Source organism: Mesorhizobium sp. M0768 (genome assembly GCF_040320195.1).
Classification (GTDB): domain Bacteria; phylum Pseudomonadota; class Alphaproteobacteria; order Rhizobiales; family Rhizobiaceae; genus Mesorhizobium.
This window is the reverse complement of sequence record NZ_JAMYPD010000005.1, coordinates 114,261-171,931: the sequence shown is the minus strand read 5'-3', so window position 1 is coordinate 171,931 and position 57,671 is coordinate 114,261. Positions and strand designations below refer to the sequence as shown.

General features: G+C 63.5%; 50 protein-coding genes and 1 pseudogene (1 of these 51 only partly in view). 29 read left to right on the top strand and 22 right to left on the bottom strand.

Annotation, left to right across the window (positions count from 1 at the left end; translation table 11 throughout):
- Positions 1-53: 53 nt before the first annotated feature.
- Positions 54-1,373, bottom strand: coding sequence for an MFS transporter (locus tag NKI08_RS09605; protein ID WP_352681110.1), 1,320 nt, complete (start codon positions 1,371-1,373; stop codon positions 54-56).
- A gap of 120 nt (positions 1,374-1,493) precedes the next feature.
- Between NKI08_RS09605 and NKI08_RS09600 the strand changes: the two genes are divergently transcribed.
- On the top strand, positions 1,494-2,411 hold the full coding sequence (locus NKI08_RS09600) for a LysR substrate-binding domain-containing protein (RefSeq protein WP_352681108.1): 918 nt from the start codon (positions 1,494-1,496) through the stop codon (positions 2,409-2,411).
- 14 nt (positions 2,412-2,425) lie between these two features.
- Here the strand turns inward: NKI08_RS09600 and der are convergent, their stop codons facing one another.
- Together der and NKI08_RS09590 are read right to left on the bottom strand one after the other, a co-directional pair.
- Positions 2,426-3,859 carry a ribosome biogenesis GTPase Der gene (gene der, locus NKI08_RS09595; RefSeq protein ID WP_352681106.1) on the bottom strand — a complete coding sequence of 478 codons (1,434 nt, stop codon included), beginning with the start codon at positions 3,857-3,859 and terminating at the stop codon, positions 2,426-2,428.
- Between the two features lie 6 nt (positions 3,860-3,865).
- A complete protein-coding gene (locus NKI08_RS09590) occupies positions 3,866-4,531 on the bottom strand; it encodes a tetratricopeptide repeat protein (protein ID WP_023674063.1) in 666 nt (221 codons plus the stop codon).
- Positions 4,532-4,735: 204 nt separating this feature from the next.
- On the opposite strand from NKI08_RS09590, the gene NKI08_RS09585 reads away from it, so the two are divergent.
- Complete coding sequence (locus NKI08_RS09585; RefSeq protein WP_352768783.1) at positions 4,736-5,737, top strand: polysaccharide deacetylase family protein; 1,002 nt, start codon at positions 4,736-4,738, stop codon at positions 5,735-5,737.
- Positions 5,738-5,750: 13 nt separating this feature from the next.
- Here NKI08_RS09585 and sbmA read toward each other — a convergent pair whose 3' ends face one another.
- The 3 genes from sbmA to NKI08_RS09570 all read right to left on the bottom strand — a co-directional run bounded on the left by sbmA (position 5,751) and on the right by NKI08_RS09570 (position 8,621).
- A complete protein-coding gene (sbmA, locus tag NKI08_RS09580; protein ID WP_352768620.1) occupies positions 5,751-7,028 on the bottom strand; it encodes a peptide antibiotic transporter SbmA in 1,278 nt (425 codons plus the stop codon).
- 115 nt (positions 7,029-7,143) lie between these two features.
- Positions 7,144-8,298 carry a YbfB/YjiJ family MFS transporter gene (locus NKI08_RS09575; RefSeq protein ID WP_352681102.1) on the bottom strand — a complete coding sequence of 385 codons (1,155 nt, stop codon included), beginning with the start codon at positions 8,296-8,298 and terminating at the stop codon, positions 7,144-7,146.
- Between the two features lie 113 nt (positions 8,299-8,411).
- Entirely contained in the window at positions 8,412-8,621 is a 210-nt protein-coding gene (locus NKI08_RS09570; RefSeq protein WP_352681100.1) for a hypothetical protein, read from the bottom strand.
- Positions 8,622-8,718: 97 nt separating this feature from the next.
- Between NKI08_RS09570 and NKI08_RS09565 the strand changes: the two genes are divergently transcribed.
- From NKI08_RS09565 to NKI08_RS09555, 3 genes are all read left to right on the top strand, one after another.
- Entirely contained in the window at positions 8,719-9,633 is a 915-nt protein-coding gene (locus NKI08_RS09565; RefSeq protein ID WP_352681098.1) for a LysR substrate-binding domain-containing protein, read from the top strand.
- 81 nt (positions 9,634-9,714) lie between these two features.
- Complete coding sequence (locus NKI08_RS09560) at positions 9,715-10,971, top strand: aminopeptidase (protein ID WP_352540132.1); 1,257 nt, start codon at positions 9,715-9,717, stop codon at positions 10,969-10,971.
- 57 nt (positions 10,972-11,028) lie between these two features.
- Positions 11,029-11,394 (top strand): DUF488 domain-containing protein, encoded by a 366-nt coding sequence (locus NKI08_RS09555; RefSeq protein ID WP_352540133.1) that lies wholly within the window; start codon positions 11,029-11,031, stop codon positions 11,392-11,394.
- A 156-nt stretch (positions 11,395-11,550) separates the two neighbouring features.
- Here NKI08_RS09555 and NKI08_RS09550 read toward each other — a convergent pair whose 3' ends face one another.
- From NKI08_RS09550 to NKI08_RS09515, 8 genes are all read right to left on the bottom strand, one after another.
- A complete protein-coding gene (locus tag NKI08_RS09550) occupies positions 11,551-11,904 on the bottom strand; it encodes an ArsC family reductase (protein ID WP_352502008.1) in 354 nt (117 codons plus the stop codon).
- A gap of 297 nt (positions 11,905-12,201) precedes the next feature.
- On the bottom strand, positions 12,202-13,629 hold the full coding sequence (locus NKI08_RS09545; protein ID WP_352768614.1) for an aldehyde dehydrogenase family protein: 1,428 nt from the start codon (positions 13,627-13,629) through the stop codon (positions 12,202-12,204).
- 34 nt (positions 13,630-13,663) lie between these two features.
- Positions 13,664-14,749: an ABC transporter ATP-binding protein gene (locus NKI08_RS09540; protein ID WP_352768611.1), complete on the bottom strand. Its 1,086-nt coding sequence runs from the start codon at positions 14,747-14,749 to the stop codon at positions 13,664-13,666.
- Positions 14,739-15,347 carry a cupin domain-containing protein gene (locus tag NKI08_RS09535; protein WP_352768609.1) on the bottom strand — a complete coding sequence of 203 codons (609 nt, stop codon included), beginning with the start codon at positions 15,345-15,347 and terminating at the stop codon, positions 14,739-14,741. Before NKI08_RS09535 ends, NKI08_RS09540 begins: the two co-directional genes overlap by 11 nt.
- A 180-nt stretch (positions 15,348-15,527) precedes the next feature.
- The gene (locus NKI08_RS09530) at positions 15,528-16,604 is read right to left on the bottom strand and encodes an ABC transporter substrate-binding protein (RefSeq protein WP_352768607.1); all 1,077 of its coding nucleotides are present in this window, start codon (positions 16,602-16,604) and stop codon (positions 15,528-15,530) included.
- Entirely contained in the window at positions 16,589-17,467 is an 879-nt protein-coding gene (locus NKI08_RS09525) for an ABC transporter permease (protein WP_352681091.1), read from the bottom strand. Before NKI08_RS09525 ends, NKI08_RS09530 begins: the two co-directional genes overlap by 16 nt.
- Complete coding sequence (locus NKI08_RS09520; protein ID WP_352681089.1) at positions 17,464-18,351, bottom strand: ABC transporter permease; 888 nt, start codon at positions 18,349-18,351, stop codon at positions 17,464-17,466. The genes NKI08_RS09525 and NKI08_RS09520 overlap by 4 nt, the downstream gene beginning before the upstream one ends.
- 84 nt (positions 18,352-18,435) lie before the next feature.
- Positions 18,436-19,719, bottom strand: coding sequence for an NAD(P)/FAD-dependent oxidoreductase (locus NKI08_RS09515; protein WP_352814696.1), 1,284 nt, complete (start codon positions 19,717-19,719; stop codon positions 18,436-18,438).
- On the opposite strand from NKI08_RS09515, the gene NKI08_RS09510 reads away from it, so the two are divergent.
- From NKI08_RS09510 to NKI08_RS09480, 7 genes are all read left to right on the top strand, one after another.
- Positions 19,604-19,948, top strand: coding sequence for a hypothetical protein (locus NKI08_RS09510; RefSeq protein ID WP_352768600.1), 345 nt, complete (start codon positions 19,604-19,606; stop codon positions 19,946-19,948). The genes NKI08_RS09515 and NKI08_RS09510 overlap by 116 nt on opposite strands.
- A complete protein-coding gene (locus tag NKI08_RS09505; RefSeq protein ID WP_352452558.1) occupies positions 19,945-21,102 on the top strand; it encodes a fumarylacetoacetate hydrolase family protein in 1,158 nt (385 codons plus the stop codon). Before NKI08_RS09510 ends, NKI08_RS09505 begins: the two co-directional genes overlap by 4 nt.
- A gap of 78 nt (positions 21,103-21,180) precedes the next feature.
- Positions 21,181-21,975: an SDR family oxidoreductase gene (locus NKI08_RS09500; protein WP_352681085.1), complete on the top strand. Its 795-nt coding sequence runs from the start codon at positions 21,181-21,183 to the stop codon at positions 21,973-21,975.
- Between the two features lie 250 nt (positions 21,976-22,225).
- Complete coding sequence (locus NKI08_RS09495) at positions 22,226-23,158, top strand: substrate-binding domain-containing protein (RefSeq protein ID WP_352473388.1); 933 nt, start codon at positions 22,226-22,228, stop codon at positions 23,156-23,158.
- A 107-nt stretch (positions 23,159-23,265) separates the two neighbouring features.
- Positions 23,266-24,252: an ABC transporter permease gene (locus tag NKI08_RS09490; protein WP_352579431.1), complete on the top strand. Its 987-nt coding sequence runs from the start codon at positions 23,266-23,268 to the stop codon at positions 24,250-24,252.
- 3 nt (positions 24,253-24,255) lie between these two features.
- A complete protein-coding gene (locus NKI08_RS09485; protein ID WP_023674040.1) occupies positions 24,256-25,050 on the top strand; it encodes an ATP-binding cassette domain-containing protein in 795 nt (264 codons plus the stop codon).
- Between the two features lie 59 nt (positions 25,051-25,109).
- Positions 25,110-26,132, top strand: a complete 1,023-nt coding sequence (locus NKI08_RS09480) for a LacI family DNA-binding transcriptional regulator (protein WP_352681080.1) — start codon at positions 25,110-25,112, stop codon at positions 26,130-26,132.
- A gap of 549 nt (positions 26,133-26,681) precedes the next feature.
- Here the strand turns inward: NKI08_RS09480 and NKI08_RS09475 are convergent.
- Complete coding sequence (locus NKI08_RS09475; protein ID WP_031211029.1) at positions 26,682-27,263, bottom strand: TetR/AcrR family transcriptional regulator; 582 nt, start codon at positions 27,261-27,263, stop codon at positions 26,682-26,684.
- 253 nt (positions 27,264-27,516) lie between these two features.
- Here NKI08_RS09475 and NKI08_RS09470 point away from each other — a divergent pair, with 253 nt between their 5' ends.
- From NKI08_RS09470 to NKI08_RS09440, 7 genes are all read left to right on the top strand, one after another.
- On the top strand, positions 27,517-27,792 hold the full coding sequence (locus NKI08_RS09470) for a hypothetical protein (protein ID WP_352489531.1): 276 nt from the start codon (positions 27,517-27,519) through the stop codon (positions 27,790-27,792).
- A complete protein-coding gene (locus NKI08_RS09465; protein WP_352768594.1) occupies positions 27,786-30,965 on the top strand; it encodes an efflux RND transporter permease subunit in 3,180 nt (1,059 codons plus the stop codon). The genes NKI08_RS09470 and NKI08_RS09465 overlap by 7 nt, the downstream gene beginning before the upstream one ends.
- Before the next feature lie 16 nt (positions 30,966-30,981).
- Positions 30,982-32,136 (top strand): efflux RND transporter periplasmic adaptor subunit, encoded by a 1,155-nt coding sequence (locus tag NKI08_RS09460; RefSeq protein ID WP_352466107.1) that lies wholly within the window; start codon positions 30,982-30,984, stop codon positions 32,134-32,136.
- A 295-nt stretch (positions 32,137-32,431) separates the two neighbouring features.
- The gene (locus NKI08_RS09455) at positions 32,432-33,157 is read left to right on the top strand and encodes a GntR family transcriptional regulator (RefSeq protein WP_352473393.1); all 726 of its coding nucleotides are present in this window, start codon (positions 32,432-32,434) and stop codon (positions 33,155-33,157) included.
- Positions 33,158-33,207: 50 nt separating this feature from the next.
- A complete protein-coding gene (locus tag NKI08_RS09450) occupies positions 33,208-34,314 on the top strand; it encodes a mandelate racemase/muconate lactonizing enzyme family protein (RefSeq protein ID WP_352768589.1) in 1,107 nt (368 codons plus the stop codon).
- Between the two features lie 203 nt (positions 34,315-34,517).
- Positions 34,518-35,840 carry an NAD(P)H-dependent oxidoreductase gene (locus NKI08_RS09445; RefSeq protein ID WP_352768586.1) on the top strand — a complete coding sequence of 441 codons (1,323 nt, stop codon included), beginning with the start codon at positions 34,518-34,520 and terminating at the stop codon, positions 35,838-35,840.
- Positions 35,841-35,860: 20 nt separating this feature from the next.
- Entirely contained in the window at positions 35,861-37,354 is a 1,494-nt protein-coding gene (locus tag NKI08_RS09440; protein ID WP_352768584.1) for a xylulokinase, read from the top strand.
- On the opposite strand, the gene NKI08_RS09435 is transcribed toward NKI08_RS09440, so the two are convergent.
- Positions 37,351-38,313 carry a sugar-binding transcriptional regulator gene (locus NKI08_RS09435; RefSeq protein ID WP_352473400.1) on the bottom strand — a complete coding sequence of 321 codons (963 nt, stop codon included), beginning with the start codon at positions 38,311-38,313 and terminating at the stop codon, positions 37,351-37,353. The genes NKI08_RS09440 and NKI08_RS09435 overlap by 4 nt on opposite strands.
- Before the next feature lie 308 nt (positions 38,314-38,621).
- On the opposite strand from NKI08_RS09435, the gene NKI08_RS09430 reads away from it, so the two are divergent.
- From NKI08_RS09430 to NKI08_RS09410, 5 genes are all read left to right on the top strand, one after another.
- Complete coding sequence (locus tag NKI08_RS09430; protein ID WP_502893735.1) at positions 38,622-39,605, top strand: ABC transporter permease; 984 nt, start codon at positions 38,622-38,624, stop codon at positions 39,603-39,605.
- Positions 39,606-39,755: 150 nt separating this feature from the next.
- The gene (locus tag NKI08_RS09425) at positions 39,756-40,694 is read left to right on the top strand and encodes a sugar ABC transporter substrate-binding protein (protein ID WP_023674026.1); all 939 of its coding nucleotides are present in this window, start codon (positions 39,756-39,758) and stop codon (positions 40,692-40,694) included.
- 33 nt (positions 40,695-40,727) lie between these two features.
- A complete protein-coding gene (locus NKI08_RS09420) occupies positions 40,728-42,236 on the top strand; it encodes a sugar ABC transporter ATP-binding protein (protein WP_352768580.1) in 1,509 nt (502 codons plus the stop codon).
- 125 nt (positions 42,237-42,361) lie between these two features.
- Positions 42,362-43,126: an SDR family oxidoreductase gene (locus NKI08_RS09415; protein ID WP_352540146.1), complete on the top strand. Its 765-nt coding sequence runs from the start codon at positions 42,362-42,364 to the stop codon at positions 43,124-43,126.
- 8 nt (positions 43,127-43,134) lie between these two features.
- A complete protein-coding gene (locus NKI08_RS09410) occupies positions 43,135-43,920 on the top strand; it encodes an SDR family oxidoreductase (protein WP_352473405.1) in 786 nt (261 codons plus the stop codon).
- A 52-nt stretch (positions 43,921-43,972) separates the two neighbouring features.
- Here NKI08_RS09410 and NKI08_RS09405 read toward each other — a convergent pair whose 3' ends face one another.
- Entirely contained in the window at positions 43,973-45,055 is a 1,083-nt protein-coding gene (locus tag NKI08_RS09405) for a D-alanine--D-alanine ligase family protein (protein ID WP_502899578.1), read from the bottom strand.
- A gap of 467 nt (positions 45,056-45,522) precedes the next feature.
- Here NKI08_RS09405 and NKI08_RS09400 point away from each other — a divergent pair, with 467 nt between their 5' ends.
- The 4 genes from NKI08_RS09400 to NKI08_RS09385 all read left to right on the top strand — a co-directional run bounded on the left by NKI08_RS09400 (position 45,523) and on the right by NKI08_RS09385 (position 51,334).
- The gene (locus NKI08_RS09400; protein ID WP_352473408.1) at positions 45,523-46,494 is read left to right on the top strand and encodes an ABC transporter substrate-binding protein; all 972 of its coding nucleotides are present in this window, start codon (positions 45,523-45,525) and stop codon (positions 46,492-46,494) included.
- Positions 46,495-46,568: 74 nt separating this feature from the next.
- The gene (locus tag NKI08_RS09395) at positions 46,569-47,648 is read left to right on the top strand and encodes a quaternary amine ABC transporter ATP-binding protein (protein WP_352473409.1); all 1,080 of its coding nucleotides are present in this window, start codon (positions 46,569-46,571) and stop codon (positions 47,646-47,648) included.
- Positions 47,645-49,627: an ABC transporter permease gene (locus tag NKI08_RS09390; protein ID WP_352473410.1), complete on the top strand. Its 1,983-nt coding sequence runs from the start codon at positions 47,645-47,647 to the stop codon at positions 49,625-49,627. Before NKI08_RS09395 ends, NKI08_RS09390 begins: the two co-directional genes overlap by 4 nt.
- Before the next feature lie 159 nt (positions 49,628-49,786).
- Entirely contained in the window at positions 49,787-51,334 is a 1,548-nt protein-coding gene (locus NKI08_RS09385) for an autotransporter outer membrane beta-barrel domain-containing protein (RefSeq protein WP_352768575.1), read from the top strand.
- A gap of 123 nt (positions 51,335-51,457) precedes the next feature.
- On the opposite strand, the gene NKI08_RS09380 is transcribed toward NKI08_RS09385, so the two are convergent.
- The 5 genes from NKI08_RS09380 to NKI08_RS09360 all read right to left on the bottom strand — a co-directional run bounded on the left by NKI08_RS09380 (position 51,458) and on the right by NKI08_RS09360 (position 56,246).
- Entirely contained in the window at positions 51,458-52,639 is a 1,182-nt protein-coding gene (locus NKI08_RS09380; protein WP_352768572.1) for a M20 aminoacylase family protein, read from the bottom strand.
- A gap of 45 nt (positions 52,640-52,684) precedes the next feature.
- Entirely contained in the window at positions 52,685-53,458 is a 774-nt protein-coding gene (locus tag NKI08_RS09375) for an amino acid ABC transporter ATP-binding protein (RefSeq protein ID WP_023674014.1), read from the bottom strand.
- Positions 53,445-54,365, bottom strand: coding sequence for an amino acid ABC transporter permease (locus NKI08_RS09370; RefSeq protein ID WP_352473414.1), 921 nt, complete (start codon positions 54,363-54,365; stop codon positions 53,445-53,447). Before NKI08_RS09370 ends, NKI08_RS09375 begins: the two co-directional genes overlap by 14 nt.
- Positions 54,366-54,373: 8 nt before the next feature.
- On the bottom strand, positions 54,374-55,204 hold the full coding sequence (locus NKI08_RS09365) for an ABC transporter substrate-binding protein (protein WP_502898545.1): 831 nt from the start codon (positions 55,202-55,204) through the stop codon (positions 54,374-54,376).
- 67 nt (positions 55,205-55,271) lie between these two features.
- Positions 55,272-56,246 (bottom strand): substrate-binding domain-containing protein, encoded by a 975-nt coding sequence (locus NKI08_RS09360; RefSeq protein ID WP_352473416.1) that lies wholly within the window; start codon positions 56,244-56,246, stop codon positions 55,272-55,274.
- A 109-nt stretch (positions 56,247-56,355) separates the two neighbouring features.
- On the opposite strand from NKI08_RS09360, the pseudogene NKI08_RS09355 reads away from it, so the two are divergent.
- A pseudogene (locus NKI08_RS09355) lies at positions 56,356-57,671 on the top strand (aminotransferase class I/II-fold pyridoxal phosphate-dependent enzyme); it runs 17 nt beyond the window's last position.

The window sequence follows — 57,671 nt, the reverse complement described above, 5'->3', positions numbered from 1 at the left end:
CCTTGATGGGGCGTTAACAGCTTAGAACGTTGTTTTCCCATCTCGTGTCGAAGTCAGGCGCTTTTGCGGCCGTCGCTTGACGGAAGAAAGATCGGCCAGGCGATCAGCGCGCAAATAGCCGCACCCAGCCAGACGCCTGCCCACGAGCAGAGCACGAGAAGCCCGGGAATGGCGATCGGCACCAGGAAGAAGGCGATGAAGACCAGGCTGTTGGCGAGGCCGAGCGCCGTTCCGGCCTGGCTGGCGCCGGCCAGCGTCGCAAGCTCGGTGTAGGCAACGCCGTGCCAGGAGGAGACGCAGACGCCGGCCACGACCAGCATCGCAACGATCGCCGGCGACAGCATCGGCGCTTGGCCTGACAAGAATTGGCCCGAAAACAAGACGAGCGCCGCAAGCACGGTGAAGGCGGCCACGCTCAGCATGCTGCACAGACGCAGGAACGACCGGCGGTTGCCGTGACGGTCGGTGTAGCGGCCGCTCCAGACGCGCATGACCATGGCGCCGACCTGCACGGCAGCGAGGCTGGCGCTGATCACGGCTGTTCCCATGCCGGCGAAATCATGCAGGAACACGGAAGCAAAGGTGAGCACCGCCACCTGCGGAAAGCAAAGCAGGCCAATGGCTGTCGCGATGCGCCAGACGGCCGGGTTGCGCAGCGGCGCCGGGCCGGCCGGCTTTGCCGCGCTGCTCGAACGGGCGTCGTCATGCGCCGGCGGCTGATGCAGCCAGCGCCAGGCGAGCGAGGTCGAGACCGCGGAGGCAGCCGCCAGCAGTCCGAAGACCGCCGTGAAGCCATGGGCCGAAGCGAGCGACGGCAGCACCAGCGCGCCAAGCCCGCCGCCAAGCGGCACCGCCGTCTGCCTGATGCTCATGGCAAAGCCGCGCTCGCCTTCGCCGAACCAGGCCATGATGGCGCGGCCGCTGGAGCCGTTAACGCTGCCGCCGAGCAATCCGGTGACCAGCAGGGCAGCGGCGAGAAGCGCGATGCCGGGAATATGGGCCGGTGACGGCACGACCAGCGCGGCCATGACAAGCAGCCAGACCGCGGTTGCGCCGAGCCCCGTCAGCAGCACGCGGCGGTCGCCCCAGCGATCGGTCAGCAGCCCCCACGGCAATTCGCTCAGCGCCACACCCAGGCCGAGAAGACCAAGCGCCAGGCCGAGCTCGCCATTGGAGAGATGATAGCCCGAGCGCAGGAACACCGCCGTGGCCGGAATGCCGGAGAAGGTCGCGGAAAAGCAGGCATTGGCGGCGACGCCGATGCCCAGCACCTTCCAGCGATGATTGGCTCGAAGCACCGCCGCCTCTGACGGGGTGGTAACGGCGGCCGGGCGAAGCGGTTTGCATTCTGCTCGTGTGGCGACAGCGGACATGGTTCAGCTCCTGCATGGGTCGGCTGCATTCGGTCTTGACGCGCTCTCTCTACCGCCATAGCTTCGTACTGAATATCAGGAAGTTTTTGACGTAATGTCCCGAATATCAGGATTATTGGCATGCGACGCGTGACATTCGATCTCGACGTTCTGCGCAGCTTCGTTACCGGCATGGAGCTGGGCAGCTTCGCCAAGGCCGCCGACCGGCTCGGCCGCTCGACCTCGGCAATCAGTGCGCAATTGAAGAAGCTGGAGGAGCAGGCGGCGATGCCGATCTTCCGCAAATCTGGGCGTGGCCTGGCGCTGACGGACGCGGGCGAGACCATGCTCGGCTACGCGAGGCGGCTGATCGAGCTCAATGACGAGGCCGCCTCCGCCATCCACGATGTCGAGCTGGAGGGTTGGGTGCGGCTTGGGCTACAGGAGGATTTCGGCGAGGCCGTGCTGCCGGAGGTGCTCGGGCGCTTCGCCCGCGCCCATCCCAAGGTCAAGATCGAGGCCAGGATCGCACGCAGCCATGAGCTTGCCGAACGGATCATTTCGGGCAGCCTCGATATCGCGCTTGCCTGGCACAATGGCGCGACGCTGCCCTACAGCCGGCATGTCGCCGACGTCCAGATGCGCTGGATCGGCCCGGCAAAACAGATCGAGATCAGCCTGCGTGATGGCGAGGCGTTGCCGCTGGTGGCGCTCGAAGCGCCGTGCCTGCTGCGCAGCGTGGCGACCGAAACGCTCGACCGCGCCGGCCTGGCATGGCGGATGGCCTTCTCCAGCCCGAGCCTTGGCGGCATCTGGGCAGCCGTCGCCGCCGGGCTCGGACTGACGATCCGCACCGATATCGGCCTGCCGGCCACCGTCAGGGCGATGACGCCGGAGATCGCCGGGCTGCCCGCCTTGCCCAAGATGGCGCTGTTCCTGCACCGCAAGGAGGCCGAGCCCGACCCCGTGGCAGCGCGGCTCGGCGACATCCTGCTGCAGGCAGCGCTCGAAGCGTTGCCGCAGACGCAATCGGCGCCTGTCTTGCGCAAAGTGGCGTAAAGGAGAAGTGGCGCCTAGCGGCGCTTCTTTGCCTTGCCGGCGAAAGGATTGTCCGAGGTGCGCAAGGCGATGCGGATCGGCACGCCGGGCATGTCGAAAGCCTCGCGCAGGCTGTTCGAGAGATAGCGGACGTAGGATTGTGGCATCGCATCCGGCCGTGAGCAGGAGACGACGAAGCCCGGCGGCCGCGTCTTGGCCTGCGTGACATATTTGATCTTCAGCCGACGCCCGGCGACAGCGGGCGGCGGATGATGCGCCAGGATGCCTTCCAGCCAGCGGTTGAGCTTGCCGGTCGACACACGGCTGTTCCAAACTCGATGCGTCCGGATGACGGCATCCATCAGCTTGTCGAGGCCACGCCCGGTCTCGGCCGACACCGGCACCGCCTGCATGCCGCGCGCCTGCGGCAGCAGCCGCTCGGTTTTTTCGCGCAGCTCGGCCAGCAACTCCTGGGGATGATCGACAAGGTCCCATTTGTTGAAGGCGATCACCGGGGCACGGCCTTCGCGGATGATCAGGTCGGCGATCTGCAGATCCTGCTTCTCGAAGGGAATGGTGGCGTCGAACACGATGATGACGATCTCGGCAAAGCGGATGGCGCGCAAGCCGTCCTGCACCGACATCACTTCGAGCTTTTCGTGGATCCTGGCCTTGCGGCGCATGCCGGCGGTGTCGAACAATTTTAAGCGGCGGCCATGCCAGTCCCAGTCGACCGAGATGGAATCGCGAGTGATGCCGGCCTCAGGGCCGGTCAACAGCCGCTCCTCGCCGATCAGCGCGTTGATCAGCGTCGACTTGCCGGCGTTGGGGCGGCCGACGACGGCGATGCGCATCGGCTTGGTGTCGTCATAGCTCGGCTCGGCGTCCGGGTCGGTGATGTCCTCGCCGATCAGCACCTCGCTGGCGGCGACCTCATCCTCGCCGGCCTCTTCGTCCTCGCCGAAGGCGCGCGCCTCGCCAAGCGCTGCGATCACCGCGTCGCGCAAATCGGGCAGGCCCTGGCCGTGTTCGGCCGAGACCGGGATCGGTTCGCCAAGGCCGAGCTCCCAGGCCTCCAGCATGCCGCCCTGGGCGCCGCGCGCCTCGGCTTTGTTGGCGACGACGACAACCGGCTTGCCGGACTTGCGCACGATCTCGGCGAAGGTCTTGTCGTCGGGCATCAGCCCGGACTTGGCATCGATCGTGAAAAAGATCAGGTCGGCCTCGCGGATGGCGATCTCGGTCTGGGCGCGCATGCGGCCGGGCAGCGTCGAGGCAGCCGCATCCTCGAAGCCGGCGGTGTCGATGACGTCGAAATGCAGGTCGTAGAGCTTTGCGGCATGGACGCGGCGATCGCGAGTGACGCCGGGGGTATCATCGACAAGCGCCAGCTTCCTTCCCACCAGCCGATTGAAAAGGGTCGATTTGCCGACGTTAGGCCGGCCGATGATGGCGACTTTGAAGGTCATGGACTATCACGACACGCCGCCCGAGCCGCGGATCAGCTCGGACATCAATGTCGCCCGCTCGCGCGTGTTGCGCGGGGCGCCGTCATCCGCGGCGATCTGGTCGAACAGCTTCAATGCATCCGCCGCCTTGCCTTCCTTCCAGGCGGCAAGGCCAAGCGCCTCGCGCGCCGTATGGCGCAGCGTGTTGGTGTCGGCGGTGAGCGCCTCGACGCGGCTGGAGACATCGGCGAAAGAGCCGTGGTCGACCAGAAGCAGCGCTGCCCTGAGACGCGCCATGTCGCGAATGCCGGAGGGGATCTTGGTATCGGCGGCGACCTCGTCGAAATCCTTGACGGCGGCGTCGACGTCGCCCTTGTCCGCCTTGACGGTTGCCGCGCGCATGCGGGCGAGCAGCGGATAGGCGCCGTAGCCGTCCTTCTCCAACGCCTCCAGAGCGGCAAGCGCCTCGTCGTTCTTCCCGTCATTGGCAAGCTTGAGCGCCTGCGAGAAGGCATCGCCGGAGCGGTTGGCGCGGGTCTCGTCCCAATAGCGGTAGCCAACGACAGCGGCAGTGCCGAGCACCACCAGCACGGCCAGCACAAGCAAGGCGGGACCGAAACGGTCCCACAGCGCATGCGCCTGGTCGCGACGAATCTCTTCGTTGACTTCGCGGATAAAACTGTCGTCCGACATGGATCAAAACCATTCATGCCCCGGCCGGGGCGGTTGATGAGCCCGCGTTTTAGCGAAATTTTGCCGGCATGGAAGGGGTTCGGCAGGAAAATCGCCTATTCACGAGGCAGTCGCCGCCAACGGCGGCCGACAGGTCGATCGTACCCGTGCCATATTTCACCGGTAGGCGTCGCTTCTACATTCCCTAAATCAAGTCAGATGCCTTTGCCCCATTTGTCCCGCGTTATTGCGTTTTCCATTGCCGTGTTTGCTGCCGGCGCGGCTTTTGCCGACCCGCCGGCGCCGCCCGCAAAACCGAAGCAGATCGTCATTATCTCATTCGACAGCGCCCGCGACATTTCGCAGTGGCAGCGCAGCCGGGCGCTGGCCGCACGCACGGGTGCGCATTTCACCTATTTCGTCTCCTGCGTGTTCCTGCTGTCGCCCGAGACACGCAAGGAATACACCGCGCCCGGCAAGACAGAAGGCAAATCGAACATCGGCTTTGCCGCCTCCAAACAGGAAGTCGCCGAGCGGCTCGAGCAGATCAACCTCGCCGCCTCGGAAGGCCACGACATCGGCAGCCATGGCTGCGGTCATTTCGACGGCAAGGACTGGAGCAAGGCCGACTGGCTGAGCGAATTTGGCGCCTTCAGGCATGTTCTCGAAAACGCCTATTCGATCAACGGCATTGCTGCTGAACCGAAGGGCTGGCGCGATTTTGCCCGTAAGTCGGTGGTCGGCTTCCGCGCGCCTTATCTGTCGGCAAACAAGGCGCTTTACGAGGCGCTGCCCGCGGCCGGCTTCCTGCTCGACGCAAGCGGCGTCTCGCGTGGGCCGGTTGAGCCACCGACCGTCAACGGCATCACGCGCTTTTCGCTACCGCAGATCCCGGAAGGGCCGAGCTCAAGGCGGGTGATCGCCATGGATTACAATCTCTATGTCAGGCATTCCGGCGGCTTCGAGCGGCCGAGCATGGCGGAAGAGTTCGCTGACCGGACCTATAACGCGTTCCGCGCCGCCTTCGATGCGCAATATCAGGGCAAGCGCATTCCGCTTGAGCTCGGCTTCCACTTCACGCTGATGAATGACGGCGCCTACTGGAACGCGCTGGAACGCTTTGCCGGCGAGGTCTGCATCAAAGCGGACGTCGAGTGCATCAGTTTTCGCGATTATGTTTCGCATGCGCGCGAGCCTCAGGACGCAGTGCAAAACGTAGGCGGCTGACCGTCGACGTCGATCACGTCGCTGGCTGATCCTCCGGCGGGACTCCAGCCTGCTCGCGCTCCAGATACTCTTTATCTATCTCCGGAAGCGGCGCTCCCTCCAGAGTGGCCTCGAAAGCACGCAGACGCTTGTAGATCGAGATCAACTCGACGATCGTCGGCCAAGCATTTACCAAATACTGGAATGACGAACTGACCTGGCTGAATGCAGTCGAGACCTGCTGCCATATGCCCAGCGTGATTGTTCCCGCGGCAATAGTGGGAATGAGTATGAGACTTGAAAAGATGGCGTCAGCTTGCTGAAAACCAGATCGTACGACATTGAAATAGGCATAGTGAAAGTAGAGGGTGAAGTAGTTTCTCCGGACGTGAGAGAAGAGCTGTGCAGCCGTTGGAGGGCTGGCTCGCGCTGCATCGTCTTCACCATAGACCAATTCCTTGCGGTAGGCGGCCTCGACCCTTTGGTTCTTGAACTCCAGCCCCGGCAACTTAATGCCCGCGAACATGAGCAGCACCGTTCCAAAGATCGACCAGGTTACCGCGGCGACCACCAGCGAGTAGGGAATTTCGCCGACGAGAGGGAGAACCCTCACGTGCGTCGAGAGTTGGGCGAGCAAAGGTAAGAATGCTATCAGTGTCATTACGGAGTCGATCAGAGCCACGCCGAGAAGTTCCATGGTCGTGGAGAACCGCATCGTGTCGTCCTGCACGCGCTGCGATGCACCTTCGATGAATCTCAGCCTCTGCCAATAGGCCATGTAATAGTCGTTCATCGCCGTGCGCCAACGAAAGATGTAGTGGCTGACGAAAAACCGCGTCACGACGTACAAGCCCATCCCTGCCGCGCCGATCCAAGCGTAAATCCAAAACATCGAATAGAGATCGCCGGCAGTCACAGAGCCGGGAGTCGTAATCGCTTTCTGGAACAGATCGAAGAAGGGTCCGCGCCAATTATTCAGCGCCACATAAATCTGCACATTGAGATATGTTGAAAACACGATCAGCGCCGAACCCAGGATCGACCAGCTCTGCCAGGGATGGGGAGAGTAAAAGCGCCAGAAGGCGTAGAAGGCTCCAATCAGAAATCCGAAATAGATGTAGAACCAGATGAACGGCTTGGTCCAGAAGATCGGCATTCCAAGGACTGGAGGAACATTGGCCGGTGCCGGCGGCAGCCCAAAAACAGCGCCTAGCTGCTCGCCGCCAAAAAACCAGAACAAGATTCCAGCCAGCGTCCACAGAACCAGCGACGTGAAGAACAATTTCGGCTGTGGAAAGAAGGATACAAACACTGTGGGGAAATCCTCGGTCGATGCGCAAATCAGCGGGGTTCAGCGGGCATAAAGTCACACATTAGTGGGAAAGAAAATGCCCGTGCCCGATGCCCGCAACCGAGCAAGACCATAATCATGGCGATTTTGGCGCAGCCGACCAGGCGATCGCGCCGGAAGCGAGCAGGACGGCGGCGGCCACGATCGAGGCAAGGAAAAAGTTGCCCGAGGCCTGCGCAAGCAGCCCGGCGACGATCGGGCCGATGATCTGGCCGAGGCCGAAGGCGGCCGTCATCACCGCCAGCATCCGGCGTGGTGCTTGCGGAGCAAGCTGCCTGCCGGCCTGCAGGCCAAGCGCGGTGATGGCTATGAAGGTGCCGCCGACAAGAAGGCCGCCGAGCAGCGGCCCGGTGCGCCCGCCCATGACGACACTGGCGCTGACGCCGACCACCTCGACCAGGCACCCCAGGGCATAGGTGGCATAGAGCCCGATCCTGGCCGTAAGCTTCTGCCACAGCCAGACCGAGGGGGAACCGGCAAGGCCGGTGACCATCCAGACCACGGCCTCGAAGACGCGGCCGCCGCCGCCCTGGCGGACGATGGCGACCAGGAACGTTGCCGTGACGATGTAGCCGAAGCCGAACAGGCCGTAGGCGACGATGATCTTCACCAGCGACCGGTGCTTCGGCAAGGCCGGCTCGCTCCCGGTGGTGCTGTTCGCGGCCGAGGTGCCGCCGGCCAGCAAGGCGACGGCGGCAAAGCCGCAGGCAGAAATCACCGCCGACCACAGCCAGCCCGCCGCCCAGCCCGCATGTTCGGTGACGAGGAGCGCCAATAGCGCCGAGGACGCCGCGATGCCGAGGCCGACACCGCCGAAATACAGCGCCTGCAGGTCGTTTCGACCGGCCGCGGCGAGATGACCGAAAACGATGCTGGTCATGAAGACCAGGACAAAGGCGCTTGCAACGCCGGCAAGAAAGCGGATGAGGAGAAAGCCGGGCATGGTACCGGTCAGGCCCATCAGGCCGGCGAGGATCGCGGTGGCGGCAAGGCCGGCCAGCATCAGCTGGCGCTCGCGGCCTTGCGCCCAGCCGCCGGTGGCGGCAAGCGCGCCGACGAGGTAGCCGAGATAATTGGCCGATGCGATCCAGCCGGCATCGGCCGGCGACAGGCCGAGCTCTTCCATCATGCCGGGCAGGATCGGCGTATAGACGAAACGGCCGATGCCCATGGCGACGGCCAGGGCGATCATGCCGGCGATTGCCAGGCGCAAGGGCGAAGCGATGTTCATCGCGGTGCACCATAGGTGCGCCTGCCGGCGAGACAATCCGCCTTTTATTGGGCCAGAAGGGCTGCGCAGCCGCGTCGGCGGCCGGCTCACCTGAAGTGCCAGCAAGTCCTTGTTCAGCCGCAGCAGGTCCTTGGCGGGGCCGTCTCGAAGCGGGTACGACGCGCGGTCAGCCTGAACGGTATGTCGGCGAGTTCGCGCTCCGACATGGTGTCGAGCACCGGATGCGACAGCGGATCGGTCACCCAATTGATGGCCTCGCTGTCATGCCGGTGCGGCTGCGTTCCGATCGGGGAAAAGGCGCCGAGCCATGATAAGATCTTCATCGGATTTGCCTCCTCACTCTGCGTAACCCACTTAGAATCCGCCGTTCGTTAGCGTCTGGCAATTGAGATTTCCGCCGCTCCAGTTTAGAAAAACTGTATGGCTACTCTGAACCGCGTCCATCTCAACGGCTTGCGCGCCGTGGAAACCGTTGCCCGCCTGGGCTCGCTTGCGGCGGCGGCCGGCGAGCTCAACGTCTCGGTCAGCGCCGTCAGCCAGCAGATCAACCGGACAGAAAAGCAGCTCGGCCGGGCGCTGTTCGAACGAACGCCAGCTGGCCTGGTGGCGACCGAATTCGGCACCGTCTTTAGCGCCCGGCTCAGCGCAGGCTTCCGCGAACTCGCACAGGCGGTGGCGCTTGCCGACGAAAGCTCGGAGTGCACGCTCGTGGTTTCGGTGGCGCCGGCTTTCGCCTCGAAATGGCTGCTGCCGCGGCTGTCGCGGCATTTTGCCCGCCATCCGAACGTGCTCCTGCGCATCGATGCCTCGGTGCGGCTTGCCGATCTCGATCGTTCGGACATCGACGTCGCCATCCGGCTCGGCGACGGCAAATGGCCGGGCGGGCGGGCCGAATTGCTGCTGGCGCAGGAGGTGTTTCCGGTCTGCGCACCGGTGATCGCCAGCAAGCTGAAATCGATCGAGGACCTTGCTTTGACCTGTGCGATCACGGACGAAAGGTCGATGATCAGTTGGGAGAGCTGGTTCGAAGCGGCCGGAGTGGAGCCGGTCACCTTCATGAACGGCGCGCGCTTCACCGATCCGATGCTGTGCCTGGAATCGGCGATTGCCGGTCACGGCGTCATGCTCGGCTGGCATTTGCTGGCCGCCGACGCACTGGCCGACGGACGTCTCGTCGCGCCGTTCGGCATACGCGCCCAGAGCGGCCTCGGCTATTGGCTGGTGACTTCGGCCAGCAAGGGCGAAAGCCGCAAGGTCAGGGATTTCAAGACCTGGATCCGCGAAGAGATCGAGGCGACGATGGCGCAGTTCAGGTCGCTCGAGAGCGCCAGCTAGACCTGCCGGCGTCATCAGAGTGGAAAGGTCGGCAGCGCCGGTCTATGTAAGAAACAGTCCCCAATCACGGCAGGCAGGATCATGACCACACATTCGCGCGGCGTTTCCGCAAGCATCGACCCGGTGAAGCTCGACAGGCTGGCGGAGGTCGCCGTCAAGGTCGGGCTGCAATTGCAGCCGGGGCAGGATCTGGTGCTGACCTCGTCTATCGCCGCGCTGCCTCTGACGCGGCGGATCATCGAGCACGCCTACAAGGCAGGCGCGGGCCTGGTGACGCCGATCTTCAACGACGATGAGATCACTCTCGCGCGCTTCCGCTACGGCGCCGACGCCGGTTTCGACCGCGCCGCCGGCTGGCTCTACGAAGGCATGGCAAAAGCCTTCGCCAACAATGCGGCTAGGCTCGCCGTGCGCGGCGAGGATCCGTCGCTGCTTTCGGCGCAGGACCCGGCAAAGGTGGCGCGTGCCAACAAGGCGAATTCGATGGCCTACAAGCCGGCGCTGGAGAAGATCACCGGCTTCGACATCAACTGGAACATCGTCGCCTATCCCGATCAGGCCTGGGCCAAGCAGGTATTCCCGGACGACGCTGACGACGTCGCCGTGGCCAAGCTCGCCGACGCTATCTTTGCCGCCTCGCGGGTGGATGTCGAAGACCCGATCGGCAATTGGACGGCGCACAATGCGGCGTTGAAGAGCCGCACCGAATGGCTGAACGGCCACAATTTCCACGCGCTGCATTTCACCGGCCCCGGCACCGACCTGACCGTCGGGCTGGCCGACGGCCACGAGTGGATGGGCGGCGCCTCGACCGCCAAGAACGGCATCACCTGCAACCCCAACATCCCGACCGAAGAGGTTTTCACCACGCCGCATGCAAGGCGAGTCGAAGGCCATGTCACCAGCACCAAGCCGCTGTCCTATCAGGGTACCCTGATCGACGGCATTGCGGTGCGTTTCGAGGCGGGCCGCATTGTCGAGGCCAAGGCCACGAAGGGCGAGGATGTGCTGCAGAAGGTGCTCGACACCGACGAAGGCTCGCGCCGTCTCGGCGAGGTGGCGCTGGTGCCGCATTCCTCGCCGATCGCCAAGAGCGGGCTGCTGTTTTTCAACACGCTGTTCGACGAGAACGCCGCCTGCCACATCGCGCTCGGCCAGTGCTATTCGAAGTGCTTCGTCGACGGCGCCTCGCTCGGCCAGGACGAGATCGCGGCGCGCGGCGGCAACAAGAGTTTCATCCACATCGACTGGATGATCGGCTCGGACAAGATCGACATAGACGGCGTCCATAAGGACGGCAGCCGCGTGCCGGTGATGCGCAAGGGCGAGTGGGTTTAGGCCCGGGATCTCTAAACGAAGGGCAGCAAGCAGCGGCGCCTGCTGGCCCATGCGGAATTGGCAATGGAGCTCGCGGTAAAGCGCATCTATGAGCCGCCGGCGCCCGATGACGGGCAGCGGGTGCTCGTCGACCGCATATGGCCTCGCGGCGTCCGCAAAGAGGAAGCGGCGCTGACGCTATGGCTAAAGGACATCGCGCCAAGCAATGGGTTGCGCAAATGGTTCGGCCATGAGCCGGCGCGCTGGGCGGAGTTCCAGCGGCGATACCGCGATGAGCTCGACCGGAACGGCGAGGCGGTCGGCCAGCTGTGCGCTCTGCTCGACAAAGGCCGGGTGACGCTGCTCTACGGCGCGCATGACAAGAAGCACAATAACGCGGTGGCGCTGGCGAGCTATTTGCGTGGGAAAACCACAAGCGTTTGATACGATCAATATGCAGGCAGGCGGCATGTCGCCGGCTATCGCCAATATCCAAGGTTGCAGTGGTGAGCGGAGCGCCGAAGCTGCCAATCTCCACCCTTGTTGGGGGAGATGTCCGGCAGGACAGAGGGGGACGCGACGGATCATGGCGGGTCGGTCCTATTTCCCACTCACCGCCTGCTGATAAACATCAGGCTTGAAGCCAACGAGAACCCTGTCGCCAAGTTCCAGCACCGGACGCTTGATCATCGTCGGTTTGGCCAGCATAAGCGCCTTGGCCTTGTTCTCGTCCAAGCCCAGTCTGTCCTCGTCCGACAGTTCACGGAACGTTGTGCTCGCCTTGTTGAGCAGGATTTCCCAGCCGACCTTGCCTGACCAGCCGTTCAGCCGATCCGCTTCAAGCCCGTCTGCCCTGTAGTCGTGAAAGCGATAGGCAACATCATGGCTCGCCAGCCAGGAACGCGCCTTCTTGACCGTATCGCAATTGGTAATGCCGTACATGGTGATCGTCAAAACGGATCCTCGGACCGGTCGATTCTAGCGGCACCGTAAAACCGCGCCTCTGACTTTTCCAGCGGCCTCGCCGGCCGTCGGCGATTTTCACGCTTGCCACGAGGAGATGGGCTTTCACGACGGCTGGGGCACGGTGGCGGATCAGTTGGCCGGCTATCTCAAGACGATCTGAGGCGACCCTGCTTCGCACTCACATTGCGGCCACGGAGCCGTCGTGGCCGTTCAACCGAACGCCGGTGCCGAGGCACCAACGCTCGCAACAAACTTGACGGTTGGCGTAATGCCAATGTTGAACGCTCAGGCGCCGTAGCCGATGATGCCCTTGATCTCGAGGAAGTCGTGGATGGCCCAGTCGGCGTATTCGCGGCCGTTGCCGGACTGCTTGTAGCCGCCGAAGGGCGCGAACGTGTCCCATTCCGGATAGTTGATCGAGACCTGCCCGGCGCGTAGCCGGCTGGCAATCTTGCGGGCGTGGTCGATATCCCCGGACTGCACATAGGCAGCCAGGCCATAGACGGTGTCGTTGGCGATCTTCACCGCATCATCATCGTCATCGTAGGAGATGACCGACAGGACCGGCCCGAAAATCTCCTCCTTCTCGATGGTCATGCCAGGCCTGACGTGGCCGAAAACGGTCGGTCGCACATAATAGCCACGGTTGAGGTGTTCCGGCCGGCCGGGGCCGCCGGTGACCAGCGTCGCACCCTCGGCGATACCTGCCTCGATCAACCGCTGGATCTTGTCGAACTGGATGTTGCTGACCACCGGCCCGAGCTTCGTCTCCTCCGAGCGCGGGTCGCCGACCTTGTGCCGTTCGGCGGCCTTCCTGGCGATCGTCAGCGCCTCGTCGTGACGGGCGGCCGGCACCAGCATGCGAGTCGGCGCATCGCAAGACTGGCCGCTATTGCCGAAGCAGGCGTTGACACCCTTGCGCACCGCCGTCTCGAAGTCAGCGTCGGGCAGCACGATGTTGGCCGATTTGCCGCCGAGCTCCTGCGCGACGCGCTTTACCGTCTCGGCCGCCGTCTTGGCGACGATGATGCCGGCCCGGGTCGACCCGGTGAACGAGACCATGTCGACGTCGGGATGGCCAGCCATGACCTGGCCGACATCCGGACCAGTGCCATTCACCATATTGTAGACGCCCTTCGGCGTGCCGGCGGCGTCCATCACCTCGGAAAAGATGATGCCGCTGATCGGCGCGATTTCGGAAGGCTTTAAAACGACGGTGCAGCCGGCGGCGATGGCCGGCGCCACCTTGCAGACTATCTGGTTGAGCGGCCAGTTCCACGGTGTAATCAGCGCGCAGACGCCGATCGGCTCCTTGACCACCATGGTGGTGCCGCGCTTCTCGCTGAATTCGTAATCCTCCAGCGCCTTGATGGTAGCTTCCATGTGCGCCCTGCCCGCCCAGGCCTGCGCCTCGCGCGCCCACCTGATCGGCGCGCCCATTTCCTGGCTGACCGCCTGGGCGATGTCCTCGTAGCGCTCATTGTAGACGTCGAGGATACGCTTCAGCAGCTTCAGGCGCTCGGCCTTGGTCGTTTGCGAAAAGGCCGGGAATGCCGCCTTGGCTGCAGCCACGGCCTTGTCGACATCGGCTTTCGAGCCGACCGAGATTTTGGTGTAGGCCTCTTCAGTGGACGGATCGATCACATCCAGCGTTGCCGGAACCACCGGGCCGACCCATTTGCCGCCGATGAAAAAATTGAGATGATTGCTCATGGGTCGTGCTCCGGTTTTCTGGAAATGAGTGAGACTAGCTAGGCAGCATAGGGCAGTTGGCACCACGGCGCAGGCTGATATGCGCCACGTCGCCGACGCTGAATTGAAAACCCTCTGTCCGGCGCGGCGCGTCGATCACCACCTGTGTCCCCTGCCCCAACTCTGCATGAAGGCGCAAGGTGCGGCCGTGAAAGACGATGCTGTTCACCCGCACCGGTGCAGTACCGGCCGCCGCCTCGGTCGTGGCCAAAAGGTCCTCCGGACGCACGCCAATGGTGCGCACCGTGCCCTCGCCAGGCAGCTCGCCTTTATCCGAAATCGCTTCCAGCGGCAGAGCGCCGGCGATGAACCGCAAGCGCTCGCCGTCACGGCCGACAAAGCGCGACTGCAGAAGATTCATGGTGCCGATGAAGCTGGCGACGAATTTGGTGGCGGGGCGGTCGTAAAGGGTCGCCGGCGGCGCAATCTGCTCTATGCGGCCCTTGTTCATCACGACAATGCGGTCTGAGATCGACAGCGCCTCGGTCTGGTCGTGCGTGACCATGACGAAAGTGGTGCCAAGCCGCGACTGCAGCCGCTTCAGTTCGACCTGCATCTGCTCGCGCAGATGCGCGTCGAGCGCCGACAGCGGCTCGTCGAGCAGCAGCACACGCGGCTCGCAGACGATGGCGCGGGCAAGCGCGACGCGCTGGCGCTGGCCACCCGACAATTCGGACACGCGGGCGCCGAGCTTCTCGGCAAGGCCGACCATGTCGAGCGCTGCGCCGACGCGCTTTACCTGTTCGGCACCGGAGAGCTTGCGCAGCGACAGGCCGAAGCCGACATTTTCGGCAACGTTCATGTGTGGGAACAGCGCGTAGTCCTGGAACACGGTATTGACAGGACGGTCGAAGGGCCTGAGCGCCGTGATGTCGCGGCCTTCGAGCAGGACCTTGCCGTTCGACGGGCTCTCGAATCCGGCGATGACCCGCAGGCTGGTGGTCTTGCCGCAGCCGGACGGTCCGAGCAGGGTCAGGAACTCGCCGCGCGAAATATCGAGATCGACGGCGTCGAGCCCGATGATGCCGCCGGGGAAAATCTTGGAGACCTTGTCCAGCCGGACGAGCGGATCAGGCGCCATCGCGAACCTCGGACGGTTTGGTCGTGTTGACCCACAGGATCTGGCAGCGCTCGCTGCCCGGATTGCGGAAGGCATGCAGCAACGTGCTCTTGAAGGCGAAGCTGTCTCCGGCCTTCAGCCCGTATCTGGTCGAATCGACCACCAGCTCGACCTCGCCCGACAGGACGAAGCCGAATTCATGGCCGGCATGAGCATAGGCTTCGGCGGTGCCGCCACCGGCTTCCACGGTCACCAGCATGCCGGTCAGCGTGGCGGCCGGCGGCGACAGCAGCGCCTTGGCGATGCCTTCCGACTTGACCGGGATCTGACGCCGGCTGTTGGCGCGCACGCAATAAAGATCGTTGCCGACATCATTGCCGTCGGCGATCAGCGCCGACGGCTCTATATCGAGGGCGGCCGCAAGCGGCCAGATCACGCGGACCCGCAATGACGACATGCCGCGCTCGATCTGGCTTAGCGCACCTATCGAGACACCGGCTTTGGCGGCAAGTTCGGCCAGCGAGAGATTGCGCTCCAGCCTGAGCGCCCGCACGCGCCGGCCGACCCTGATGTCGGCGTCGTCCTTCGGCTTCTCAGCCGCTTCGTCCAGCATGTCCATTCGTTCGTCCTTGTTTGGTTAGGTTTTCCCTTCTCCCCTTGTGGGAGAAGGTGGATCGGCGCGAGGCGCCGAGACGGATGAGGGGTGTTGGCCGGAGTGCTGTCGGTGCCATCTGGAACACCCCTCATCCGTCGCCTTCGGCGACACCTTCTCCCGCAAGGGGAGAAGGAAGAACCAGGCTCAGCCGCCTGCCTTGACCTTCTCGAACATCTTGGCGAGTTCGTCATTCTGCTTCATCGGTCCGGTGAAGATCGTGGTCTTCAGCATCACCTCGGGATCGGAAGGCAGCTGCAGTTTCTCCAACTCCTCCTTCGGCACAGCGGCGAAAGCCGAGCTGGTCGAGCTGCCATAGCCGTAGGCCTGGATCAGATACTTTCCGGAATCCGTTTCCAGCCGGCTGTTGATGAAGTCATAGGCTAGGTCGACGTTCTTGGCGTCCTTGAGCATGACGAAACCGCAGGCCCAGGTCAGCATGCCTTCCTTCGGCTTCATGAACTCGACAGGCACGCCCTGCTTCTTCAGCGAGGTGGCCGAGGCGTTCCAGGTCATGGCCGCGACCAGCTGCCCGCTCGCCAGTGCCTGTTCGACCGAGGTCATGTCGGTGGTATAGTTCGAGAGCAGCGGGCGCTGCTCGCGCAGTTTTTCCGCCACCTTGTCCATCTGTTGCGGTGTCATGTCGAATGGATTGACGCCGGCCAGAAGGGCCGCCACCACCGGTGTGTCGTGGACGGCATCGATGGTCGCCATGCGCCCGGCATATTGCTTGTCCCAGAGCAGGTTCCAGCTGGCTTGCGGGTTCTTCACCAGATCGGTGCGGTAGAGGATCGAGGTATTGCCCCAGTCCCACGGCACCATCCAGACCTTGCCGTCGCCGGCCTGCAGGTCGGGCAGGTTCTTGAAGACCGGGAAGATCGAATCCCAGTTCTTGATGCGCTTGGTGTCGATCGGCTGCAGCAGGCCTTCCTTGTTCCAGCGCGCCACCTTGTCATAGCAAGGGTGCGCGACATCGGGGCGGAAGCCGGCCTTGACCTTGGTGAAGGCGTCATCGTCGTCGCCGAACATCGAGGCTTCGACACCATCGGGGTGCGCGGCGAGGAAGCTCTTGTTGAAGTCGGGCAGTTCATAGCCCGACCAGGTGAAATATTGCAGCTTGTCGCCGGCAAAGGCGACAGTCGACGCAAGCGCCAGCGCCAGCGCGAAAGCAGCCAGTCCCGTTTTCGTTGTCTTTGCCGTTATCGATTTCAGGTCGAATGCCATTGCAGTTCTCCTCTTTCGGTTTCTTCTGGTTTTGACAGGCTGGCGGGCGCTGGCCGCCGGGTGGCGGCAAGCCCGCGATGGCGCAGGATTTCGGCGAGTGCGGCGATGACGAACGACACGGCCAGGATCGCCGTGCCGAGCGCCATGACGGTCGGCAGCGATTTCGGGAAGCGCAGCTGGCTCCAGATATAAAGCGGCAGCGTCGGCTCGGTGCCGGCAAGGAAGAAGGCGACGATGAACTCGTCGAACGAGGTCAGGAAGGCCAGCATGAACGCCGAAATAATGGCGGGCAGGCTGAGCGGCAGCATCACCCGTCTGAAGGTCGTCCAGTCCGAGGCGCCGAGGTCGAGCGCTGCCTCACGGACGGTCTTCGGGATGGCGGCGAAGCGGCTGCGCATGACCACCACCGTCGTCGGCAGCGCCACCAATACGTGGCCGAGCACAATGGCAACGCGCGACGGCCCGAAACCGGCGAGATTGACCAGGATCAACAGCGAGATGCCGACGATGACGCCGGGGATCAGGATCGGCAGCCGCGCAATGGCACTGATCGTGGCGGCCAGCGGCGAGCGACCGTAGAGGTCCATATAGGACACGGTGATGCCGCAGAGTGTTGCGCCGGTGGCGGCAATGGCGCCGATGACGAGGCTGGTGGCAAGCGCACCGGACAGCGCCGAATTGCCGACCAGCGTGCCGTACCATTCCAGCGTGAAGCCTTGCAGCGGAAATGCCGCCTGGATCGAATTGTTGAAGGAAAACAGCGGGATCAGCAATATCGGCAGATACAGGAACACCAGATAGGCAAGGACATAGACACCCAGCCAGCCGCCACCCTGCCTTGCATCGATACGCGCCGTGTTCATGTGCGGCTGCCGTATCGCCGGTCGGCGAAGCGCACCACCAGCACCACGGCGAGAATGACCAGCATGACGGCGACGGCGAGTGCGGCGCCGAAGGGCCAGTCATTGGCCTTGCCGAACTCGGCCTGGATCAGTGTGCCGATCATTGTACTGGCAGGGCCGCCGACCAGCGCCGGCGTCACATAATCGCCGACGGTCGGCACGAAGACGACGAGAGCGGCCGCCAGCACGCCCGGCATCGAATTGGGCAGCACGATGCGGCGGAAGCTGGTGAATGGTTTTGCGCCGAGATCGGAAGCGGCCTCGAGCAACGACTTCGGGATGGTGTCCAGCGCCACATAGATGGGCAGGATGGCGAACGGCGCATAAGCGTGGGCGAGCGTGACGACGACCGCTGCCGGCGTATTAAGGAAGGCCAATGTCGGCTCCGACCAGATGCCGCTTTCGATCAGCGCCGAGTTGAGCACGCCATTATAGGCAAGCACGATCTTCCAGGCGAAGACGCGCAGCAGATAGCTGGTCCAGAACGGCAGGGTCAGCAGGAACAGCAGCAGCCCGCGCCGCCGCCCGGCATGGAAAGTCAGATAGTAGGCAACGGGATAGGCGGTGACGACGGTTGCCAGCGTCACCAGGCCGGCGATGCCCAGCGAGCGCAGCGTCACCGTCCAGTACAGCGGATCGGTGGCCACGGTGACGAAATTCGCAAGGGTGAAACCAGCCCCCAGCAGCGAGCCGTCATTGCCGCGAAAGGCGAGAAAGAACACCAGGCCAAGGGCGAAAAGGATCAGCAAGAAGGTGACCAACCCGCCGGGCAGCAGCATGGCGAAGCGAAAACCCGGCGAAGACCGGGTTTCCGGCAGCGACTGCGTTAGGACGATGGTCGACATCGGCTCTCCATCGAAATTTGAAATCGATTAAGCTTTTTTCATGTTTGTGAAATTGTCAAGCTGTTTCATGCTTGGGCATGAACGTCAGCGTTCGAACGCGTCCAGCATCCGGTACCAGGCGATGGTCGCGGCGACGCCGACCTGCCGAAACGCATGAAACGGAATCGGCCGGATCGGCGAGACCGGGAACGGCAATTGCCTGGTGTCGCCGCTCGACAGGTAGGAGGCGATGCGCTCGCCAAGCGCGGTCATCAGGCCGATGCCGCGGCCCTGGCAACCGACGACCGCCAGCAGACCCTTCTCTGGCTCGTGGATATGCGGGAGATGGTCCGGCGTCATTGCCACCCGGCCGAACCACCGCTTTTCAATGGCCACATCGGACAGCGCCGGGTAGAGCCGCAGCAGCGCGCGTTCCAGATGCGCCCAGTCGGCCGGGCCGTTCGGCAAGGCCATGCGGCCGCGTCCGCCGAGCACCAGCCGACCATCGGAACTCTTGCGGTAATAGACGAGGATGCGGCGCGAATCCGACGCTGCCTGCCCTTCCGGCAGGATCGCCGCCGCGAGATTGGACGATAGCGGCGCTGTCGCGATCTGGAAGGAATGCAGCGGGACGATCGTCTCGGCGAGGCCGGGAAGCAGGCCGCCGGTATAGGCGTTGGTCGCCAGGACAATCGCCTTGGCCTTGAGTTCGGCGCCGCTTTCCGTAGAAACATGCCAAATGCCGGCATTCTTGCTGATCTGCATCACGTTCTGGCGCTCGGCGATCTTTACGCCCGCCGCTGCAGCGACGCGCGCCAGTTCCGACGTGTAGGCGAGCGGATCGATGGCACCGGCGCGGCGATCGAGCCAGCCGCCGAGATAGCCTTGCGCGCCGGTCATCGTCGCGATCTCCGTCCCGCTCAGCAGCCGGACATCGGCGCCGCGCGCCCGCCACTGCCGATCCCGGTTCGCCGACGCTTTCAGCGCGGTCTCGGTATGCGCGGCCTGGATCCAGCCATTGCGGACGAACGGCACCGCCAGTCTTTCGTCGCGGATCAATTCGAAGACGGTGTCAGCGGTCGAGGCGGCAAAGTTGACGAGCGCTTCGCCGCGTTCGAGACCAAAATGCTCCAGCAGCCAGTCCGGATCGTATTTCAGGCCGGGAATGACCTGACCGCCGTTCAGGCCGGATGCGCCATTGCCAATTTCGCCGGCCTCCAGCACCTGGACGGCAAGGCCGAACCGGGCAGCGTGCAAGGCTGTCGACAGCCCCATGATACCGCCGCCGACGATAACGACATCGACGCATCGGCCGGCTGGAAAAAGCGACTGGAACGCGGTGGCCGTCCGCGGCTTCTGCCAGATTGGATCGGAAAACCGTACGGGCAAGCGTCACCTGGAGATTTCAGTAGGTGAAAACCCTAGCGACGGTTTCATTATTTTGAAAGAGCGTTTTCCGTCGCCGTTGGCGCACGTCAGGCTCGATCAAGGTCCAGCGATGCGAAGACCGCTTGAAAGAATTGACAAAGCTCGTCCTGCAGGCGGGATAGACCTTTGGCGGGAATTTGTTGAAAGTGCCGCAGCCGAAGGACAAGCCAACAGGAAATGTAAGCCATGACGAACGCCACACATTTGCCCGCCGAAGGCCTGTTCGTGGGCCGCGCCCGGGCGAGCGATGCTTCCCATCCGCTGGTGGTCACGGTGCGTGACGGCACGGTCTTCGACATCACGTCAAATGTGGCACCGACCGTGCGCGACGTTTGCGAATTGCCGGATCCGGCGGGGCACGTCCGCTCGGCCAAGGGGCGGCCGATCGGCCCGCTCGATGCCATTGCCGCCAACAGTTTCGAGACAGCGCGCGATCCGGGGAAACCGTACCTGCTGTCTCCTGTCGACCTGCAGGCGATCAAAGCGTCTGGCGTCACCTTTGTCGTCAGTCTGCTCGAACGGGTGATCGAGGAGCAGGCGCGCGGTTCGGCGGAAAAGGCCGACGCCATTCGCGCCGACATCGCCGGGCTGATCGGCCACGATCTGTCGAAGCTCAAACCCGGCTCGCCGGAAGCGATGGAGATCAAGGCCAAGCTGATAGCGCGCGGCGCCTGGTCGCAATATCTGGAAGTCGGCATCGGCCCCGACGCCGAGATCTTCACCAAGTGCCAGCCGATGGCCTCGGTCGGCTTCGGCGCCGATGTCGGCCTGCATCCGGTTTCGACATGGAACAATCCGGAGCCGGAGATCGCCATGATTGCCGCCAGCAGCGGCAGGATTGTCGGGGCGACGATCGGCAACGACGTCAATCTGCGCGACGTCGAGGGGCGCTCGGCGCTGCTGCTCGGCAAAGCCAAGGACAACAACGCTTCGGCAGCACTTGGCCCCTTTATCCGGCTGTTCGATGAGACATTTTCAATTGGCGACGTAAAACAGGCGATCGTACGCCTGAAAGTCGAGGGCGAGGATGGGTTCTCGCTGGAGGGCGCCAGTTCGATGGCCGAGATCAGCCGCTCGCCGGAAGAGTTGGTCGCCGCCGCCATGGGGCCGCATCATCAATACCCCGACGGGCTGGCGCTTTATCTCGGCACCATGTTCGTGCCGTCGAAGGATCGCGGCGAAACAGGCAAGGGCTTTACCCACAAAGTCGGCGACATCGTCACCATCTCGTCGGAGAAATTCGGCGCCTTGGTCAACCGCGTGCGGCTGTCGCCCGACTGCCCACACTGGACCTACGGCGCCAGCCACCTGATGCGCGACCTCGCCAGGGCCGACCTCATCTAGTCCCGCAGCCTAACATCCGATAGTTTCTAGAATTCTCTGATTGGAAATTACCTGCTCGTCGGCATTCGGGAGAGTCCATTGATCGTCGCTCTTGAGGGCAAGACCCTTGTCGTTACCGGCGGAACGCAAGGGCTTGGCGAGACCATCGCCCGGCTGGCCTCAGCCGACGGCGGCGAAGGGATCGCCATTGTCGGCCGCAATGCCGAGCGTGGCAGACGCATCGCCGAAGAGCTTTCACGACCAAGCCGGCCCGTCGTCTTCATCCAGGCCGATCTTGGAGATCCGGCCGCGCCTGCAGCTGTCATGGCGGAAGCGATCAAAAGACTCGGCCGCATCGATTGTCTGGTGAACGCCGCGGCCCTCACCGACCGGGCCTCGCTGGAAACTGGCACAATCAACGACTGGGACAGGTTATTTTCCGTCAATGCGCGCGCGCCGTTCTTCCTCATGCAGGCGGCCGTAGCCGACATGAAGACACGGCGGGCGGCGGGGGCCATCGTCAACATACTGTCGGTGAATGCGCATTGCGGTACGCCGGACCTTGCCATCTATTCCGCAACCAAGGGCGCGCTTTCGACGCTGACCAGAAACATTGCCAACGCGCATCTTTCCGATCGCATCCGCGTCAACGGCATCAACATGGGCTGGGTCGCGACGCCGGCCGAACAAGAGATGCAGGCGCGCACGCTGGGCAAGGGCGAAAACTGGGCAAAGATTGCCGCCGCCGGCCTGCCGCTTGGTCGATTGCTGACCATGGACGAAGTCGCCCAGCTAACGCTGTTCCTGCTCAGCGACGCCTCCGGGCTGATGACCGGGACGCTTATCGACCTAGAGCAATCCGTGCTCGGCGCGCCGCCGCGCAGCATTGCATGACGGTCGCAAGGCCGATCGTCGCCCGCCTGGAAAATATCAGCCAAACTGATGCAATCTGATGGGATTGCTGATGGCGCGGTGCCTTGCGCCAACGTCCATTGGCAATCGAGGCTTGCCATCGATCGAAAAAGGGAATGCTCTAATGCGCCCAGGTCGACGCTGGCAAATGCGATCACGGCTTTGGCCGCGCACGGTTTTTGGCCGCGATCGTCGTCGGAGGAGGAGTTCGGTTCAAATGGGAGGAAATCAAATGCTGACGAGGCTAAGACTGCTTGTACTTGGCTTGGTGGTGGCCCTGGCCATTCCGGCCGCGGCACAGGCCAAGACGTTCTACTGGATTTCGCATGGCGGCCCGGCCGATCCGGTCTGGACCTACTTCCTTGCCGGCGCCAAGCAATGGGCGGCGGACACCGGCAACACCGTCAACACGTCGTTCCACAATGGCGACGTGGCGTCGCAGCAGGAGGCTGTTCGCGCCGCGATTTCCGCCAAGGCCGACGGCATCACCACGACCAGCCCTGATCCGGGCAGCCTTGTGGAGATCGCCAAGGAAGCGCGGGCGGCGAACATCCCGATCATCAACTTCAACACGCCCGACCCGAAGGCGGACTTCAACGCCTATGTCGGCGGCGACAACGTCACCTTCGGCAAACATTGGGCGCAGTATCTGGTCGACAAGGGCCTTGTGAAGAAGGGCGACTTCGTCTGGATGCCGGTCGAGATTCCCGGCGCCACCTATGGCGTCCAGGAAGAGGAAGGCATCAAGAGCGTGTTCGAGCCGCTCGGCATCACCTACGAAATCACCGAAGCGACGCTCGACCAGGCCGAAGTGATCAACCGCATGGTCGATTACCTCACCGCCAACAGGGCCAAGGTCAAGGCGGTTATCGGTCTCGGCGACCTTGTCACGGGTTCGATCAAGCGGGTGTTCGACCAGGTCGGCGTCAAGCCGGGCGAAATCCCGGTCGTCGGCTGGGGTAACTCGCTCGACACCACCCAGGAAGTGCTGAACGGCTACGTCAATGCCGCGCAGTGGCAGGATCCGCAGGCGACCAGCTACGTCGCGCTGTCGCTCGCCAACATGGCGGCGAGCGGTATTCCGCCCGGCTTCGACGTGATCACCGGCGCGCTCTACGAGAAGGACACCGCGGCAGTCTACGACAAGATCCTGTCTGGCAAATAAATCCGCGATCGAGTTGGTCACGGCCGCTTCGGCGGCCGTGACCTTCTCATCATTCCGCCGAAGCCGGTTGCGGTCGCGGCCAAATCCAATCCTATCGCGGGTCCAAGGTGGAAAATCGTTCTGTTATCCAACGCTCGATCGCGCGGCCCGAGTTCGGGCCGTTTGTGCTGCTCGTCGTCGAGATCGCCGTGTTCTGGGGCATCAACCACGACTTCCTGTCGCCGCAAAACATCTCGAACACGCTGGCCTTCACGGTCGAGCTCGGGCTGATCGCGCTGGCGATGACGCTGTTGATGACATCAGGCGAATTCGATCTCTCGGTCGGCTCGGTGTTCGGCTTCTCGCCGGTCCTGATGTGGACGTTGTTCAACAGCGGCGTCGCCTCGCTGGAAGCCGCTTTCGTCGTTGCGCTGGTGGTCGCTGCGTTCATTGGACTGGTCAATGGCTGGTTCGTGACGCAGCTCAAGATCCCGTCCTTCCTGGTGACGCTGGGCATGCTGCTGGTGGTGCGCGGCACCGCTTTGTTCGTCACCAACGGGTTTCCGCAGCGGACCTGGAGCGCCGAGGGCAGCTGGCTGGCGGAAGCGCTGGTCGGCGATTTCTTCATCGGGCCGTTCCGTATCTACATGTCGCTGTTCTGGTTCATCGCCGCCGCAATCGCGCTCGGTTACGTGCTGACGCAGAGCCGGACAGGCAACTGGATCCAGGCAGCCGGCGGCAACCCGAGTGCTGCAAGGGCGCGCGGCGTCAATGTCAGCGGTGTCAAGATCGGCCTGTTCATCCTGTCGTCGATCCTGGCCTCGCTTGCCGGGGTCATCTCCTCGCTGCGCACCTCGGCGGCCAACCCCAACAGCGGCACCGGCTACGAGCTCGAAGTCATCGCCATGGTGGTGATCGGCGGCACGGCGCTGACAGGCGGGCGCGGCACAATCATCGGCACGGTGCTCGGTATCCTGATCCTGCGCGTGATGCGCAACGGCATCGTGCTGATCGGTGTGCCGGGCCTTGCCTATAATATTTTCATCGGTGCCATCATCCTCGGCATGATGGCGCTCCATTCATGGCTGGAACGCCGGCATCAGGCAGGGACTTGAACCATGGCCGAACCGCTTGTCCGAATGGAAAATATCCGCAAGTCCTATGGCCGCGTGCAGGCGCTGGTTGATGCCAATTTCCATGTCAACGAAAGGGAGATCGTCGGCCTGCTCGGCGACAACGGCGCCGGCAAGTCGACGCTGATCAAGGTGCTGTCGGGCGCGGTCCCGCTGACCAGCGGCGACATCTTCATTCGCGGCAAGAAGGTGAATTTGCGCAGTACCAGCGACGCCATCGCGCATGGCATCGAGACGATCTACCAGGATTCGGCGCTGGTGACGCAGCTGTCGATCGCCCGCAACCTGTTTCTCGGGCGCGAGCCGATCAAGCCGCCGCGCTTCCTCAATCGGATGGACCAGGAGGCAATGAACGTGGTTGCCCGCGACCTGCTCAAGCAGGTCGGCATCTCGAAGAACATCCCGCCGACGACGCCGATCGGCTCGCTCTCCGGTGGCGAGCGGCAGGCGGTGGCGATTGCGCGCGCCATGCATTTCGACAGCGACCTCATCATCCTCGACGAGCCGACCAACAATCTCGGCGTCGCCGAAACGCAAGGCGTGCTGAGCTTCGTGCGCAGCGCCCGCGATTCCGGCCATTCGTGCATCTTCATCGCCCACAACATCCATCATGTCTTCCAGGTGGTCGACCGCATCGTCGTCATGCGCCGCGGCAAGGTGGTCGCCGACGATATTGACCCGAAGAAGACCAGCGTCGCCGAAGTCGAACGCGTCATCACCGGCATGTCGGACAAGGAGATCCATGACGCGCTGGTCGAGGGCACGCAACGGCCCGGCTGAGCAGCCGGGGGTCCGCCTGATCGTCGAGGCACTGGATCGCATCGCCACATGGTTGCGACATGAAAGCCACCGTTTCGGATATTGCCAGGAGCTGCGGCCTGTCGACCGCGACGGTCGACCGCGTGCTCAACAACCGGCCGGGGGCCAGTGCCGCCAACCGGCAGCGCGTGATGGAGGCGGCCAAGCAGCTCGGCTATCTGCCGGTCGTCGACCAGGTCGCGTTGCCATCGCGGCCGGCGCATCTCGAATTCTTCCTGCCGATCGGCAGCAATGCCTTCATGGCCGATCTGGCCAGGCACATCGAGGATTATGCGGCGCGCCTGCCGCTGGTCGCCTCCTGCCGCATCCACAAGCTCGCCGGCATCTCGCCGAGCGCCTTGCAGGCGGCCGTCGAAAACCTCTCGCTCAAGGCGAACGGCGTCGGCGTCATCGCCATCGATCATCCGAGAACGCGCAACATCTTGCGCGAGATCGTCGAGGCCGGCATACGCCTGGTCACGCTGGTGTCCGATGTTCCGGGTGCGCCCCGCTCAGCCTATGTCGGCATCGACAACCGGGTGGCCGGCCGCACCGCGGCGCTGCTGATGGGACGGTTCCTCGGCAGCCGCCAGGGCCATCTGGCGATGGTCGTCGGCTCACGCTCCTACCGCGGCCATGAGGAACGCGAGATGGGCTTTCGCTCCGTGCTCGGCGAGGAGTTCCCCAATCTGACGGTCACAAGCGCCGTTGAGATCAACGATGAGCCGGAGGCCAGTTATACCGCGACCATGAAGGCGCTGCACAGCGAGCCGGAGCTGCTCGGCATCTACTGTATCGGCGCCGGGCGCTCGGGCGTGGCAAAAGCATTGCTCGAAGTCAGGCCGCAGACGAAGCCGGTGTTCATCTGCCATGATCTGACGCGCGAGACGCGCGGCTATCTGGTCGACGATCTGCTCGACGTCGTCATCGACCAGAATGCGCGGCTGATCGCCGAACAGTCGGTCATTCGCCTGCTCGGCTCGATCGCCTCGTCGGCGCCCTATCTGACGCGGAAATTCATCGAGCCGCGCCTGATCTTCAAGGAAAATGTCCCGGTGCAGTGATGTCGCGCGAGGGCGATGGTCGCTCGGGCCTCGATGGTTAAAATTCGGTTGATACCGCAAATCTGCACATCACCTATGCAACTTTTGTGGTTGCCGAATCATTGGGCAATCGATAGTTTCGCAGGTGTCGGCCATCTACTCCTCCCAGATGCGATGCCGACGCTGAGTGCGGCACACCTCCTCCCGTGCCGTATTCGAAATCGAGCCCGCTGCCACCTCCTCCCGGCAGCGGGCTTTTTTTGTTCCAGCTCCGGGATAGCGGCCAATGCTTGCGGTCGGGACAGCACCGGACACGTTTGCTGATCCGCGCATCGATGAGCTTCGCTGCGACCGCCGCGGCTTATCGGGCGGAATCCTGTCACACTTGTCACTCTCACCGGTTCGCCGGCGGCCCTATCCTGCCTCACGACCAGCAAACAACGCCGCGCCGGCAATGGTGCGGAGGATCGGCACAGGAGACGCGAGATGGCACATCGCGATGGGACGAGACATCACCCGGCGGCGCGGCGCGCAATCGAAACGCCACGGGTCGTTTCGCCGCTTACGAGACTATCTTGCCCTGAAAGACGTGATCAGGCCTTCAGCCATGCGGACGAACTGCGCGCTCGGGCCCTCGGCGCCGACGCTTTGCAGGCTGACGCGGGCGCCCTCGAGCAGAAGCGACAGCGTATCGGCGAGAAGCTCGGCCTGTCCGATACCCGCATCGCGACACAGCGAGACCAGCCGCTCGCGCTGCGCTTCCTTGAGTTCCTTGATCACTTGCCTTGCCGGATGATCCGCCTCGCTCAGCTCGATGGCGGCGTTGGCCATGTCGCAACCGCGGCGATCCGACATCAGGCAATCGGCCGCCATCCGGACCCAGGCGTGCAGCTGCGCCAGCTTGTCGCCCGGATTCTCGGCCTCGAACTTTTCCCACATCGCGTTGGCGCTGCAGGCGGTCGCCCGCAGACATTCGATGATCAGGTCGTCCTTGGACTCGAAATGCCGGTAGAGCGTCATCTTGTTGGTGCCGGCGGCCTCGGTAATGGCGTCGATGCCGACGCCGCGAATGCCATGCTTGTGAAACATGTCCCGTGCCGTCTCCAGGATCCTGTCCCGGGGGCGAACACGCTCCACAACACCGTCTGTCATCAAAACCTCCGTGATTGCGTTTCCCGAAATTCCCTCGGTGCACCTCTTGACTAGGGTGTTACCGGTCTGTAACGTTAGAGATGTTACTTACCTGTAACACCCGCATTGCATCATGTCAAACTCGCAAGTGCCGGCCATCAACCCCGCCCCGAGCGGCAAGGGGACGAACCGCACCTCACGGCCTCGGCCGGCGAGCAAGAAAACACCCGATCCGCGGCTTGCCGCGGATCGCCAAAAACCAGGAGCCGCTTCGATGTCGCAGCGCAATGATCTGACGATCGATGAAGTCGTGAGGGATCCGATGATCCGCATGCTGATGAAGGCCGACCGCGTCGACCCGCGGTCGTTCGAGGCGATGCTGCGTGCGCTGGCGGATGAGCAGGCCGAGCGCCGCAATGCGCCGCGCCGCCTTGTGGAAGATTTCGGCTTTCTCGAAGATTCCGGCTCAACGCGCAGCCGGCGGCTGTCCAGGGTGGCCAGGGCGTTTGGCCGGGCCAGAGCATCGGGCGAGGCGTGCATCTCATGGTAAACTTCTTCATTCATCGTCCGATCTTTGCGTCGGCGATCGCCATCATCATGGTGCTCGCCGGAGGGATCTGTTATTTCCTCCTGCCCGTCTCGCAGTTTCCCGACATCACGCCGCCCCAGGTCGTGGTCAGCGCCCACTACCCGGGCGCCAGCGCGCAGGTCGTCGCCGACACGGTGACGACGCCGCTCGAACAGCAGATCAACGGCGTCCAGGGGATGACCTATATGTCGTCGTCGAGCTCCAATGACGGCTCCTCGACGATCACCATCACCTTCGACGTTGGCTACGACCTGAGCACCGCGGCCGTCGACGTCCAGAACCGCGTTTCGCAGGCGGCTTCCTCGTTGCCGGCCATCGTCAATCAGGGCGGCGTGACGATCAAGAAGCAGAACCCGAACTTCGTCCTGATCGTCGACCTCACCTCGCCGGACGGTTCCGTCAACCCGGTCGCGCTGAGCAATCTCGCCTATCTGCAGGTGGTCGATCCGCTGAAGCGCCTGCCCGGCGTCGGCGACGTGCAGATCTTCGGCGAGCGGCGCTATTCGATGCGCATCTGGCTCGACCCCGACAAGCTCGCCAATCTCGGCATTACTGCCGTCGACGTGCAGAACGCCGTCGCCGAGCAGAACGTCCAGGTAGCGGCCGGCAAGATCGGGCAATCACCGGCTCCGGCCGGCACTACCTTCGAGATGCAGGTCAACGCCGTCGGCAGGCTGAGCGATCCCAAGGAGTTCGGCGAAATCGTCGTGCGGGCCAATACCGCCAACGGCTCGCTGGTCAGGCTGCGCGACGTTGCGCGCATCGAGCTCGGTGCGCTGCAATATTCGTCGTCGGCCTTCTTCGGCAAGGACCCTACGGTGGTGCTCGCGGTCTACCAGATGCCGGGCTCCAACGCGCTCGATCTGCAGCAGCGCGTCAAGGACAAGATGCAGGAGCTGTCGGCCCGTTTCCCGAAGGGCGTCAGCTACGCCATGCATTACGATACGACACGTTTCGTTTCGGCCTCGATGCACGACGTGCTGATCACGCTCGGCGAGGCGCTGGTCCTGGTCGTCGCCGTGGTGTTCATCTTCCTGCAAAGCTGGCGCACCACGATCATCCCGACGATCGCAATTCCGGTGTCGCTGGTGGCGACGCTGGCCGTCATGCATATGCTTGGCTTCTCACTGAACATGCTCAGCCTGCTCGGCATGGTGCTGGCGATCGGCCTCGTAGTCGACGACGCCATCGTCGTGGTCGAGAATGTCGAACGCCAACTTGAGGCCGGCCTCAAACCGCTGGCTGCCACGCGTACCGCGATGGCAGAGGTTACCGGCCCGATCATCGCCACGACCGCCGTGCTGATGGCTGTGTTCGTGCCGGTTGCCTTCATTCCCGGCGTGTCCGGCCGGCTCTACAACCAGTTCGCCCTGACTGTGGCGATCTCCTTCGGCATCTCGGCCTTCGTCTCGCTGACGCTTACCCCGTCGCTCAGCGCTGCCTTCCTGCGCCACCGGCCGGAAACACAGTTCGTGCTGTTCCGCTGGTTCAACATGGGCTTCGAACGGCTGGCGCATGCCTATGCGAATGGTGTGCGCATTCTCATCCGCCTGCGCTGGATCATGCTTGGCGTGTTCGCGGCCGGACTTGTCGCGACCTATTTCGTCTGGCAGCGCCTGCCCTCGACCTTCCTTCCGGTCGAGGACCAGGGCTATTTCTTCGTCGTCATCCAGCTCCCCGACGGGGCCTCGCTGGAACGCACCGACGCGGTGGCGCAAAAGGCACGCGACATCCTGCAGAACACGCCCGGCGTCGACATCGTCGGCTCGATCAGCGGCTTGAACTTCCTGACCAGCGCCGCGCAGTCGAACTCGGCGGTCGAATTCGCTATCCTGAAGCCATGGGACGAACGCGGCCCCGACCAGAGCGCCTCGAAGCTCGTCGCCGATGTGCGCAACAAGCTGCTGCAAATTCCGGAGGCTTTTGCGCTGAGTTTCGACCCGCCGTCGATCCCGGGCATCGGCACCACCGGTGGCTTCGAGTTCCAGGTCGAGGACCTGACCGGCCGCGGCAGCGTGGCGCTCAACGATGCGACGCAAGCGGTGATTGCCGAGGCGCGCAAGCAGCCCGAGCTCAACCCGCAGCAATTGTTCTCGTCGTTCTCGACCTCGACGCCGCAGTTCAACTACGATCTCGATCGCGCCAAGGCGAAGCTGCTCGGGCTCAACCTGCCGGACGTGTTCAATACGCTGCAGATCTATCTCGGCTCGCTCTATGTGAACGATTTCAACCTGTTCGGCCGCACCTTCCGGGTGACGATCCAGGCCGACAAGGATTCTCGTGCCGGTCCGGCCGACATATCGCGGCTCTATGTCCGCAATGCCTCGGGTGGGATGGTGCCGCTGAGCACGCTGGGCAAGCTTGTGCCGATCGTCGGCCCCGAGACCGTGCCGCATTATAACAACAATGCGTCGGCCCTGATCAATGGCGGCGCCGCGCCCGGCTTTTCGTCCGGCCAGGCGGTGGCGGCGATGGAACGTGCCGCTGCCACGGCGTTGCCGAGAGATTTCGGCTACGAATGGACCGGCATCACCTATCAGGAGCTCAAGGCGGGATCGATCGCATCCGTCGTCTTTGGTCTCGCGATCGTCTTCGTCTTCCTGATCCTCGCCGCGCAATATGAGAGCTGGGCGATGCCGTTCATGGTGCTGCTGGCGGTGCCGCTCGCACTGTTCGGTGCGTTCGTCGTGCTGTGGCTGCGTGGCATGCAGATCGATGTCTATTCGCAGATCGGCTTCGTCATGCTGATCGGACTGGCGGCCAAGAACGCGATTCTGATCGTCGAGTTTGCCCGGCGCCGGCGCGAAGAAGGCCTCAGCATCGTCGACGCCGCGATGGAAGCGGCGCGGCTTCGGCTGCGACCGATCCTGATGACCGCCTTCGCCTTCATCCTCGGCGTGCTGCCGCTGATGTTCGCTACAGGTGCAGGTGCCGCAAGCCGGCAGTCGATCGGCACCACCGTCTTTGGCGGCATGGTCGCGGCGACGATCCTGTCGCTGGTGTTCGTGCCGGTCTTCTATGCGGTGATCGAGCAGCTGCGCGAGCGCCGCAGCGAGAGCGAACCGGTTTCCGAAGCGACCGAACAACCAACTGCCGAACCCGCCTTCGAGCCATTGGCCGAAGCGGCCGAATAGGACTGGAGAATTGATCATGCGTAAATGGAAAATCGCGCTGGGAACGGCCGTCGCCCTTGGGGCGATTTCGGTGGCGAGCGTTCACCTGCTCGACATGGGCAGCCTCAGCCTCAACGCGGGCACAGCCGGGGCGGCGACACCCAAGCCGGAAGCCTTTGTCATGCCGGTGCCGGTGGTGAGCGTCGTCAAGAAGACGATCCCGATCTATCTCGACTACGCCGCCCGGGTGGAGCCGATCCGCAGCATCACGCTGCAGGCGCGCGTGCCGGGTTATCTGCAGGAGCAGGTCGCCACCGACGGCAGCGACGTGGCGAAGGGCGACCTTCTCTACAAGATCGCGCCGGAGGATTTTCAGGCTGCCCTCGAGCAGGCGAAGGCGCTTATCCAGCGCGACACGGCGACGCTCGACTATGCGCGCTCCAATCTCGGGCGCGGCAGCGAACTCGCCAAGAGCGGCTATCTCGCCAAGGACGTGTTCGACCAGCGCACCAGCACCTTGCGTGAGGCTCAGGCCTCGCTCGCCGTGAACCAGGCCGCCTTGCGGACCGCCGAGCTCAATTTGAGCTATACCGAAATCCGTGCCCCGTTCGCGGGACGCATCGGACGCAGCCAGGCTTCCGTTGGAACGCTGGTCAGCGTTGCCGGCACCGTGCTCAATTCGCTGGTGCAGCTCGATCCGATCTACGTCACCTTCAATCCGAGCGAAACGGACCTGACACAGATCGAGGAAGCCCGGGCCGCGGGACCGATCAGTGTCGACGTCCTGCTTCCCGGTGAAACGGAACCGCGCCAGAAGGGCGATCTTACCTTCATAGACAACACGATCGATCGCTCGACCGGCACGATCACGGCACGGGCGACGATCGGCAACGGCAAGTTCACGCTGCTGCCCGGCCAATATGTCCGCGTCCGGCTGCACGTCAAAGAGCAGCCCGATGCGCTGATGGTACCGCAGACGGCACTCGGCTCAGGCCAGCTCGGCAAATACCTCTATGTCGTCGGCAAGGACAACACGGTCGACCAGCGTATCGTTTCGCTCGGACCGACCAATGGCGATCAGGTCGCCATCTTGAGCGGTGTGGCCGAAGGCGACCGGGTGATTACCGGCAATCTGCAGAAGATCGGCCCGGGAATGCCGGTCTCGCCGCTGCCCGAGAAACCGGCCACCTGATAACCCCCATCAGGTCCGGTTCCGCGGCGCCCTCGGCTCCCACGCCAAGGGCGCCGTTTTTGCTATGTTTCGTTCTACGCAACTCCTTGGGGAAAACGCAACGTACGCCGGCTTCGAGAAGCCGGTGTGATGTTCAGCGATGAAGAACGGGTCGGTCTTTGCGGCCGTGCGGCCTGACGGCCTTGCCGGCGCCGCAAGCCAGCCGGCCAAGCGGAAGTCAAGAAATCCACAACCCGCCTCTTGTTAGATTGTCGACAATCTGCTTGTCTTGATTTCGGTTCCCTGGAGCAGCCGAATGGCAAAGCTGGATTTCAGTCCGATCGCGGATACGACACGCAGGGCCGAGATCGTAGGGCTGCTCCGGCGGGCGATCCTGACCGGCCAGCTGGAACCTGGACAGAAGCTCAACGAACTCAGGATTTCCGAGCAGATGCGGGTGAGCCGCGCGCCGCTGCGCGAGGCGATGCGCGAGCTGGTGCAGGAAGGCATCCTGACCAGCATTCCCTACGCCGGAACCTTTGTCATCGACGTCACCGCCAAGGACATCGACGACGCCTATTCGCTCAACAAGGTGCTCGACGAGTTCGCCATCGCGCGGACCTGGCCGCTTCGCGACCAGCGCTTCTTCGACGAACTCGACCGGCGTCATGCGGCGGTGAAGCAGGCGACGCGCGAACTGGACACGACGCGGCAGATCGAAACAGCGCTGCAACTGCATGGCCTGATCCACGAATGGGCCGACAATTCGGTGCTGCTTGAAACGTGGCAACGGCTGACCAGCCGGCTGCAGATGTATTTCGCGTTGCACCAGCGGGCGCGCAACGAGCCGGTGCCTGCCGAAGATGCTCACGAGACCTATGTACGGCTGCTCAAGGGCAGCGACATGCGCGCCGCACAGCGCCACGCCAAGGAGCATATCGACCTGGATTTCGAAGAACTGCTCGCCTATGCGCGCGGGCTGGAACAGCGCGGCTCAAAGGGCGCCGGCGCCGATCGTGCCGGCCGACCTAGAGGCGGCTGAGCCCGACAAATTTGACGGACATCCCGGAACACAGACAACGGACAGAAAACGTGCAGATCAAAACCATCAAAGCCTACCATGTCGTGCAGCCCTTCGTTGACGGGCTTTACCGTATGTCCAAGGGGCGCGTCGCCGATGCGTTCGACGCGGTGATCGTCGCCGTCACCGCCGATAGCGGGCTCACCGGCTGGGGCGAGATGGCGCCGCTTGGCAACTTCTATTCGGCTGCCTTCGCTGCGGGTACTCGCGCCGGTGTCGTCGAGATCGCGCCGCATCTCATTGGCCATGACCCACGCGGGCTAGCCAGTATCAACAGGCTGATGGACACCGTGTTCAAGGGCCATCCCTACATCAAGTCGGCGCTCGACATGGCATGCTCGGATCTCGCGGCGCGCGCCGTCGACGTGCCGCTGGTCACCCTGCTCGGCGGACGCGAAAGCGAGACGGCCGAACTCTACAAGGTCGTCACCCACGGCACGGTCGACGCGATGGCCGCGCTCGCCAAGCACATCGTCAAGGACGGCTTTCATCGGCTGCAAGTCAAGGTCGGCGGCAACGTCCATGACGACATCGAACGCGTCACAGCCGTCGCCGCCGCCGTGCCGAAGGGCACCGTCATCTTCTGCGACGCCAATGCCGGTTGGACGCCTTACCAGGCGCGCCAGTTCGTGGATGCGACGCGCACGATCGACTACACGTTCGAGCAGCCCTGCACGACGATCGACGAATGCCTGTCGGTGCGCCGCTCGCTCGACAAGCCGATGGTGCTCGATGAATCCGTCGCCTCGCTTGATGATATGCTCGATATCCATCGCAAGGGCGCGGCCGACGGGCTGACGCTGAAGATCTCACGCCTCGGTGGCGTCACCAAAACGCGCCAGATCCGCGACCTTGCCGTCGACCTCGGCTTCATGATCACGGTCGAGGACACTGGCGGCGCCGAGATCGACACATCGGCCATGGCGCATCTGTCGCTGTCGACGCCGGAGGAGCGCCGGCTGCACGCCATCGCCTTTCACGAATGGGTGACGGTGCGCACCGCATCCAACATGCCGCCGGTTTCGGGAAGCCGTATGGGCATTCCGGATGGGCCGGGCCTCGGCATCGATGTCGTTCCCGGCCTGCTCGGTGCGCCCTTCTTCGAAATCGGCAGCTGAGCTGCAACAAGGCTGCACCCAATCAAGCTGAATATGCCGCGTCCTTCTGACTGTCGTGCGGATTGACCGCTCATCCAATCGTCTTCGGCCGATTGCAGAGCGACAATGCCCAATTGCCGGTTGAAATATTTTTCATTTGCAAATAGAAATGTTCAAAACGTTGATTTGGACGCTGCGGCGCGTCAGGAACTGGAGGAAGCGACATGTCCCATCCGCAATTTGCAGCGGAACTTCTGCAGCGCGCTGAACAGCAGGGGCCGATCACCATCGGGCTTGCCGGCGCCGGACAGATGGGCACCGACATCGTCGTCCAGGTCGCGCTGATGCCGGGCATGCGGATCGGCGCTATTTCCGAAGTCAGGCCGCAGGCAGCGATCGACGCGGCGCTGCTCGCTGGCCATGACCGTTCCGACATCGTCCAGGCCGGCAATGCGGCCGCGATCGACCGCGCCATCGAGGCCGGCAAGATCGCGGTGACCGAAGATTTGCATGCGCTGGCGGCGGCCGGCCGGATCGACGTCATCATCGACGCGACGGGCAATCCCAATATCGGCACGTTGTTTGCGCTCGAAGTGATGAAGAACGGCAAGCACATCGTCATGCTCAATGTCGAGGCCGACATCACCATCGGCCGTTTCCTCAAGGACGAAGCGCGTAAGGCTGGCGTCGTATATACCGGTGCGGCCGGCGACGAGCCCGCCTGCACGCTGGAGATCATCGGCTTTGCCAAGAGCCTCGGCTTCAACATCATCGCCGCCGGCAAGGGCAAGAACAATCCGCTGAAGATCGACGCCATGCCGGCCGACTACGAGAAGGAGGCGGCCGAGCGCAACATGAATGCGCGCATGCTGGTCGAATTCGTCGACGGCTCGAAGACGGCGATCGAGATGGTGGCGATCGCGAATGCGACCGGGCTGGTGCCCGACGTGCCGGGCATGCACGGCCCGACCGCGACGCTGGAGGAACTGGCCAGCGTGCTTTGCCCGCGCGACGATGGCGGCGTGCTGCATCGCAAGGGCGTTGTCGATTACTCGATCGGCAAGGGTGTGGCGCCCGGCGTGTTCTGCATCATCGAGACCCGGCATCCGCGTGTGCTGGAGCGCATGATCGACCTCAAGGTCGGCAAGGGGCCCTATTTCACGATCTTCCGGCCCTATCATCTGACCAGCCTGGAAGTGCCGCTGTCGGCGGCGCGCGCCGTGGTCTACAAGCGGGCCGACATGGAGCCGCTCGACCATCCTGTGGCCGAGGCGGTCGCGGTCGCCAAGAGCGATCTTGGCGTTGGCCAGTCGCTCGGCATGATCGGCGAGAACGACTATCGCGGCTTCGCCATGACCTGGGGGGATGCGCGCGCCCGTGGCGCCCTGCCGCTCGGCCTTGCCGAACGCGCCAAGGTGGTCAAGCCGCTCAAGACCGGCGACTTCCTGACCTATGAAAATTGTGTACCCGACGATTCGATGGTGATAACCCAGATCCGCCGCCGTCTCGACCAGTCGGACGGACGGTTCGTTACAAACGCAGCCTGACCCCGCCGGATCTCCGCCTGATGGACGATGTCGTAATCGGGATCGACGCCTCGACCACGGCCGTGAAGGCGATTGCCTTCACCCGCGCCGGCGAGGAGCTGTTCCAGGCGCGCGAGACCTATCCGCTTTCAAATCCGAAGCCCGGCCATTTCGAGCAGGAGGCCGAACAGTGGTGGACGGCGCTGCTTGGCGCATTGAAGCAGGTCACCGAGGCGGTCGGCGCTGCGCGGGTGGCGGCGGTTTGCATCGCTCACCAGCGAGAGACCTTCACGCTGGTGGACAGCGCCGGCAAAGCACTCATGCCGGCAATCCTGTGGCTGGACGAACGCGCCCGGCCGCAAGTTATCAGGCTTTCGGCCGAACTCGGCCGCGAGGCGATCCGCGACTGGAGCGGCAAGCCGCCGGACCCGACGCCGGCGCTCTACGCCATTGCCTGGCTTGCCGAGCACCAGCCGCAAGTGCTTCGCCAGGCAGCGGCACTGGTCGACGTGCACGGTTTCTTCGTCCAGCGGCTGACCGGGCGATTGGTCACCAGCACCGCAAGTGCGGATCCGCTCGGGCTGCTCGACGTCGAGAAAGGTACCTGGCATCCCCGCCTCGTTGCGGCCGCCGGACTGCAGATGGAGCAATTGCCCGAGCTGGTCGCGCCAGGCGTGGTCTGCGGCAGTCTTTCCGCAAGCATAGCGCAGCTGACCGGCCTGAGGGCCGGCACGCCGGTCGTTGCCGGCGCTGGGGACGGCCAGGCGATGGGCCTCGGCATGGGCGTCTACGGCGAGGGCAAGAGCTATCTCTCGCTCGGCTCCGGCGTGGTCAGCGGCTGCTATTCCGGCAAGGTGAAAACCTCGGACGCGTTTCGCACGCTGGTTTCGCCGACCGGCTCCGGTTTCATGCTGGAGACCGTGCTGCGCTCGGGCATGCAGCTGGTCGACTGGATCGTGCGAACCACCGGTTCGCCCTCGGCGGCAGCGCTGGAGAAAGTGGCGCTGGATGTTGCCGCGGGCAGCGAGGGCCTGCTCATCATGCCCTATTGGGCCGGCGTCATGAGCCCGTATTGGGACGGTGCCGCGCGCGGCGCCATTGTCGGCCTGTCGCTCGATCACCGGCCGGAGCATCTCTTCCGCGCTGTCCTGGAAGGCATCGCCTTCGAGCAGGCCGTCGCCACCGAGGCCATGGAAGCCCAGGCCGGCGGACCGGCGGCGATGATTGCCGCCGGCGGCGGCACCAATTGCGCGCTGCTCATGCAGATCATGGCAAGCGTGCTCGAGCGGCCGCTCTCGGTTTCGCCGGTCAACGAAGCCGCCGCACTCGGCGCTGCCATGCTGGCGGCAGCGGCTGTCGGCTGGTTTGCCTCGCCGGAAGCCGCCGCGCAGGCAATGGCTGCCGCTCCCACCAGGCATGTCGATCCGGTCGACGGGCTTGTCGCCGCCTATCGCAGCCGCAAGGAAATCTACCGCGACCTTTATCAGGCGACGCGCGACATCCACACCCGCCTCAGCGCTCTCGGCGAAATCTAGCGGTTGAGCAGGCCCTTGGCCGCGTCTTCGTCGGTGATCAGAACCGATACCTTGGTGTTGGCGAGCGCAGCCCGCATTACCGCTACCTTCTCGCTGCCTCCCGACACCAGGATGATGCTCGGGATATCCGACAGATCCTGCAGCGGATAGGCGCAGACGCGGCGGTTGACCTCGTGGTCGACCGGGCGGCCCTCGGCGTCGATGAAATGACACAGAATATCGCCGACGGCACCGGCCGCCTGCAATTCCTCGAGTTCGCTTGGCTTGATGAAGCCGTAATTGGCGATCGGGCTGTCGTTGGAAAACGAGCCGACGCTGAGCACGGCGATGTTTGCCCGGCGTGCACGGAAGACGACGTCCTGAACGCTGCGCTGGCTCATGAAAGCGTCGCGCTGCTCCGGCCTGTCGGCATAGACCGGCACCGGCAGCAGGAAGCACTCCGCACCGATCTTTTCGGCGAAATCCCAGGCGCTTTCTGTCGGGTTAAGCGGCTGGGCATGGGTGAGGCCGCCAAGCATCGAAACCACCGTCGTCCTGGCGATGGGCCGCCGCGGCAATTCATTGATGGCAAATTTCAGTGTCCGCCCCCAGCCCAGTGCGATGACATCGCCGGCATTCACATGGTCGGCCAGGTAGGCGGCGGCGGCGTGGCCGATCATCAGCGGCGCGTTGCTTCGGTCTGCCGCCGACGGCACGACAACAGCCTGGCTGAGCCCGAACCGCTGCTTGAGGCTTTCCTCCAAAATCACGCATTCGACGACGCTGTCGCGGATGCGAAACTGGACGACACCCTCTTCGCGGGCGGCGGAGAGAATGCGATGCACTTTGATGCGGCCGACGCCGAGAATTTCGGAAATCCGCTCCTGTGTAAGACCCTCGACATAATAGTGCCAGGCGGCGCGGGCCTTGAGTTCGGCGTCGGGGAAGCGCGGGGCTCTTTCGTTCTCTACGATCGTCATCTGTTTGCCTTGCCGCAGCCGCCGGCTCTGCTCATGATATTCCAATCCGGCGACTTCGAAATGCCCAAGATTTCGGAGACCTTGCGTAAGGCAAACCGGCGGACAGCGCAAACCCGTCGTCGAATGAAGCGGCAGGCCTTGACAATTTTCCGACGAACAGTTTAGCTGAACAAAATTGCATGTTAAAGATAAATTGTTCACAGGGAGGGGCCTGGTGGACAAAGTGGCCCGGTGATGCAGCGCCGGATTGCTGTGGAGGAGACAAAGTGGCTGTGAGCAACGACGCAAGCAATTTGAAGGCAGGCGAGTTGAAGGCAGGCTCTGGCGCGCAGGCTACGGCGGGCGCAAGGTTTTCGGCTGTCTTTGCCGGAACCATGGGTCCGCTGATCGGGCTGGCGCTGCTGTGCCTGGCGCTCTCGCTGACCACCGACACCTTCCTGACCATCCGCAACATCCTAAACGTGCTCGACCAGGTCACCGTGCTCGGCATCATGGCGATCGGCATGACGCTGGTCATCCTGATCGGCGGCATCGACCTGTCCGTCGGCTCGGTGCTGGCGCTGGCTTCCATGGTGATGGGCTTCGTCGCCCATCCGGACTATCTCAATCTCGGCCTGCCCGCTGGCATCGCCGCGGCCCTCGTCGTCGCCGGTCTTTGCGGCCTGGTTTCGGGCCTGCTGGTGACGGTCACCAGGCTGCCGCCCTTCATCGCCACGTTGGCGATGATGTCGGTGGCGCGCGGCCTCGCCAACATGATCACCGACGGCTCGCAGATCGTCGGCTTTCCCGACTGGTTCACCAGCCTGTCGATAATCCGCCATTTCGGCTTCCTCTCGGTCACCGTCGGGCTGATGATCGTGCTTGCCGTCATTTTCGCGATCTTCCTGAATTATCGCGCTACCGGCCGTAGCCTGTACGCAATCGGCGGCAGCGCCGAAGTCGCCCGGCTGTCCGGCATACCAGTCAAGTCGCTGACAAACTGGGTCTATGCGATCTGCGCCGTGCTGGCCGGTCTCGCAGGCATCGTGCTTGCCGCCCGGCTCGACTCCGTCCAGCCGAGCTCCGGCCTTGGCTACGAACTCGACACCATCGCGGCGGTGGTGATCGGCGGCGCCAGCCTGTCGGGCGGCGTCGGTTCGATCGGCGGCACAGCCATCGGCGTCCTCATCATCGGCGTGCTGCGCAACGGGTTGAACCTGCTCGGTGTCTCGCCCTTCATCCAGCAAGTGGTTATCGGCGTGGTGATCGCACTGGCGGTGGCCACCGACACGTGGCGGCGCCGAGCACAATGAAGAATGGAGCACAATGAAGAATTGGGCTCAATGAGATTCGCCCCGATATTCGGGCGAAAACGGATCGGTGATCCGAAACTGGGAGTTGTTCGGCCAAGGGGCGCCGCGATGCGCGGGCAGGACAGATTGAACATCAACGGAGGAATAAACATGCTGACCAAACGTTCATTGCTGCTTGCCGCCGCGGCCGTCATCCCGCTGCTTGGCCTGTCCGACATGGCCTCGGCCAAGGAGGCCAAAAAGCTCGGCCTCGCCGTCGCCAATCTGCAGGCCGACTTCTTCAACCAGATCAAGCAGTCCGTCGAAGCCTACGGCAAGGAAAAGGGCATCGAGGTCGTTACCGTCGACGCCAAGGGCGATTCGGCGACCCAGGTCAGCCAGGTGCAGGACCTGATCACGCAGAACATCGATGCGCTGATCTATATTCCAGCCGGCGCCACCGCCGCCACCGTGCCGACCAAGACCGCCAAGGCTGCCGGCATCCCAGTCGTCAATGTCGACCGCAACGCCGACGGCGCGCCCGGCGATACCTTCATCGCAACCAACAGCGTGGCATCGGCCAAGGCGGTTTGCGACTACATCGCCAAGCAGGCCGGCGGCAAGGGCGAGCTGATCATCATCCACGGCCAGAAGGGCACGACGCCCGAAGTCGACCGCTCGAAGGGCTGCGGCGAAGCGCTGAAAGGCTATCCCGACATCAAGGTTGTCGGAGAATTGTGGAGCGAAGGCTGGCACCAGGACGAAGGTTTCAAGCTGACGCAGGATCTGTTGCAGTCGCACCCCGACGTGTCGATCGTCATCGGCCAGGCCGACGCGCTGGCGCTCGGTGCGGCGCAGGCCGTCAAGGTCGCCAATCCCGGCCACAAGGTCTGGGTTGCCGGCTTCGACGGCGACGTGGCGGCGCTCAAGGCACTGAAGGACGGCGTCTTCGACGTGACCGCGACGCAGCAGACCCAGGGCATGGGCCGGCTCGCCGTCGATGCAGCAATCAAGCTGGTGGCCGGCGAGACCATTCCCGCCGAACAGCTGCAGGATGCGACGCTGACCACCAAGGACAATGTCGAGCAGTTCATCGCCAAGCATCCCTGATTGAGACCAGTCCGGCAATCGACGAGCGCAACGATGTCCACCGATCCTCGCCACACGCACAGCCCCCATAACGGGCTCGTCGTCAGCGGCCTCTGCAAAAGCTACGGGCCGGTGCAGGTCCTGGCCGATGCGAGCTTCGAGGTGCAGCCGGGCGAGGTCGTGGCGCTGCTTGGCGAAAACGGCGCCGGCAAGTCGACTGTCTCGAACATCATCGCCGGGTCGACGAAACCCGATGCCGGCACCATCACCTGGCGGGGGAACGCTTATTCCCCCGCCAATCCTGCCGCGGCGATCGACGCCGGCATCGGCATGATCCACCAGGAGCTGAAGCTCTTGCCCGATCTGTCGGTCGCCGAAAACGTCTATGTCGGGCGCCTGCCGATGCGTGGCGGCCGCATCGACCGCGCGGCAATGAATGCACGGGCATCGGCCCAGTTGAAGCGCCTCGGCCTCGATGTCTCGCCGGAGCGCAAGGTGCGCACGCTGCGTATCGCCGCCCAGCAGCAGGTCGAGATCGCCAAGGCGCTGACGCTCAATGCCGAGCTGCTGATCTTCGACGAACCGACGGCAGCCCTTGGCGGCGAGGAAACGGAGCTCCTGTTCCAGCAGATCCGCAAGCTCAAGGCGGAAGGCATGTCCTTCATCTATATCAGCCACCGGCTGGACGAGATCGCCCAGATCGCCGATCGCGTGGTGGTGATGCGCGACGGGCGCATCGTCGCCCGGCACGAGCGCGCCGACATTCCGGTGCGCACAGTCGTCGAGCAAATGGTCGGCCGCAGCGTCGAGCGGATGTTCCCTACGGTATCGGCGCCGGGCAACGACACGCTGCTCGAGGTCGAGAACCTGTCCTCGCCGGAACGCAGCTTTCAAAATGTCAGCTTTTCAGTGCGGGCCGGCGAAATCCTCGGCATTGCCGGGCTGATCGGCGCCGGACGCACGGAGCTGGTGCGGGCGATCGCCGGTGCCGATCCGATCTCATCGGGATCGGTGTGCGTCGCCGGCAAGCCGGTGCATCTCCATGGCCCGGCGGCGGCGATCAAGGCCGGCGTCGTTCTGGTACCGGAAGACCGCAAGGCGCAAGGCGTGGTGCTCGACCAGACGATCGGCGAGAACCTGGCGATCGGCAATTTCGACCATGTCGCGCCGAATGGCTGGGTGTTCCCGAAGGCGGTGCAGAAATTCGCCGAGGCCGGCATTCGCCGGCTCGGCGTCAAGGGCCGGCCGAACCAGGCGGTCAGCAAGCTCTCCGGCGGCAACCAGCAGAAAGTGATCATCGCCAAATGGGTGTCGCGCCCGCCCAAGGTATTCATCCTGGACGAGCCGACGCGCGGCATCGACGTCGGTGCACGCGCCGCGATCTATGATGTCATCGCCGACCTTGCCCGCTCCGGCATGGCGGTGGTGGTGGTGAGCTCCGACCTCGAGGAAGTTCTCGGCCTGTCGCATCGCGTGCTGGTGCTGAGCCGCGGCCGGCAACGCGGCATTCTCGACCGCAGCGAAGCAAGCAATATCGCCGTGATGGAACTAGCCACGAGCTAGGACGCCCATCGAAACAAAGCGCAGCAGGTGGTATCCTCCCGGGCACCAGACCGCGCGGGGCGCCAGCAACAGAGTTGGCGCCCCTTTATTTCCGGAGGACGGCGGTTGGAGCAGAGGGACCGACGATGAAATTATTCGACCTTCATGGTGACGTGGCACTTGTGACAGGCGCCGGCAGCGGCATCGGGCAAGCAATCGCCATTGGGCTGGCCGAAGCCGGCGCCGACATAGCCTGCTTCGGCCACGCCTCGAAAGGCGGGCTGGAGGAGACCGCGCACCGGATCACGGCACTCGGCCGCAAGGCGCTGGTGCTGAACGGCACAGTAACTTCAGAGACCGATCTCGCGGCCGCGATAGAGCGTACGGAGATGGAACTCGGCGCGTTGACCATCGCCGTCAACAATGCCGGCGTCGCCGGAGCTGAGCCGGCAGAGACGCTGTCGCTGGAGGAATGGCAGAAGCTCTATGACGTCAATGTCAGCGGCGTGTTCCTGTCCTGCCAGGCCGAGGCCCGCGCCATGCTGACGCGGCGCAAGGGCTCGATCATCAACATCGCGTCGATGTCGGGCTCGATCGTCAATCGCGGCCTGACCCAGGCGCATTACAATTCGTCGAAGGCCGCGGTGATCCACATGTCGAAGAGCCTCGCCATGGAATGGGCCGATCGCGGCCTGCGCGTCAATGTCGTCAGCCCCGGCTACACGCTGACGCCGATGAACAAACGGCCGGAGGTCGCCGACCAGGTCAGGATCTTTGAGCGCGACACGCCGATGGGCCGCATGGCGGCCCCGGAAGAGATGGTCGGCCCGACCGTGTTCCTGGCCAGCCGCGCCGCGAGTTTCGTCACCGGCATCGACCTGATCGTCGATGGCGGCTTTGTCTGCTGGTAGGAGAAAACATGCAGAAGCGATTCCTAGGAAAAACGGCGGTCATCACCGGCGCCAGCGGCGGCATTGGTGCGGCAATGGCCAGGCGCTTCGCGGCGGAAGGTGCCGCGGTCGTCGTCAGCGCCATCGACGCGCGCGTCGAAGAGGTCGCCGCCGATCTCAAGGCTATGGGCGCCAGGGTCGCATCGCTGCGCATGGACGTGACGAAGAAGGACGAAGTCATCGCCCTCTATGACCTGGCCGAGCAACAGTTCGGCCGCGTCGACATCTCCGTACAGAATGCCGGTGTCATCACAATCGCCAGGATAGAGGCTATGACCGAGGCCGAATGGGACAAGGTGATGGCGGTCAACACCAAGGGCGTGTTCCTGTGCTGCCAGGAGGCGATCGCGCGCATCCGCAAGCATGGCGATGGCGGCCGGCTGATCAACACCGCATCCGGCCAGGCGCGGCAGGGCTTTATCTACACGCCACATTATGCGGCGTCGAAATTCGGCGTCGTCGGCATCACCCAGAGCCTGGCCAAGGAAGTGGCGAAGGAGAAGATCACCGTCAACGCGATCTGCCCCGGGATCATCGACACCGATATGTGGGCCTATAACGACGCCGCATGGGGAAAGTTGATGGGCGAGTACAAGCCCGGCGAGCTGATGGCCGAATGGGTGAAGAACATCCCGATGGGCCGCGCCGGCAGCGGCGAGGACGTCTCCGGCCTGGTCAGCTTTCTCGCCAGCGACGATGCGGCCTACATCACCGGCCAGACCATCAATGTCGATGGCGGCCTGATCATGTCGTGAGCGGCGCGGGCCGACATACCATCGACCGGATATGAATGCCGCTTCGCTGCGTTCAGGCTGCTCGGCCCGCCCGAGCCAATCCATGTTCCACGAGCCGGTCGATGATTTCGGAATAGCTGACGCCGCTTGCCGCCATTGCCTTGGAATACATGCTGATGTCGGTGAAGCCGGGGATGGTGTTGATTTCATTGACCAGGAACTGCATGTCCGGCGTCAGAAAGAAGTCGATGCGGGCCATCCCGTCACAGCCGACGGCTCTGAAAGCCCTTGCGGCCACGTCCCGCATGGCTGCCTCGACCTCCGGCGGCAGATCGGCCGGCACTCTTAGCGCCGCGCCGTTCTCGTCGATGTATTTGGCATCGTAGCTATAGAAATCGTGGCTTTCGGCCGGCACGATCTCGCCTGGCCGCGAGACGAACAGGTCGCCTGCCGGGTCCTCCAACACGCTATATTCGATCTCGCGCCCACGAATGAATTCCTCAGCCAACAGCTTGCAATCGTGCCGGAAGGCTTCAGCAAGCGCTCCATCGAATTCCTGGCTGGCATGGACTTTTCCGACGCCGACAGACGATCCCTGACGCGCCGGTTTGATGAAGAACGGCAGGCCGAGCTCGCCTTCCAGTGTGGCGAGGGCGGGCGCCGCACCTTCATGGATCGTCACTGAGCGCGCGATTGGCAGCCCCGCCGCTTCCAGGAGCCGTTTGGCGATGTCCTTGTCCAGCGCGGTTGCCGAACCCAGGATGCCGCAGCCGGCGAGCGGCACCCGAGCCACCTCGGCCACCCCCTGTACCGAGCCGTCTTCGCCATGAGGGCCGTGCAGTACGGGAAACAGGATGTCGATCTTCGGTAGGTCATAGGGCGTGCCGTCGGCCGGGATCGCCATCATCCGTCCGTGCCCGCCCGGAACCAGGCAAACTTCCAAACCGCCCGCAGGCTTTGCGAGCGTACCATCCTGGAAGCTGCTCAGCAGCCACTGTCCTTCGCGCGTGACGAAGATTGGGACGGCATCGTATTTGGCGGGCAGCAGCGCACGCATGACATTGGTTGCTGAAAGCGCCGAAACGTCATGCTCGGCGGAACGTCCGCCAAAGAGCACGGCGATGCGCAGTCTGTTCAAGGAAGAGGTCTGCTGCATTGTATCGGTACCCTATCTTGCGGCTCGCATACGGGATGATCGGCAACCTTGGCTTTTTTCGAACCGATCTGCGGGTCCATGTAAAAAGACGGGCCGTGAAATTGGCACCGGCGTTATTCGTTGCGCGACATGACCGTTGGTATATATAATTTCATCTCATGAAAGTGGCTCTGGGCGAGTTGCGGAGCCAACAGCCGAGATCATGGGACTTTGATGGTTTGCCCCTCAAGACCGGCGATCGATCCGTGGATGACTGCTTTGGCAGCAATCCTTCGGCAGTCATGACGCGGCCGGTCCCACCACATCTTCACCAATTTGGGCACCACCCCGTTTGCGCCGGCATCCGCTTCGGCAGCATTGTGGCGCCTACGGCCTTGCGCAACGACCAGCTTTTCCAACACAATCAAAAAAAGACGCAAGAAGGGAACTAACGATAATTTCCACCAGAGCTTGACAGGAAAACAAGCATGTCACTTCGGAGCATGATTTCGAATTTCTCAATGGGAGCCTTAACACTTGCCGCAGCCGCACTGACATCTTCGGCCTATGCGGCGGCGCCGGAATCCAACGACCCGATCAAGATCGCGCTGTTCGATTGGACCAGCGTCAATCTGAACGCCAAGATCCTCGGCGGCATCCTCGAAAAGCTCGGCTATACCGTCGAGTATCCGACCGCCGACTATCTCTCCAGCCTGACCACCGGCCTGACCAATGGCGACATCGATGTCGGCCTGGAATTCTGGGACACGACGGCCGGCGAGGCGATGAAGGCCTCGGACGCGACGGGCCAGACCGAACGCCTCGGCAAGCTCGGACCAAAGGCCAAGGAAGAATGGTGGTTTCCCGAATATATGAAAGAGAAATGCCCCGGCCTGCCGAACTGGGAAGCGCTGAAAGACCCGAAATGCGCCGAGGCCTTCTCGACGGCCGAAACCGCGCCGAAGGGGCGTTATCTCGGCGGACCCGTGACATGGGAAGGTTTTGACGACGAACGCGTCGAGGCGCTGAAACTGCCCTTCACCGTCATCCATGCCGGCACCGACGCGGCGATGTTCGCCGAACTGGACTCGGCCTATCAGCGCAAGGCGCCGATCATGCTGTGGATCTATTCGCCGCATTGGGCGCCGGCCAAATACAAGGGCGAATGGGTCGAATTCCCCGACTATACGACCGAGTGCTACACCGACCCGAAATGGGGTGTGAACCCCGACGCGAAATATGACTGCGGCAAGCCGCACGGCGAGATCTGGAAATATTCCTGGGCCGGCATGAAGGACAAATGGCCGGTCGCCTATAAGGTCGCGAAAAACTACACGGTCGATACCGACGAGCTCAACAAGATGAGCGGCGAGATCGATCTCGAAGGCAAGACGCCGGAAGACGTCGCCGCCGCCTGGATCGCCGCCCACGAAGCCGACTGGAAAGCCTGGGCCGAGTGACCGTCTGACTGGAAACGCGACGACCCGGCCAGTCAGGGCCGGGTCTCGATCCCCTATTCCAGAAGGACGATTGCATGAGCGATACGATTGAACAGGCGGTGAAAGCAACGGGCAAGGATGCCCGCCCGATAAAGCTTGGCTGTCGCAATGTCTGGAAGCTGTTCGGGGCGGACGCGGCCAATTTCATCCGCCGGCGCGACGGCAAGGCCAGCCTGGCGGACATCGCCGCGGCCGGACTGGTTGGCGCGGTGCGCGCCGTCGATCTCGAAATCCGCCAGGGCGAGATCTTCATCATCATGGGACTTTCGGGGTCAGGCAAGTCGACGCTGGTGCGCTGCATGTCACGGCTGATCGAGCCGACCCACGGCAAGGTCGAGTTTGAAGGCAAGGACCTGCTCAAGATTTCCGATGCCGCGCTGATCGAGCTGCGACGCCATCGCATGGGCATGGTGTTCCAGAATTTTGCCTTGCTGCCGCATCTCAACGTACTGGAGAACATCGCCTTTCCCTTGGGCATCCAGGGGCAGGACCGGCCGACGCGCGAGAAGCGGGCCCGTGAAGTCATCGAGCTGGTTGGCTTGCGCGGCCGCGAGCATTTCTATCCGCGCGAGCTTTCCGGCGGACAGCAGCAGCGTGTCGGCATCGCCCGCAGCCTCGCCACGAAGCCGGAAATCTGGTTCCTCGACGAGCCGTTCTCGGCTCTCGATCCGCTGATCCGCCGTGAGATGCAGGACGAGCTGATGCGGCTGCAGACCATGCTGCACAAGACCATCGTCTTCATCACCCATGATTTCGACGAGGCCATCCGGCTGGCCGACCGGATCGCCATCATGAAGGACGGCGAGGTCATCCAGATCGGCACGCCGGAAGAGCTGGTGGTCAACCCGGCGACCGACTATGTCGCCGAATTCACCCGCGATGTCGATCGCGCCAAGGTGATCTCGGCGCGCCGCCTGATGCGCGCCTGCGACGGCGCCGAGTACGGCGGCACGGTCGCGCCGGATGCCAAGATATCAAGTTTTTCGGCAGATATCGTCTCTGCCGGCAAGCCCTTCGCGGTGGTCAACGGCACCGGCAAGCCGATCGGCGAAGTCACGCCGCAGGCGGTGATCGATCTTCTCGCCGGCATCGAGCGTCGTGGGGCCGGCGGATGACCGTCACGGCAAGCGCCAGCGCAGCGAGGCCCCGGCCGGTTCAAACCTGGCTGGCGATCTGGGCCTGTGCGCTCGCCGCCGTGCTTATTGTCTTCCTGCTGCAGGAAAGCCTGCCTTGGGCGGTCAATTACCCGGCCGGCGCGATCGTTCCTGTCGCTGACTGGGTCGGTGCGCTGATGAACTGGGTGAAGTCGAACTTCTCCTGGCTGACCCGCTCGATCACCGCGGTGCTTGGCGTGCCGCTCGATTTCGCGCTCGGTCTTCTGGCCAAGAATTTCAAGATCGGCCATGGTGCGGATATGATCGTCTTGCCGCGCCTGTCCTGGGTCGGCGTGTGCGCTGCCGCCTACCTTGCCGGACGCGCCGCCGGCGGCTGGAAGCTGGGTGCGCTGGCCGGCGGCTGTTTTCTCTACATCGCGCTGTTCGGGCAGTGGACCAGCGCCATGCTGACGCTGGGCTTGATCTCGATCGCCGTGCCGTTTTGCATTGTCACCGGGCTGTTCGCCGGCATCTGGGCATGGCGCAAGCCTTGGGCGGAGAGGTTGTTGATCTCCCCTGCCCTCGATCTGATGCAGACGATCCCGACCTTCGCCTATCTGATCCCGATGCTGCTTCTGTTCGGCAACAGCCCGGTCTCGGCAATGATCGCGACGGCAATTTTCGCGACGCCGCCAATGGTGCGGGCGACGATGCTCGGCCTGTCGCGGGTGCCGTCAGAGATCGACGATTTCAGCGAGATGGCCGGCTGCACGGCACGGCAGAAGCTGTGGCGGGTGCTGTTGCCGTCGGCGCGGCCGACATTGATGGTCGGCGTCAACCAGGTCATCATGCTGGCGCTCAACATGGTGATCATCGCCTCGATGATCGGTGCCGGTGGGCTCGGCTATGACGTGCTTTTGGCGTTGCGCGCACTCAAGGTCGGCGAGGCGATGGAAGCTGGCCTCGCCATTGTCGCACTGGCAATTGCACTCGACCGGCTGAGCCAGGCGATCGCGCACAATCACGCCAAGGGCAATGTCCGCCACCAGGCCAGCACCAGTTTCTGGCGGCGCTATCCCAATCTGGCGCTGGCTGTTGCCATCCTCGCCGTCGCCACGCTGCTCGGCCTGTTCGTGCCGGCGTTCGCCGCGGTGCCGAAAGCGATCACCTTCACCACCGCGCCTTTGTGGAAGGCGGCGGTGAACTGGATCACCATCAACTTCTTCGACACTATCGAAGCGTTCCGCGTGGCGCTTATCCTCAACGTGCTGAACCCGGTGCGCGCCTTCTGCGAGGGTTTTCCGTGGCTGGGCGCGGTGTGTCTCCTCGGCCTTGCCGGCTACCAGCTCGGCGGCTTGCGCCTCGCCGCCCTGGTCGCGGCTTTGACAGCGTTCTGCGCCGTCACCGGACTTTGGGAAAAGACCATGGCGACCGTCTATTTGTGCGGAATCTCGGCCTTTATCGCCTGCCTGATCGGCATCCCGATTGGGCTGATGGCATCGCGCAGCGACCGCTTCGAAAAGACCGTCACGCCGGTCATCGACACGCTGCAGGTGCTGCCGTCGTTCTGCTTCATCATTCCGGTGGTCATGCTGTTCAGGGTCGGCGACGTCACCGCGATGATCGCCACCGTCGCGTTCGCCGTGGTGCCGGCCATCCGCTACACCAATCACGGCATTCGACAGGTGCCGCCGGCGCTGATCGAGGCGGCGAAGGTTTCGGGCTGCACCAGGCGCCAGACCTTCTTTCGCGTGCAGCTGCCGCTGGCGTTGCCCGAGATCATGCTCGGCGTCAACCAGACCATCCTAATGGCGCTGGCGATGATCATCATCTGCGCCATGGTCGGCACGCGCGATCTCGGCCAGGAGGTGTTCATCGCCCTGTCCAAGGCCGATTCCGGTCGCGGCATCGTCGCCGGCCTAGCCATCGCCTTCATCGGCATCGTCGCAGACCGGCTGTTCAACGCCTGGACGGCGAAGGCTCGGGCAAGGCTGGGATAGTCCGGAATAGGACGGCCTCAGGAAGCTGCCGCCAAGCGCGCCGTTAACGAGGCACCGATCCCTACGCCTAAAGACATAGCCATTCGGGATTATTGCTCGTTTTTGCCTCACATCGTACGGCTGCCATGGGACGGGTAGGCTCAACAGGAGAGCGGATAAATGTCTAAACGCGTTCCCTTTACTACCGGTGATCTGGCAGATCATCAGCGGGGTATCGATGACGCCCTCACAGGCGATCCGAATACGAATATCTTGACCGGCGACGCTGGCGGCAGCCTGCTCGATTTCTCAAGAGGCGGCAACGACACCTTTACGGAAACCGCACCGTCGACTTACACCTTCTACGGCGACGCGGCTCGGAGCTTGTTCAATTTTGCTCGGGGCGGTGACGACACCTTCACGGTGTCGAGCTCCTCCACCACCACTGCTTACGGTGACGCGGGCGACGATATGTCGGACCACAGCAAGGGCGGCAACGACACTTTCACGGGCGCCGCGCAAGCCAGCAACATTTTCTTCGGCGACGCCGGCGGCAACATGACCGGCCATGCTCAGGGCGGCGACGACCGTTTCACGGCCTTTCCCAACTCCTTCAACACTTTCTACGGTGACGCCGGCGTCGATATGTCCGACCACAGCAAGGGTGGCAATGACACCTTCGAGGGCACCAGCGTGGCCGTCAACATTTTCTTTGGCGACGCCGGGAACAACATGTCTGGCCATGCTCAAGGTGGCGACGACCGTTTCACGGCCAGGAGCGACTCCAGCAACGCTTTCTACGGGGACACCAGCGGCGATATGTCGGACTACAGCAAGGGCGGCAACGACACTTTCAATGGCGCTAGTGACGCCAACACTATTTTCTACGGTGATGCCGGTCGCAGCATGTCTGGCCATGCTCAGGGTGGCGACGACCATTACACAGACTTTGGTGGCACGATTCAGACCAAAACCTTCTTTGGCGACGCGAGCCTACATATGTCCGACTTTGCTAAGGGCGGCGACGACACCTTCACGAGCGTGGGTGGGTTCGTGATAAGTTTCTATGGTGACGCGGCCGGCATCATGTCCGACTCTGCTAGCGGGGGCGATGACGTGGCCGTGCTGCAAGGCACCCATAATTTCGCCTATGGCGACGCTGGCGCGATGGCCGGCAATGCTGTGGGCGGCAATGATATCCTAACCGGCGGCAATAAGAGCTCTGGTCCTGATGTTCAAAGCGAGTTGTATGGCGACACATTCGCTATGTCCGGGTCCGCCGCGGGCGGCAACGACATTCTTACCGGGGGCGACAACAGCGAAAGCGGCCAGGTCCGCAACTTCCTGTGCGGCGACGCTCTGCAAATGTCCGGTTCGGCTCTGGGCGGAAACGATACCCTGTACGCTGGGAGCGCGGCACCCGGCTGCACCGTCGTCAACGACATGTGGGGTGACGGGCAACTGAGCGAACTGGCTCAGGGCGGCAGAGATCAATTCATATTCAAGGACGATGGTTCAATGAAGGTCGGAACCCAAAACACCATCTACGATTTCAGCCAGACCCAAGACGACACCATTGTATTTAGTGGCGTGGAGGGCGTGCAATCGTTCGATGATCTCACAATTGCGCAAAGTGGAACCGACACCATCGTTACCGCAGGAGTCGATCAAGTTACTCTCGCAAACTTTACAAGCCCGCTGACGACGGGTGACTTTTTGTTTGTCTGAAAGCGAAGCCCTTATCGCATTCGAAGAGGGGGAATGCGTGAGAATTCGTTGAGCATCGTCGCGCGGCCGGTCGCCCCAATAATGCTCGACCGGCCGATCGACAATCCAAGCCGCAAGTATGGATCAAGCGGCCAGGAATCTCTCGGTCAAACGAGCCCAGAGCGCTGCGCCGACGGTCAGATTGCCGTCGTTGAAATCATATTTCGAGCTGTGCAGGATGGCTGAATCCTCGCCGTTTCCGAGGCGCAGGAAGCAACCGGGTTTGTGTTCGAGGAAATAAGAAAAGTCTTCGCTACCGGGGATCAACGGGCAGACGGACACCTTGTCCTGACCGACGAGTTCGACAGCGATGTCTGTCGCAAAGGACGTCTCGCGCTCGGAATTGACCACCACCGGGTAGCCGCGCTCGTACTCGATCTCGACCGTTGCGCCATGCGCCTGCGCCACAAGTGCTGCGATATTGCGAATACGCTGCTCGAGCCTGTCGCGGATCTCGGCGGAGAAGGAGCGGACGCTCAACGTGATTTCGGCGTGTTCCGGAATGACGTTGGAGGCCGTGCCTCCGTGAATCGTGCCGACGGTGACGACAGCGGTCTCGATCGGGTTGACGTTGCGCGACACAACCGTCTGCAGGGTCATGACGATGTTGGCGGCAGCGACGATCGGGTCGACCGTCAGGTGCGGACGCGAGGCGTGGCCGCCACGCCCGGCGATCCTGATGGTGACGGTATCGCTCGCCGCCATCAGCGGCCCGGCGCGCATCAGGAACGAACCCGTCGGCGCGCCCGGGTGGTTGTGCAGCCCGAATATCGCATCGCAGGGAAAGCGCTCGAACAGGCCGTCGGCGATCGTCGCCTGCGCCCCGCTTCCCTTGCCGGCTTCTTCGGCCGGCTGGAAAATAAGGTTCACCGTGCCGTTGAAATGCCGTGTGCGCGCCAGGTATTCGGCGGCGCCGAGCAGCATCGTAGTGTGGCCGTCATGACCGCAGGCGTGCATCTTGCCGCTGGCCTGGCTGGCATAAGGGAGATTGGTAGCTTCGGTGATCGGCAGGGCGTCCATGTCGGCACGGATGGCGATGCTGCGGCCGCTGCCCTGGCGCAGGCGACCGACGACGCCGAGCCCGCCGACATTTCGCGTCACCTCATAGCCCCAGCTTTCGAGCCGTTCGGCAACGTATGCAGCCGTTTCGTGCTCCTGGAATGAAAGCTCGGGATGCGCGTGCAGGTGCTGGCGGGCCGCTGCAAGCTCGGCGGCCTTGTCGGCGAAGTCGGAAATATCGGCGAACTGGTTGGAGGTCTTTGGCATGGAAGGTCCTTTGCCGGCCGAGCAGGTGCCGCGCCGGCTTTGCTTTTAGATGAAACGGCTCAAGAAAGCCCGCGTGCGCGGGTGTCTGGGTTTGGCGAGAACCTCGTCCGGAGGCCCGGCCTCGATCACATTACCGTCGTCCATGAACACCACCCGATCCGCCGCTTCGCGGGCGAAGCCGATCTCATGCGTGACCACGATCATGGTCAAGCCCTGCCTGGCGAGATCGCGCATGGTGGCGAGCACCTCGCCGACCAGCTCCGGATCGAGCGCCGAGGTCGGCTCGTCGAAGAGCATCAATTTCGGGCGGATGGCGAGCGCACGCGCGATGGCGACGCGCTGCTGCTGGCCGCCTGAAAGCTGGCGCGGATAGGCGTCGATCTTGTCGGCAAGACCGACACGGGTCAGCAGTTCGCGGGCGTAGCCGATCGCCTCCTTGCGGTTCTCCCGGTGAACGCCGACCGGAGCCTCGATGACGTTCTGCAGGGTCGTCATGTGCGGATAGAGATTGAACTGCTGGAACACCATGCCGATCTTGCGCCGCTGAGCGGCGATCGCGCGGTCGGAAAGCTTGTCGAGGCGGCCGTCGTGCAACCGGTAACCGATCTGCTCGCCGTCCACCTCGATCGACCCCTGGTCGATCGCCTCGAGATGATTGATGCATCGCAGGAAGGTCGACTTTCCGGAGCCGGACGGTCCGAGAATGACCACCACCTCGCCAGGCGCGACGTCCAGATCAATGCCCTTCAGCACTTCGAGCGGGCCGAAGGCCTTGTGAACGTTGCGCGCCCGGACCAGAGGCGTGTCATGCGCGCTCATTGGCGGCCTCCAGGGTGGCGGTCGCCGTCTTCTCGCGCGCGCCGCGGTCGCCGCGGCTGTAGTGGCGTTCGATCGCGCCTTGCGCGACATTGAGGACCGAGGTGATCAGCAGGTACCACAGCACTGCAACCATCAGCAGCGGAATGATTTCGAAGGTGCGGTTGTAGATCGACTGCACCGAGTAGAGCAGGTCGGCCATGGCGATGACGCTGACAAGCGACGTCGCCTTGATCATGCTGATCAGCTGATTGCCGGTCGGCGGCACGATCGACCGCATCGCCTGCGGGATGATGATGCGCCGCAAGGACCGGGCGCGGGTCATGCCGAAGGCTTCAGCCGTTTCGGCCTGTCCCTTGTCCACCGACAGCAGCCCGCCACGGATGATCTCGGCCATGTAGGCGGCCTCGTTCAGCGCTAGACCAAGAACGGCGGCGGTCAACGGCGTGATCAGGTCGTTGGTGTTCCAGCTGGCGAAGCCGATGGAAATGCGCGGAAACAGCGTCGAAAGGTTGTACCACAGGATCAATTGCACCAGCAGCGGCGTTCCCCGGAAGAACCAGATGAACAGGCCGGAGAGAAGGGATGCCAGCCTGTCGCTCGACATGCGCGCGATGGCGAGCAGCAGGCCGAGCACGATGCCCAGGATCATTGCCACGACCGTCAGGCCGAGCGTCACCGAAAGCCCCTGCATGACCGTCGGATCGAAGAAATACTGGGCGACCACCGGCCAGCCGAAATTCGGGTTGACTGCAACGATATAGGCGAAGCCGGCTGCCACGGCGACGGTGAACGCCCAGAGCGCCAGCCGGACGAGCGGAAACGGCCGGTGGGCTTGTTTGACGTCGCGCAGCGCGTCGTCGGGACGTCGCGGCAGCCCGGCCGCGTAGGCAGCGGTGGCATCGGTCATGGCAGCCTCTACTGGCCCTGGTTGATGCCTGGCGCATCGATCATGTTCTTCTCGAGACCCCACTTCTTCATGACCGCGGCGTAGGTGCCGTTCTTCATCAGGATCTTGAAGGCATCGAGCAGCACGCCGCCCAGCGGCGAACCCTTCTTGACGACGGCGCCTTGGTAGATGTCCTTGAAGCCGTTGGCCTGGCCGACCCCGGCGAGTTCCAGCTGGCCCTTCGCCTGCTCGACGAAATAGGTCAGCGGCGCCTGCGAGGAGAAGAATGCGTCGGAGCGTTTCGACCGGACGGCCAGTATCGAGCTCGGCTGGTCGGTGAAGGATTGCACCTCGACGGCCGGCTTGTCGCCTTCGGTGCATTTCTGCGCCTGCTGCTTGATGACCTTCTCGGCCGAGCCACCCGACATGACGGCGATGCGCTTGCCGCACGCGGTGTCGAGCGAGGTGATGCCTTGCGGGTTGCCCTTCTCGACGGCGAAGACGACGTATTCGCGCACCCAATCGATGAAGTCGTTGGATTTCTGCCGGTCGGGATAGTCGCCGACAGGCCCCATCGCGAACTGATAACGGCCGGCATTGATGCCGCTCAGCAAAGCCGGCAGGCCGGCGACCGAGGCATGATCGATCTCGACACCGAGCAGCTGGCCGATGGCGTCGGAAATGTCCCTGGTCGCCCCCGACAGTTCGGTGCCGGTGACGATCTCATAGGGCGGGAACGAGCCGTTGTTGACGGCTGTGATCTTTCCCGCCGTGCGGATCTCTTCCGGCAGCCGGGCCCGCAAATCCTCGTTCACCGATTGCTTCTGGATATCCTGGGCAAAGCTGGCCTGCGCCAGCATGGTGACGAGCGAGGCGAATATGAAGCTGATTGGTGGCATTCTCCTTCGTGTTCTTCGTTGTACGTTGTCAGGCTGCGGTGGCCCGCGATCTGGCCTCGAAAGGAAACAAGGCTTCGGCGGAAATCGGTTCCGCCAGAATGCCCTGGGCATGGAGCTCGGTGACGAAATCCTCGATCATGCGCCGGTTGGCCGGCAGGCCGCTGGCGTTCCAGGAGGCAGGCAGGTCGCGCCCCGCATGAAGCAGCTCCTCGAGGATCCAGGGCGAGGTATCGGCATATTTTCGGCGCTTTCCCGTCCAGACGCGCTGGCTTTCGTCGATCAGCCTGGCGAGTTCCTGCGGCAGCCAGGGGTGCTCCCTGGCCACTGCCGCCTTGACGGCGACCACATGCATGCCCGGGACATAACCGGCGTCGGCGAAATAGGCGCGTTCGGCCGCGCGAAAATCGCGCAGCACTTGCCGGAAGCCGGAAGCCGGGCCGAAAAAGCCGTCCGGCATGAAGGGCGTGAAAACGGCGTCGAGCTCGCCTTGCGACAGCAGCTCCATCATCGGGCGCTCACCTGGTGCTGCTTCGATGCGCCCCGGCCTGCCGAATCCGTCGAGGCGGTCGGCGATCGGGTGCTCCGATGTCAGCCTGCCGGCGAACCAATAGGCATCCTCGACGCCGACGCCTGCCCGGCGAAGTGCCGCGCGCGTCCATGTGTTGCCGGAATCGCGCCAGCCGGTCACGCCGATGCGTTTGCCGGCAAGGTCGGAAAGCCGTTCCAGCGGGCTGGCCTCGACCGTTATGATGCAGCGATGGCGAAAGCCGCGCATGATGAAGCACGGTATTCCAACCACCGTATCCCTGCCGGAAGCCATGGCCGACACATAACGGCTGAATGAGACCTCCGCCGCATCGTAGTTCGGATCGGTGCCGAGATCCGGAATGAGCGTGGCGACGCGGTCAACCTTCACCGACAAGCGGCTCGAAGTGACGTCACCCAGCACCAAAGGGGTGAGATAGTCCCAATCGCGGGTGGCTATAGTGATGGAGACGGGCATCGGCATGAACTTCAAGACTATGTTTGACCGGCGATTGGTAAATGTTTATTTTTGGCCGATCAAATGTTATTATGTTATTGAACATTAGCTTTAACGGTTGCGGGTGCCGATGGATTTCGATGCAGGATGGTTCGCCGAGCGCCTTGGCGACCGCACGATGCGCGGCATCGCACGCGAGACCAGTGCGCTGATCAGAAGCGGCGCGCTGCCTGTCGGCGCAAAGCTTCCGCCGGTGCGCGATCTGGCCTATGTGCTTGGCGTCAGCCCGGCGACGGTCTCGCAGGCGTGGAGCGAGTTGCGGCGCTACAAGATCATCGGCGGCCGCGGACGCAACGGCACCTGGATCATGGGCAACCGCTTTGCCGCCCGGCCCGAGCGCCACATGAGCGGTGGCAATTACGGACAGGATGTTCTGAACCTGGCGATCGCGGAGCCCGATGTGATGCTCTTGGCGCCGCTCGACATCGCGCTGGCGCATGGTGCGCGCGCCGAAAAGCTCAACAGCTACGAGCGGGTGCGCATCCTGCCCGAGCTGGAGGCGGCAGTGCGCCCGTCATGGCCGTACGATCCCGGCGCGTTCCTGGCCACCAATGGCGGTTACAACGCCATCTACACCTTGCTGCATGCGCTGGTCCCGCCGGGAGCGCCGGTGGCCACACCCGACGGCGCTTCGCCTGCTCGACATCCTCGAGGATCTCGATGTGCCGATCATCCCGGTAGACTGCGACAGCGACGGTCCCTTGCCGGATGCACTTGCCAACGCTCTGCGGCAGCGGCCCGTCGCGTTCCTGTTCCAGCCGCGCGTCCATTCGGTGACCGGCGCCTGCATGTCGTCGGCGCGGCTGGAAGTCATCGGCGACCTGCTCGCCGGCACCGACGTGCTGATTGTCGAAGATGACGGCGTCGGCGATATTGCCTCGGCGCCGCGCATTTCGCTTGGCCGGCGTTTTCCCGATCGCGTCGTCCATATCCTGTCTTATTCCAAGACCCACGGCCCGGATTTGCGGCTCGCCGTGCTGTCCGGATCGGCGACGATCGTCGAGCAGATCCAGTCCTACCGCAGCTTCAGCTCGGGATGGACCAGCCGCATCCTGCAGGCCGCCACCGCCTGGCTGCTGCACGACCCGGCCACGGCCGCCCTGGTGGAGCAGGCGAAGGAGGTATACCGCGGCCGTCGCGAACGGCTCGCCGGCGAACTGGCCAAACGCAATGTCGATATCAACGCCGGACACGGTCTCAGCGTCCTCATTCCGGTTGCTTCGGAACCTTACGCGATGGTCACGCTGGCCGCCCACGGCATCGCGGTCCATGCCGGGGCGAAGTTTTCGACCGGAAAAACGAACGCTGTCCGAGTCGCGACCAGCATTCTGGACGAGGAGCACCTCGAGCACGTCGCAAATTCCCTGGCGCTGGCGGCCGACCCGG

Coding starts and splice junctions, on each gene's coding strand:
- NKI08_RS09605 (WP_352681110.1), bottom strand. CDS start 1,373: ATGTCCGCTGTCGCCACACGAGCAGAATGCAAACCGCTTCGCCCGGCC.
- NKI08_RS09600 (WP_352681108.1), top strand. CDS start 1,494: ATGCGACGCGTGACATTCGATCTCGACGTTCTGCGCAGCTTCGTTACC.
- der (WP_352681106.1), bottom strand. CDS start 3,859: ATGACCTTCAAAGTCGCCATCATCGGCCGGCCTAACGTCGGCAAATCG.
- NKI08_RS09590 (WP_023674063.1), bottom strand. CDS start 4,531: ATGTCGGACGACAGTTTTATCCGCGAAGTCAACGAAGAGATTCGTCGC.
- NKI08_RS09575 (WP_352681102.1), bottom strand. CDS start 8,298: ATGAACATCGCTTCGCCCTTGCGCCTGGCAATCGCCGGCATGATCGCC.
- NKI08_RS09570 (WP_352681100.1), bottom strand. CDS start 8,621: ATGAAGATCTTATCATGGCTCGGCGCCTTTTCCCCGATCGGAACGCAG.
- NKI08_RS09565 (WP_352681098.1), top strand. CDS start 8,719: ATGGCTACTCTGAACCGCGTCCATCTCAACGGCTTGCGCGCCGTGGAA.
- NKI08_RS09560 (WP_352540132.1), top strand. CDS start 9,715: ATGACCACACATTCGCGCGGCGTTTCCGCAAGCATCGACCCGGTGAAG.
- NKI08_RS09545 (WP_352768614.1), bottom strand. CDS start 13,629: ATGAGCAATCATCTCAATTTTTTCATCGGCGGCAAATGGGTCGGCCCG.
- NKI08_RS09540 (WP_352768611.1), bottom strand. CDS start 14,749: ATGGCGCCTGATCCGCTCGTCCGGCTGGACAAGGTCTCCAAGATTTTC.
- NKI08_RS09535 (WP_352768609.1), bottom strand. CDS start 15,347: ATGGACATGCTGGACGAAGCGGCTGAGAAGCCGAAGGACGACGCCGAC.
- NKI08_RS09530 (WP_352768607.1), bottom strand. CDS start 16,604: ATGGCATTCGACCTGAAATCGATAACGGCAAAGACAACGAAAACGGGA.
- NKI08_RS09525 (WP_352681091.1), bottom strand. CDS start 17,467: ATGAACACGGCGCGTATCGATGCAAGGCAGGGTGGCGGCTGGCTGGGT.
- NKI08_RS09520 (WP_352681089.1), bottom strand. CDS start 18,351: ATGTCGACCATCGTCCTAACGCAGTCGCTGCCGGAAACCCGGTCTTCG.
- NKI08_RS09510 (WP_352768600.1), top strand. CDS start 19,604: ATGATACCGCCGCCGACGATAACGACATCGACGCATCGGCCGGCTGGA.
- NKI08_RS09505 (WP_352452558.1), top strand. CDS start 19,945: ATGACGAACGCCACACATTTGCCCGCCGAAGGCCTGTTCGTGGGCCGC.
- NKI08_RS09495 (WP_352473388.1), top strand. CDS start 22,226: ATGCTGACGAGGCTAAGACTGCTTGTACTTGGCTTGGTGGTGGCCCTG.
- NKI08_RS09485 (WP_023674040.1), top strand. CDS start 24,256: ATGGCCGAACCGCTTGTCCGAATGGAAAATATCCGCAAGTCCTATGGC.
- NKI08_RS09480 (WP_352681080.1), top strand. CDS start 25,110: ATGAAAGCCACCGTTTCGGATATTGCCAGGAGCTGCGGCCTGTCGACC.
- NKI08_RS09475 (WP_031211029.1), bottom strand. CDS start 27,263: ATGACAGACGGTGTTGTGGAGCGTGTTCGCCCCCGGGACAGGATCCTG.
- NKI08_RS09470 (WP_352489531.1), top strand. CDS start 27,517: ATGTCGCAGCGCAATGATCTGACGATCGATGAAGTCGTGAGGGATCCG.
- NKI08_RS09465 (WP_352768594.1), top strand. CDS start 27,786: ATGGTAAACTTCTTCATTCATCGTCCGATCTTTGCGTCGGCGATCGCC.
- NKI08_RS09460 (WP_352466107.1), top strand. CDS start 30,982: ATGCGTAAATGGAAAATCGCGCTGGGAACGGCCGTCGCCCTTGGGGCG.
- NKI08_RS09455 (WP_352473393.1), top strand. CDS start 32,432: ATGGCAAAGCTGGATTTCAGTCCGATCGCGGATACGACACGCAGGGCC.
- NKI08_RS09445 (WP_352768586.1), top strand. CDS start 34,518: ATGTCCCATCCGCAATTTGCAGCGGAACTTCTGCAGCGCGCTGAACAG.
- NKI08_RS09440 (WP_352768584.1), top strand. CDS start 35,861: ATGGACGATGTCGTAATCGGGATCGACGCCTCGACCACGGCCGTGAAG.
- NKI08_RS09435 (WP_352473400.1), bottom strand. CDS start 38,313: ATGACGATCGTAGAGAACGAAAGAGCCCCGCGCTTCCCCGACGCCGAA.
- NKI08_RS09425 (WP_023674026.1), top strand. CDS start 39,756: ATGCTGACCAAACGTTCATTGCTGCTTGCCGCCGCGGCCGTCATCCCG.
- NKI08_RS09420 (WP_352768580.1), top strand. CDS start 40,728: ATGTCCACCGATCCTCGCCACACGCACAGCCCCCATAACGGGCTCGTC.
- NKI08_RS09415 (WP_352540146.1), top strand. CDS start 42,362: ATGAAATTATTCGACCTTCATGGTGACGTGGCACTTGTGACAGGCGCC.
- NKI08_RS09410 (WP_352473405.1), top strand. CDS start 43,135: ATGCAGAAGCGATTCCTAGGAAAAACGGCGGTCATCACCGGCGCCAGC.
- NKI08_RS09405 (WP_502899578.1), bottom strand. CDS start 45,055: ATGCAGCAGACCTCTTCCTTGAACAGACTGCGCATCGCCGTGCTCTTT.
- NKI08_RS09400 (WP_352473408.1), top strand. CDS start 45,523: ATGTCACTTCGGAGCATGATTTCGAATTTCTCAATGGGAGCCTTAACA.
- NKI08_RS09395 (WP_352473409.1), top strand. CDS start 46,569: ATGAGCGATACGATTGAACAGGCGGTGAAAGCAACGGGCAAGGATGCC.
- NKI08_RS09390 (WP_352473410.1), top strand. CDS start 47,645: ATGACCGTCACGGCAAGCGCCAGCGCAGCGAGGCCCCGGCCGGTTCAA.
- NKI08_RS09385 (WP_352768575.1), top strand. CDS start 49,787: ATGTCTAAACGCGTTCCCTTTACTACCGGTGATCTGGCAGATCATCAG.
- NKI08_RS09380 (WP_352768572.1), bottom strand. CDS start 52,639: ATGCCAAAGACCTCCAACCAGTTCGCCGATATTTCCGACTTCGCCGAC.
- NKI08_RS09375 (WP_023674014.1), bottom strand. CDS start 53,458: ATGAGCGCGCATGACACGCCTCTGGTCCGGGCGCGCAACGTTCACAAG.
- NKI08_RS09370 (WP_352473414.1), bottom strand. CDS start 54,365: ATGACCGATGCCACCGCTGCCTACGCGGCCGGGCTGCCGCGACGTCCC.
- NKI08_RS09365 (WP_502898545.1), bottom strand. CDS start 55,204: ATGCTGGCGCAGGCCAGCTTTGCCCAGGATATCCAGAAGCAATCGGTG.
- NKI08_RS09360 (WP_352473416.1), bottom strand. CDS start 56,246: ATGCCCGTCTCCATCACTATAGCCACCCGCGATTGGGACTATCTCACC.